We start from the raw sequence: 56722 nt of genomic DNA on the forward strand, positions 1-56722 counted from the left end.
CCGTCGCCCGCGGTTTCCGCCGGTCGGCGACACCACGAGCGGGATGCCCTGCCCGTCGACGATGAGGTGGTGCTTGCTGCCCGGCGTTGCGCGGTCGACCGGGCTGGGAGCGCTTTTGGGCCCCGCCGGGCCGCGCGGACGTGCGAGGAATCGATCACCGCCCGAGACCAGTCCAGCTTGTCCTTCGACCGCAGTTTCTCCAGAAGCACCACACGGAGCTGGTCCCAGACGCCGGCCTCGTTCCAAGCGGCCAAGCGCCGCCAGCAGGTCACGCCTGAGCCGAAGCTCAGCTCCCGCGGCAGGTACTCCCACTGGCTGCCAGTGTGCAGGACGAACAGGATCCCGCACAGGGCCTGCTGGTCCGGCACCCGCGGCCGTCCCTCGACCGTCTTTGGCGTCGGCTCGGGCAACAACGGCTCGATCAGCGCCCACAGTTCATCCGGCACGATCCACAGCCCGGTGCCCACAGCGACCGGTATGCGGCACTGTGGGCGCTGCCCGGTTTCTCACGCTTCCTCGCGGAGTTTGAGTCGCTGCGGCAGATCGTCTCCGGCGTGCGCGCGATTCTCTGCTGCGACGCCCAAGGCGACGCCGGCCTGGCGCGGGGTTGGGTGATGCCGGCCGTCGGCCTTGCGGTGGCTTCCGTCTCCGGCTTCGGTGTCACTGCTTGGTACGACCGCAAGGGATTGCATCGTGTCCCCGCGCCGAGTGAAGTCGGCAAGGTTACCGGGGCGTTCGGTGTGGTGAGGCATCCCGTGGGGCCGGGAGGTGGTGCGCACCGCTTGGTGCTCGGTGTGGCCTCTCCTGATCGGACGACGGCGCCGAGCCTTCGCACGGCCGCGTCCTGCCGTGCATACCTCACTGGTAAACCGATCGGTTTTCAATCGGTGGAATCCGCGTTAACCTTTCGGCATGACCACACAGGTGAGGTCACGCCCCCGAGAGCGGCTACTGGACGCGGCGGCCACGCTGGTCTATCGCGATGGCGTGAGTGTCGGTGTCGAAGCACTGTGCAAGGCGGCGGGCGTGTCCAAGCGCTCCATGTACCAGCTCTTTGAGAGCAAGGACGGGCTGCTGGCGGCGAGCCTGGAGCGACGCGCCGCCGACTTCGCGGTCCGTTTCCTGCCCGCGCCGGACGACGAGCGTTCGGCGCGCGAGCGGATCCTTTACGTCTTCGAGCGGGTCGAGTCGCAGGCGGCTCTGCCCGAGTACCTCGGCTGTCCGTACCTCGCTGTCCAGATCGAGCTCAAGGACGAGGGGCATCCGGCGAGCCGGGTCGCGCGACGGGTGAAGGAGAACCTGATGGCCTTCTTCCACTCCGAAGCCGCACGAGGCGGGGCGAACGACCCCGACCTGTTGGCCAGGCAGTTGACTCTGGTTTTCGACGGCGCGAGCGCCCGTGCGGGCATCAAGGTCGACGATCTGTCGGGACTCGTCGTGCCCACCCTCAACGCGCTGCTCGACGCGGCGGGTCTGTGCTGATGCGACGTGCCCTGTCTGCGCTCGACGGCGTTACCGCCGTCCGGCGGAAGCGGAATCCGGGCCTCGCTTCGCGGGCGGTTGCCAGCCGTCGGTCATCTGTCTGACCGGCCTGTGCGGGCAACGGCGTGCGGCGTAGCGCTGAGCGTCCGAGTCCGAGTCCGGGAGGATGGACAAAGCCTCAGCCTTGTCCTGCAGGGGGCGCGGCATCGTGGTCATGAACTGTTTACGGCGTCGCGAGGTAGGGGCCGAGGACGTCCTGGCCGGCGGGGCAGACGGTCAGGCGGCAGCCGGACTTGTAGTTCGGCCTGAAGGCCAGGCTCTGCCATATCGAGGCGTCCTCTGCGTCGTGGCCAGGGAGCGGAGGCCGACGGGGTCGTCGCTGTCGGCCGCGGTCTGCGCCCAGTCGGTGAACCCGCCCGTGAACTCACGGTAGTTGTGCGTGACGCAGGCGAGGAGGTCGAAGTCCCCGCCCTTCTTGTCGGCGCCCACTGGGCAGGTGGCCATGCACAACTTGCACTCCACGCAGGGGGTGTGGTCCAGCGCGTCCTGTACTCGCTCACCTCGGCGTCCACGAGGACGGAGGCCAGGAGCACGAAGTTGCCGAACCACGGGTGCATGACGTTGCCGTGCGGGTCCAACGCTCTTCGACTGCGTCGGACGCTTCGGCAGCCGCGAGAGACCAGCTGGTCCTTGTACCGGGCGATGCCCAAGGCGCCTGTCAGGGCGGTCGGACGGTGGTGAACCGGAAGGCGACAAGGTACCCGACGGGCGCGAGGCGGTGCTGGAGGCAGGCGTACCGGCCGGGCATCCGGCGCCGGCGGGCCCCATCGCACTGCTGGTCGGCAGGCGCCAGCTCGGCGACCGTGAGGATCCGCTCCAACGGCAGTCGCTCGGGTTCAGGACTCGAGGAATTCAAGCGCTCTTGTCACGAATTCATCGTGGTACTGAAAGATTCCTCCGTGTCCGGCATCCGGGTAGAGGGGGACAAGTTCGCTCTGGGGCAGACATGCGGCCAGGTCGAGTGTGTTCTGGCTGGGCACCATCCGATCGTTCTCACCGTTTGCCACGAGGACCGGTTGACGAATGTCCGACAGGTCCGACGGCGCCTGGCGGCCCCACCGTTTGATGGCCTTCAACTGGGCGCGGAACGACGGCAGCGAGATGTCTTTGTCGCGGTTCTGTGTGCGCTCCTTCAGCCGTTCCAGGAAGGCGCGTCCGGCCCGCCGGCCGCCTGCGGTTTCGGTGAAGAAGAGGGAGAGCTTGGGATCCTGGCGGGTCAGGGCGCCTTTGAGCGTGGCCTGGATGGTGAGTGCCGGGACCTTGTCGATGCCGGGGCCTCCCGCGGGGCCCGTGCCGGCGAGGATGACCTTGCGGACGAGGTGCGGTTCCTCTTCCGCGATGACCTGTGTGATGAAGCCCCCCATCGACAGGCCGAGCAGATCGACCTGGTCGAACCCGAGGGCTCGGACGAACAGCACCGCGTCACGAGCCATCGCCTCGATCGTGTCCGGCGTGGAGCCCCCCGATCCGCCCACCCCGCGGTTGTCGAAGGTGATGACCCGACGTCGCGCGGCGAGTCCGTCGACGACGCGCGGGTCCCAGTTGTCCAGGGCCCCGGCCAGGTGCATCAGGAGGATCAGCGGCACGCCGCCCTCGGGACCGAGTTCCCGGTAGGCGAAGTCCTCGCCGCGAACGGACACGGAGCGGGTCGGCGCGTTCTCGTACGACGACATCGAGGGGGAAGGGGGATTTCGCGGTGTGGTCATGTCCGGGTCCTTCTGTAGCGGTTTCAGGGCACATCTGGCTGCCGCGGGCGGCGTCGTTCGGGCGCTCGTGGAGGACCTTGACTGGCCGGCAGGATTGTTCCCTCACGTCATCTTGACGACGACCTTGCCGGCCTTCGCGCGCCCCGCTTCGACGTACTCCAGCGCTTCTCGGGTCGACTCGAACGGGAAGACGGTGTCGACGACGGGTCGGATCGATCCGGTCTCGATGAGCGGGGTGAGCTCGCGCAACTGGTCCCCACTGGCCGTCATGAACAGGAACGAGTAGGTCACGTTGCGGCGCCGGGCGCGTCGTCGGATCCGGAGACTCAGCGCGGACATCACCAGTCGGATGACCGGATTCGCTCCCAACTCCCTGGCGAATGCGGCGTCGGGAGGGCCCGCGACACTGATCACCTTCCCCCCGGGCTTGAGCACGTCCAAGGACTTCGTGAGCGTCTCGCCGCCGAGCGAGTCCAGGACGACGTCATAGTCGTGCAACTCCGTCTCGAACGCCTGCTTTTTGTAGTCGACGACAACGTCCGCACCCAGACGCTTCGCCAAGTCGACGTTGGCCGTGCTCGTGGTCGTCGCCACGTGCGCACCCAACTGCTTCGCCAGCTGGATGGCGATGGTGCCCAGGCCGCCGGAACCCGCGTGGATGAGGACCTTCTGGCCCGGCTGGATGCGTGCCCGCTCTACCAGTACCTGCCACGAGGTCAGGGCGACCAGGGGAAGGGACGCTGCCTCCTCCATGGTGAGTGTGGCAGGCTTGATCGCCACGTCGTCCTGGTGCACCGCGATGAGTTCGGCGAACGTGCCGATCCGGTCCTTGTCGGGCCGCGCGAAGACCTCGTCGCCCACCGCGAACCGCGTGACGGCCGCACCCACTTCGACCACCACTCCGGCCAGGTCGTTGCCCAGGACGAACGGGACGCGGTAGGGAAGGATCGCTTTCATCTTCCCGTCCCGAATCATGCGGTCGAGCGGGTTGATGCTCGCGGCCTGGATCCGGATCAGCACGTCGTCCGCGCCCGCCTTCGGGTCCGGCACCTCGCCGACGCGCACGCCGGCCTTGCTGCCGTAGCGCTCTACCGTGAAGGCCCTCATCGTCGTCTCCGTATCTTGTCCGCAAGCGGACGGGGGTGCTGTTCGGCCCGGGCTGGTCCGGGTGGTGGACGGTAGTTCTTGCTGGTATGCGATCTTTTGTGTAGGAGGTTTTGTGGGAGGCGGGGTCCTTGGTGCTGACTTTCGGTGGGCCTCGGTGATGAGCGCATGCGAGGGTGTGACGCCTGACATCTGCCGAGGTCGGTAGAGCCTTCCGCGGTTGCCCCGCGCGTTTCGTGGATGCCGCGGTGGGCCCGTGCGGCGGGTGATGATCAAGATTCATTGAATTACATTCATAATTCTATGTGGCGGGCCGGCGGACCGCAAGTGGATCCGTTGCTCTCGGGGCTGCCGTGGTGTGCCGCCCGGGTGTAAGCGGGCGAGATCTGTGGTGCGGATGCGTGCGTTCCGTGGGTACGTCAGGTCGAGGTCCTGGCGTGCTCATGCTCGACGCCCAGCAGGGCGAAGGCGTTGCGGATGCCCTGTTCGAGCAGTTCATCGGCGAGCTGCCTGTCGGTGAGGGCTCGGGAGAGCTGCAGCGTGCCGGCCATCATGGCGTAGGTGCTGAGTGCCTTGGTGCGGACCGAGAGTGGATCGTCGGGTGCCAGGCGGGCGGCGATACCGTCGATGACCATCAGTACGCCGTCGGTGTATGCCTGCTTGGTCGGGTCTGCGCAGCGCCGGATTTCGTCGAGCAGGGCGGCGGAGGGGCAGCCGTCGTCGGAGCTGTCGCGGTGCCGGGCGGAAAGGTACCACCGCACGATCTGCTCAAGTCCCGCGCGGCCGGGTGCCGCCTGAGCGACGATGCTCGCGTTCTGTGTCTGCAGCTGGTCGGCGACCGCGGTCGCCACGAGGTCGTCCTTTGACATGAAATGGGTGTAGAAGGCGCCGTTGGTCAGCCCCACGTCCTTCATGAGGGTCGAGATGCCCGAGCCGTCGATGCCGTGCCGCTTGAACCGGCGTCCGGCCGCCTCGATGATCCGTTGCCTGGTTGCCTGCTTGTGATCTTTCCCGTATCGCACCGTACGCTCCTTCGCTCGCCGGAGGGGTTGCTTGCTCTCCGCAGACTTGCTCCCTCTATTGTATTGCGAACATAATTCAATGGCTTGAGGGCCTCGGTGGCCGCTCCGTCGGCGGCGAGGTGTCGCGCCTGGGGGCGGGGCCTCGCATTCCCTCGCGGCGGGTCATCTCGTCGGCGGCTCGGGGGCGTTCGCGGCGCGCCGCGGAGTGTGGATGGTCGCCGGGACTCACTTGCGCCCCGTCATCCCCCATGCATAGTATTATGAACATAATTTAATTTTCCATCCCGGAAGGTGCTGCCCTTGCGCTCGGCAAGGCGGACTCCGAGGTGGTCGGAACGAGTCGGAAGACACGGGCGTCACCCGTCGCGGCAGCTGATCCACCTCGAAGCAGCCAGTGACGCGTACGTCAACAACGTGGTCGAGCAGGTGATCGATCCGTTCGGGCGGATCCGCGACGTGGTCGACAGCGCCGGCTCAGTACGTCGGGCGCCGGTGAAGAGAACTCCGTCCCGCAAGCCCAGCGCGTCTTCGGTGTGCTGCGTGAGCAGACCCGTGAGAGGTCGCGCACACCCGTCAACAGGAGAAGGACACATCATGAGCACGTATCTGGCAGACAAGGCCGAGGACCTCACCGTCGAGGGCCCCTCCGCGACGTTCACCTACCGGCGGATGGGGCCGCAGGGCGGAGTTCCGCTGGTCCTGCTCAACCGCTTCCGCGGCACCATCGACTGGTGGGACCCGGAGTTCCTGGACCACCTGGCCGCTGACCACGACGTGATCGTGTTCGACAACGTCGGCGTCGGCTACACCGACGGCGAGCCGCGCGACTCCCTCGAAGGATTCGCTCAGGGCGCCATCGAGTTCATCGACGCACTCGGCCTCACGCACGCCGACCTGCTCGGCTGGTCCCTGGGTGGCATCGTGGCCCAGCGTGTCGCCCTGCGACGCCCCGAGCTGGTGCGCAAGCTCGTCGTGGCGGGCAGCGGCCCGGCCGGCTGGGTGCCCGGCGCACCGGACTTCAGCGAGAAGGTCCTGGGCATCATGGCCAAGCCCGATGCCGACCTGGACGACATGCTGTTCCTCTTCTACCCCGAGACGGAGGCGGCCCGTGCCTCCGGGCGCGAGCACTTCGAGCACGTCTCGACCCGGCTCGCCGCGGGCGGCCCCGCGGTCTCCGAGACGGCGGCGCAGGGCATGCTCGCCGCGGCGGCCGCGCTCCTCGCAGCCCCCTTCGACCAGGTACAGGCGGAACTGGAGGCCATCAAGCAGCCCGTCCTCTACGCCAACGGCCTGAACGACGTGATGATCCCCGCCCACAACTCCTACGTAGCGGTCCAGCACCTCGACAACGCCACCCTCGTGCTCTACACCGGCGCCGGCCACGCGTTCCTGTTCCAGTACGCCAAGGCCTTCACCCAGCAGGTGGCCGACTTCCTCGCCGCCTGACCACGTCGATTCCACCGCCGCCCCCGAACGATGCGGGGGCGGCGCTCGCACGATGGTCGAACGTCACCACCACGAGACCTGGTTGGCGCTCGGTGCGTCCCGTCGACGTGACTTCAGTCGAGACCTTCGCGGAGATGTCCCATGCCCAACCTGGCTGTCCGGTTCGGCCCGCGTGCGCCATAGCGCCGAGCCGTCGACGCGGTCCGGCGGCCAGCCGTGCCGGCGATCTTCCGCATCGTCGCCGGTCTCTGCTGTTTCCCGTACGGCCCCCGTTACCCTCGCTTCGTCGCAAAGCTTCCCGAGCACACAACGGGTTGACTCCGCCCCGGCCTCGTTCTTGGGCTGTCCGTACAGGACGACAACGAGAGGACTGGAGAGCGTCTCCGGACTGTGCGGCGCTGTGCCATCCACGATCAAGCCCCTCTTCCGATTGATACTTGCTGGGCACGGGCAATCCGAGGGGTGGGCGGTCCGCTCAGGTCGACGGCGGGCCCGAGAACGGCGATCACCGGGCCCGCCGACACGGATCTTGCGGTCGTGCACTCACCCGGCTCAGTGATGGCCGGTGGGCGATGTCGGCTGATCGGTGTGGCGTTCCAGTCGCCAGGTCGTGGTAGAACCCGCCGCCACGGTGGTCACGCCCCTATCGGGCCATTCGATCCGCGCTCTTGTGCCGGTGGGCACCGTCGTGTGCACCTCGATGCCTGAGGCATGCAGCTCCCACCTGATGGCCACGCGGCCGTACGGGGATTCGTGAGCGGCGCCGGTCCACGTGATGCCGCCGCCTGGCCGTGGACGGAAAACGATGTCGCGATAGCCGGGTGAGGCCGCCGTCAGCTCCACGACTGTGGTGTGCAGCCCCTGGGCGACCGCGCCGAGGGCGTTGTGTTGAAGGAACGTCAACTACCCGATCGACCCCAACGTCGACGGGGGGCCGGACGGCCGCCTGTACATCTCCTGGGGTTCCTGGACAGGCAGCGGGGCCTACTTGCACGTCCTGGACTACTCCACCGGCAAGCTGTCCACGGGCGACAACAACCGCTGGCGCATCGCCGTTGGGATCGAGAACCCGACGATCAACCTCAACGGCGGCTACTACTACCTCTTCGGCTCGAAGGAGACCTGCTGCAACGGAGTCAACAGCACGTACTACGCCGTGGTCGGGCGGTCCGCCGGCATCACGGGACCGTACCTCGACCAGAACGGCACGGACATGGCCTCCGGTGGCGGGACCACCGTCCTCACCGGCGCCTGCCCGAAGGTGGCCGCCGGCGGTGCGGACGCCTACGACGACGGTTCGTCGAAATTCCTCGCGTACCACTACTACGACGGCAACAACTCCGGGCAGGAGACCCTCGGCATCCGTCAGGTCACCTTCTGGCGGCGGCTGGCCCGTCAGCGCCGGCCCACTCGGAGCGGCGAACAACCACCTGCTGAACCGCAACAGAACCAAGTGCGCGGACGTCTGGTACCCAAGCACGGCGGACGGCGCGGCCGTGAACTCGGGGAACTGCAACTCCGGGGCCACCAACTGTGGGTGGCGACGGCCGTCAGCAGTAACTATGAGCTGGTCAACGTCAAGAGCGGCAAGTGCCTCCAGATCTCCGGCGCCTCCACCGCAGACGGTGCGGTCGCCGTCCAGTCGACGTGCACCGGAGCCTCACAGCAACTGTGGACGAAGGCGGCGGTGATCGGCGGCTACGTCACCTGTGCCAACGTCAACAGCGGCAAGTGCCTCGAGGTCGCCGGAGCATCGACCGCCAACGGGGCAGCCCTGGACCAGTCGAGGTGCAAGCGCCGGCACGAACCAGCAGTGGCTTGTCGTCTGACAGCCAGGAGAGCCGATTCGTGATTCCGGCGATGACGTCAGCTCGTTCGGGGCATCGGCTTGCGAGCTCATGGAATTACGGTCATACTTTAATCGTCGACTCGACGCTGAGGGGCTCAACCGCTCAGGGTTCCGACGCCCGCGGCCCTTGACCGTCGACCCCGCAGACTGCAGCCGCAGCCGGGAGACGCAGGTAACTGCTCCACGCCCTCCCCCTCCGTGAAGAAGGGGTTGGTGCCTTGGCAGGAACCTCACGCCGAAGGGCACGACCGTGACTGACTCACAGGAAGTACGAGGCGACGTCGTGACGTCGTACAAGAACGCACCGACCCGCACCATCATCGCCGGGGGAGTGACCTTCGCCTACCGCGAACTCGGTCCCCAGTCCGGCGTCCCGGTGGTCTTTCTCACCCACCTCGCCGCAGTGCTCGACAACTGGGATCCCAGGGTTGTCGATGGCATCGCCGCGAAGCGCAAGGTCATCACTTTCGACAACAGGGGTGTTGGTGCTTCCAGTGGTTCGACGCCGCGCACCATCCAGGCGATGGCGAAGGATGCCGTCACCTTCATCCGGGCGCTCGGCCTCGAGTATGTCGATCTCCATGGCTTCTCGATGGGCGGCATGATCGCCCAGGTGATCGCGCAGACCGAACCGGACCTCGTCCGCAAGCTGATCCTCACCGGTACCGGTCCCGCGGGTGGCGAGGGGATCAAGAACGTGACCCGGCTGTCCCATCTTGACACCGTCCGGGGACTGTTCACCTTTCAGGATCCGAAGCAGTTCCTCTTCTTCACCCGCACGGCCAATGGGCGTCGGGCCGGGAAGGAGTTCCTGGGCCGCCTGAAGGAGCGCACCGTCGACCGGGACAAGGCGATCTCCCCGATTTCTTACAGCAACCAGCTCAAGGCCATTCACCGCTGGGGGCTGGAGCGGCGCCACGATCTCTCCGTCATCCATCAGCCTGTGCTCGTCGCGAACGGTGAGAACGACAGGATGGTTCCGACCCAGAACTCGGTCGACCTGGCTCGGCGGGTGCCAAACGGCGAGTTGGTGCTCTACCCGGACGCCGGCCATGGCGGCATCTTCCAGTTCCACCGGCAGTTCGTGGAGACGGCGCTCGAGTTCCTCGACCAGCAGTAGGCGCGAAGCGCCGTTGTCGCCTGGGTCGAGGACGTTGCCTCAAAGCCGTGACGCCCTTTGGCCGAGCGGCTTGAGGTGCCCGTTCGGAGTTGCCGACCCGCCTGCTTCCCGGTGATTCGGCGATGGAGGGGCGCTGCGGGAAGGCGGACCCATGACTGGCGTGGTGGACGTCTCCGTCGTTGACGGTCGGCGGCAACGACGGGGAATCGTCCAGTCTCTCCAGCCGGGCGAAGGCGTGCTCAACGCAAGAACGGGCCGCGCCGCGTGGGCGGTTTTGTCCCTGCCTCGCAAGCCGATCGTTCGGCCCGGTCGCGCTCCCGACGCAACGCGATGACCAGGCCGGGGTTCGGGGGCTGCCATGTGTGATGATTGTGGTACTGGTGGTGAGCTGCCCCCCCGGTCACTCCATGCGGCAGCCGTGGGTATCCCCCTCACCTCATGAATGCGAGGGCGTTCACGATCCCCTGCTCAAGGACCTCATCGGCGAACTTCGGGTCGGAGAGGGCGCGGGACAGTTGCAGCGTCCCCACCAGCATGGTGAAAAGCCCGATGGCTGTGCCCCGGGCGGACTTCGGATCCTCAGGTACCAGACGGGCGGCGATCTCATCCACGATGTCCCGCGCGCCGTCGGTGTAGGCCTGCTTGGTCCCGTCCCCGCAGCGGCCGATCTCGTCGAGCAGGGCGGCGGAGGGGCATCCGAGGCCGGGGTGGTCCCGGTGGTCAGGGGACAGATACTCGCGAATGAGGTCTTCGAGTCCCGGGCGGCCGGGCCGCAGGGTGCCGTACTTCGCGGCCTGTGAGCGCAGTTCGTCGGTCACGACATGAGCGACGAGGTCGTCTTTGGACGTGAAGTGGGCGTAGAAGGCTCCGTTGGTGAGCCCGGCATCCGACATCAGCGTGGAGATGCCCGAGCCGTCGATGCCGTCCTGCTTGAACCGATGGCCGGCTTTCTCGATGATCCTTTGCCGCGTCACCAGCTTGTGCTCCTTGGTGTAGCGCACCACGAGCTTCCTCCGTTCGCTCCCTGAGGGCCTTTGCCTCGCACTCAAGCCTAATCCATGGCCTGATATACGTAATATTATGCCCGACAGGTGATTTCGGCCGCTGATCCGTGATCGTACGGACTGGGGGTCGATGGCCCACGACCGGAGGTGAGCACCAGGTCGCAGCCAGGCGGTGACTTCCCCGGGCGTGAGGGCGGGATGCTCGGCTGAGTACTCGACGACGACGTGGACCGGAGCGTCGCAGGCGGTGTGGGGGGCGTCCAGCACAGGGCCCTCGGGGCCGAGACCCGATCGACAAGGTGCGTGTCGGCATCTCCGCCACCCGGCTCGACTCGGCGGCGGGTCACCGTGGACGCGGGTACGGTGCGCGCCATGGGCGCGGTTGTCAGCAAGGTCGTCAAGGCGACTTCGCTCAGGCGTAGTTGGTCGACGCGAAAGACCGAGTGTTCACCCACGCCACCAGCAGCTGGGTGCTCTTCCCGGTGCCTCGCTCTCGAAGGTGAGGCGTCGGTGATGTCTGTGCGGTGATGCCGGGCTCCTTCGTCCTCTGTGTAAAACGCCGGGTACGAGGCGAAACGGCTGCGGCGTACGTCGGTGGCGGCCCCTGGCTCCTCGGGCCGCCGGGCGCCGCAGCTGTGTTGAGGCGCCCGAGGCCGGTGGTTCCCTCGGGCGCCGGGGCCTTCGTCAGGCTTCGTAGGTGGGGTAGTCGGTGTATCCCTCTGCCCCGCCGCCGTAGAAGGTGTTGGGGTCGGGGGTGTTCAGGGGTGCGCCGGCGCGTACGCGCTCGACGAGGTCGGGGTTGGCGAGGGCCATGGTGCCGACGGTGATGACGTCGGCCAGACCGTCCTCGATGTCCTTGGTACGGGTGGGGATGTCGGTACCGGCCCGGTTGAGGATCAGCGTCGTCGGCCACAGCTTGCGGAGAGTGAAGAGGAGTTCCTCGTCGCCGCCGTGTCCTATGTGCAGGTAGGCGAGGTTGAGCGGGGCGAGGGCGCGCAGGAGGTGCGGGTAGAGCTCGTGCGGGTCGCTCTCCACGAGGTCGTTGAGCTGGAAGGGGTTGCCGGGAGAGATCCGGATGCCGGTGCGGCCGGCGCCGATCTCCTCGGCCACTGCCGTGGCGACCTCCACCGCGAAACGGATGCGGTTGTCGAGGGAGCCCCCGTACTGGTCTGTGCGCTGGTTGGCGCTGGGGAAGAGGAACTGGTTGACCAGGTAGCCGTTGGCTCCGTGGATCTCGACGCCGTCGGCGCCGGCCGCGATGGCCGCGGCGGCGGCGCGCCGGAAGTCGTCGACCGTCGCGACGACCTCCTCGGTGGACAGCTCACGCGGCACCGGCATCTCCTGGAGCCCGGATGCGGTGAACGTCTGGCCCGCCGGCTTGACCGCGGAGGGAGCCACCGGCTGCCGGTGGTGGGGCGTGTTGTCCGGGTGGGCGATGCGCCCGGCGTGCATCAACTGGATGACGATGCGCCCGTCGGCCCCGTGTACGGCGTCGGCGACCTTGCGCCAGCCGGCGATGTGTTCCTCGGTGTAGATGCCCGGGGTCACCGGGTAGCCCTGGCCGTCGGCGGAAGGCTGGGTGCCCTCGGTGATGATGAGCGCGTGCGAGGCGCGCTGGGCGTAGTACTCGGCGTTCAGCTCCGTCGGCACGCCGTCCGGGGTGGCCCGGCTGCGGGTCAAGGGGGCCATGGCGAGCCGGTGCGGCAGGGAGATCTCTCCGACGACGGTCGGGTTCCACAGGACGTTGGGCATGGGTGATTCCTCAGATGATGGGTGATGGATCGCTGAGAGGCATAGGCAGGCACCGTGTGGGCGTGGTCGACCGGGGTGACCGGGCATTCCTGTTTCCGAGCCCGATGGCGCACCCGCCATGACCCCTGCCGACCGAGTTACGGCGGCGCCACTCATGGAATTACGCTCATAATACCATGTGAGTGTGCGAGCAGTCGCAAGGCCAGGTAGTCCGGGGTGGCGGCCCGCTCCGATGGGAAGTGACACCCCGGTGGACCAGCTGGCCCGCCGTCGGTCAGGCCGCGAGTCAGCCGTTCACGGGGTGTGATCGGGGCTGCGGCGGAGTACGGGGCGCAGGACCTCGATGACGCCGGGGTCGTCCACCGTGGAGGGGATGGGCTCGTCGTGGCCGTCGGCGATACCGCGCATCGTCTTGCGCAGGATCTTTCCCGAGCGGGTCTTGGGCAGGGCGGCTACGACCGAGACGTCCTTGAGCGAGGCGACGGCGCCGATGCGCTCGCGTACGAGCTGGACGAGTTCGGCCTCGATCACGCTCGGTTCACGGTCGATGTCGGCTTTCAGGACGACGAAGCCGCGCGGCACCTGCCCCTTCAGGGCGTCGGCGACACCGATGACGGCGCATTCGGCGACGTCGGGATGGGCGGCCAGAGCCTCTTCCATGCTGCCGGTGGACAGCCGGTGTCCGGCGACGTTGATGACGTCGTCGGTGCGGCCCATGACGAAGACATAGCCGTCGTCGTCGATGTGGCCGCTGTCGCCGGTCAGGTAGTAGCCGGCGAAGGCGGACAGGTAGGAGGCGACGTAGCGGTCGTCGTCCTTCCAGAGCGTGGGCAGTGCGCCGGGCGGCAGCGGGAGCTTCACGACGATCGCGCCGTCGACGCCCGCGAGCACCGGCTTGCCCGACGCGTCGAGGACGCGGACGTCCCATCCCGGCAGTGGGCGGGTTGGGGACCCGGGCTTGAGGGGAGCCGCCTCGATGCCCACCGGGTTGGCGACGATGGGCCAGCCGGTCTCGGTCTGCCACCAGTGGTCGATTACCGGGATGCCCAGAAGCTCGCTCGCCCAGTGATAGGTCTCGGGGTCGAGTCGCTCGCCGGCGAGAAAGAGGTGGCGCAGGCCGGTCAGGTCGTAGCCCGCGGTGAGCGTTCCCCGCGGGTCCTCCTTGCGGATGGCCCGGAAGGCGGTGGGTGCCGTGAACATGGTCTTGACCCGGTACTCGGCGGCAACGCGCCAGAACTGGCCCGCGTCCGGGGTGCCCACCGGCTTGCCTTCGTAGAGGACCGTCGTGGCGCCGACCAGCAGGGGTGCGTAGACGATGTACGAGTGCCCCACGACCCAGCCGACGTCGGAGCCGGTGAACATCGTCTCGCCCGGGCCCACGTCGTAGACGGCGCCCATCGACCAGTGGAGGGCGACCGCGTAGCCGCCACAGTCACGCACGACTCCCTTGGGCTTTCCGGTCGTTCCGGAGGTGTAGAGGATGTAGAGCGGATCGGTGGCGGGGACGGGAACGCAGTCGGCCGGCGGTGCGGCTGCGACCAGGTCCGCCCAGTCGAGATCGCCTGGCCCCAACTCGGCCTGCTCCTGCGGGCGTTGCAGGATCACGCTCTTCTGCGGCTTGTGGACGGCGAGTTCGATCGCCCGGTCGAGGAGCGGCTTGTACGGGATCACGCGCTTACCCTCGATGCCGCAGGATGCGGAGACGACCACTTTGGGGGCCGCGTCGTCGATGCGGAGGGCGAGCTCGTGCGGGGCGAACCCCCCGAAGACGACCGAGTGGACAGCGCCGATGCGTGCGCAAGCCAGCATCGCGATCGCGGCCTCGGGGACCATCGGCATGTAGATGACCACACGGTCGCCATGCTCCACGCCGAGCTGGACGAGTGCTCCGGCGAACGCCGCCACCTCGTTTCTCAGCTGTGCGTAGGTGTAGGTGCGCCGGGTGCCGGTCACGGGTGAGTCGTGGATGAGTGCGGGCTGTTCGCCGCGGCCGGCTTCGACGTGCCGGTCGAGCGCGTTGAAACAGACGTTGAGCCGCCCGTCGGGAAACCAGCGGTAGAAGGGTGCGCCCGATGAGTCCAGGGCGCGTCGCGGAGTGACATCCCAGTCGATGCCCTCGGCCGCCTTCAGCCAGAAGCTCTCCGGGTCTTCGGTACTGGCGCGGAAGACGTCCTCGTACGTTCCCATCGCGCACTCCTTCGTGGCATCGAGGGGCAGGGGTGTGGCAGCGTGCTGAACGGTGTCGGGCACAAGTACCGTATGCCGCCGACATGGTCGAGCAGGATGCCGGAGACCAACGGCGTGGTCACCGGCATCGCCGTGGTGCAGCGGGCCCGGCCGGCAGGCCCCGTCGCCAGGTTCAGGTTCTGCTCACGCGCCGAGATGCCGGCGGAGCCACTGGCCCATCTGTCCGATCGCCTGGTTCACCTCGGGCACGCGCCCCGCGCCCAGGACGAACGAGTGCTGTCCTTCGGGCAGTGAGTGGACCTGGGAGGTGACCTTGAAGTCCGCGAGCCGACGGCCGAGCTCGGCGCCGTCGTCGGCGAGGGTCTCGTACTCGCCGTAGTAGACGATCGTGGGCGGCAGGCCCGTCAGATCGGCGTTCGCGATGCTGATCTCGGGGGCGGCGAAGTCCACCGCGGGATCCTGTAGCCAGGCTCCCCGGAAGAGTTCGAGGGTGGCGCGACTGAGCATCTTGTCGTTGTCCTCGTTCTCGTCGACCGCCGGGTGCTGGATGGTGAGGTCGGTCCACGGCGAGACGCTGACGATCGCACCAGGGGTGGCCTCGCCCTTGGCGAGGAGGCGCAGCGGCAGCATCACGGCGAGGGTGCCGCCGATCGAGTGGCCCGTGCTGCCGATGTTCCGCGGCTCATAGCCCTGGGAGAGCAGCCATCGGTAGGCGGTCTCGGCATCGTCGAGCTGTGCCGGGTGGGGGTGTTCGGGCGCCAGGCGGAAGTCGACGACGAGGGAGCGGGCGCCGGCCGCCTTGGCAATGTGGCCGGCGGCCTTGCGGTCCGAGTGCATGGAGGCGGTGACCGACCCGCCGAAGTGGAAGTGGAGGAGTGCGCGGTCGGGGTGGGCGTTCTCGGGGATGCACCAGAGGGCGGGCACGCCGTTCGCGTCGACTTCGGCGTAGGTGACGCCTTCTGGTTCGGTCGAGGCCCGGTGGTTCGTCTCGACGATGTCGCGGATGACGGCCAGGTCGAGGCCCGGTGTCGACGACTTCGCGCTCACGCTCTCGAGGAACTGCGCGAACTGCTGGGCCTCTGGGCTTGCTCCCATGGTGGCGCTCCTTCACGGGTCGGTGCCGGTCCGCTTGTTGTGTGCGGCCGGGTGGGTGTGGTGGCCATGACGCTACTGGCTGAGTATAGGAAAGTAAACTCAGATGAGGTTGGAATCACCCCATGGATATATGGACCGAAGCACGTCGGCCACGCCGCTCCTGCGTGGATCACTCCTGACCTTGATCAACAAGGCCGGAGTCGGTCGAAGGGAACACTGCGGGTCCGATGTGAGGCGGCGTCAGCGTTCAGGAGCATGCAGACGAGGGGCGGACGGGGGCAAAGCGGCCTCCGGTGCTGACGAGGACAACACCGGGTCCTCCGGCAGTCCATTTACCTCTACCGTCGCGGATCAGTGGCCTGAGGTCCGGCTGTCTGTCCCGTCAGGATTCTGTGCTGCATGCGCCGAAAATCGAGTTCGGACTCTGCGGGCGAGGTAACGCTGCCGAGCCACCCGAGGACGAACGCCGCGGGCACGGACACCAGGCCCGGAGTCTGGAACGGATACCAGTCGAAACTCGCCTCCGGCCACAGCGCGAACGCGGTTCCCGAAACGATGGGCGAGAAGACCGTGAGGACGGTGCAGAGCAGTAGCCCCCCGTAGACGGACCACAGCAGTCCTCTGCGGTTGAACCGGTGCCAGAGGAACGAGTAGATCAACGCGGGGAAAACGCATGAAGCCGCAACGCTGATCGAGAAAGCGACCAGGAAGTCGGTCGGATACCGGTGGATTGCAGCGGCCAGTGACAGGCCCACCGCGCACACGATGACGGCGGCGACGCGCAGTGCCCGTATCTCTCCCGTCTCGGTGCGTCGGCGCTTGCCTCGCGCGAACACGTCGTGTGCGAAGGACACGGCGGCGGCGAACGTCACACTGGTCACGGTGGTGAGTACGGTGAGGAAGACGACGCACGCCATGACGGTGATGAGCACGACGCGTCCTGTCGAGCCGTCACGAAGTACGTCCGAGGCCAGCTGGATCGGGGACGACTGCCCAGTGGCGTCGACCGCGCCGATGCCGGTCGCGCCCACTACGGCCGCTGATGCGAAGCCGGTGGTGATCAGGAGCAGGACGAAGGCGCCGACCAGTCCCGTGGCGATACTCATGGATCGCCGTGCCGCGCGCCCGGTGCGGGACGCGCCTATCCGTAGGAGCTGGTGAGGCATCACGGCCGTACCGAGGATGAAGACTATGTGATTGCCGAATGTGTTGAGTGACCCGAGGCTCGCCGTGTACGGCCAGAACCCCGGCCTCAGATAGTCGTCCGGCGCCATGCTTTTGTCCACGGCGGTCGAGAGCAGAGCTCCGGGATCCCAGTCGAATTTCCTGAGGGCCAGCAGTGTGATCACCGCAAGTGTCACCAAGGTGATCGGTACCTTGGCGACGTGCATGAAACTGTTGCCCCTCAGGCCCGCCACCGCGGCGAAGCAGGCGACGAGACAGCCCATCAGTATCGTGCACACCACCTGGGCCCCATCGGTCGATATGCCGATCAGGAGGGCCGCACTGCTGCCGGCGACACGCAGTTGGATGATGAGGAGGGGAATCGTGATGGCCAGCGTCACCGCGGTCGCGGCGATTCGGGGCCCCGAACCCGACGCTCGCAACGAGAAGAGGTCGCCGAGCGTGTAGCGACCGCTGTTGCGTATCTTCTGCGCGAGGAGCAGCAGCACACCGAGCATGATCAGACCGTCGAGGGCGTACGTGAATCCGTCGTATCCGAACAGGGCGATACCCCCGGAGACCGCCAACAGGGTGACGACCGAGATCTGTTCGCCCGCCATGGCGAATCCGTTGAAGACCGGGGAGAGGGACCGGGCGGCGACATAGAGCCCTTCCGGGTTCTCCTCCTCCGCCGTGGCGAGCGTGAAGAGCCACAGTAGAGACACTCCGATGAAGACCAGGAAGGCAATGATCACGGGGCGCCTCGCGGCCGAACCGATGGGGTCGAGCACGCCCGAGCTCAGGATGTCCATGGTCACCGCTTCACCGCCGGGACCCGTTGACGGAGGCAGCGCCCGATATCTCGGTGTGGAGTATGCCGGACGTCAGGGACTGTTCGATGGGATCGGACGACCGCGTACTTCGACTCTCGTACCACCAGGCAGTGGCAACGAAGAGTGCGCACTGAAGGATGCCCCACACCAAGCCCAGATTGAGCTTCCCGTACACCGGCACCGCGGGAACGTCGCTGAAGCAGGACAGTGTGATGCCGACGGCGAAGGGAACCGCGTTGACGACAAGGAAGGCGCGCTGCGCACGATGCGCGCTCTCGCGGAGGCTGTCCATGCGTTGCAGCCGCGCGGCATCGTATGTGGGGCGCGGCGCTGGTTGGCGACCAGGGGGAGTCGAGGGGAAGTGCGAGTGCACGGAACCTCCGGGCAGTGAGGGTGGGGAACGGGAACGGCGCGGCGCGCAGCGTTCCGGCGTCGGGACAGTGATCCGGCCGACGAGGGAATGAACGATGATCAGCAAGGGTCAACGGGTGTGGGTGCCCCAGTTGAGGTACAACACGCAGCACGGGACGCGCTGCTGGCATCTGTTGCCACTCGATGCACAGGGTGCTGTGTCGGGGGCCTGGCGAATGAATGCGGACGAAGGCTGGGCACAGACCGCGAAGCCCCAACCGGACCTCGCGATAGCGTGCGCGTACTCACAAGCCGCTGTTGCCGTGATGCGCCATGTTGTGATCAGGAGAATCACGGACTCTGTGATGACCTGTCAACAGTCTGTGAGATGTGTGCGGTAAGTCACTGTGGCAGCGAGACTCCGGCATGCGGAAGCCGACCGAGTACGTGCACGTACAGCGGAGTCGGGGCGTGGCCCAACCCGGTGTTCATTACGGGATCAGTTCGGCGGACCGTTCGGCGACCTCATGCCGCAGAGCGGTCCACAGGGCGCGTACGGCGGGGTGCGTCACCGCCTCGCGGCGGACGGCCAGGGTGAGGGGAAGCCGGATGTCGATCTCGTCGGCGAGCAGCCGACGTAGCTGCGTGCGCTGGGCCAGAAAAGCCGGCAGGACGCCGATACCGGCCCCCTGGTGGGTGGCTTCGAGTTGGGCGAAGACGTTCGTCGAGGAGAATGCCGGGGTCATGCCCGGAAGGTGGCGCTCGATGTCGAGGTCGCCGACCTGCAACATCGACTCGATGTAGAAGATGAGCGCGTGCTCCCGCAGCTCGGCCACTGTCTCCGGTCGTCCGTACTGGGTGAGGTAGTCGTCGGAAGCGTAGAGCCCCAACGTGTAGTCGGCGAGGTGCTCGGTCACCAGGTGGCTGCTCGAGGGAACGCCGATGACGAGAGCGAGATCGAAGCCGGTCGGGCGCAGGGCGAGCTGTCGTGTCGCGGTGATGAGTTCGACCTGGAGCCGGGGGTGCAGGCGTCGCACTCGCACGAGGGCGGGCGTGGCGAAGGCGGTGCCGAAGCCGTCGGGAGCGGTGACGCGCACCGTACCGTGCAGGGATGGTGAGTCCTGGCCCGCCACGGTGTCGGCGACGCGGTTGAGGGCCTCCTCGATCGTGCGCGCGTTCTCCGAGACGGCTCTTCCGATGTCCGTCAGCGTCCATCCCTCCGTGCCGCGCTCGATGAGGCGCAGGCCGATGCTCTTCTCCAACGCGGCGATACGGCGTGACACGGTGGTGTGATCCACGCCGAGTGCGTCGGCGGCGGTCACCAGACGCCCGGTACGGGACACCGCGAGCAGGTAGCGCAGATCGTCCGCGCGGAGTGTGCGCGGATCGACGGGGCGACGGGAGCCGACCGGCGGCTGGGAGGGCCTCTCGTCCGGCGAGCGGGAATGCACGGCACCACCGTATCTGCATTTCTGCACAGCAGGTGTGCACCATTGGTGGTTGATTGCACACATTGCGAAGCTGCATATTCAAGGCAGTGGGCGCCACATGCCCGCCGTTCTCGCTGAAAGGGCCCCTATGGTTGCCAGCCTTTCCCTCCCGCGGATCCTGCGCGTCGGCCGCGGCGCCGTCGGCGAACTGGGCGACGTCATCACGGGACTGGGCCTGCGCCGTCCCCTGCTGGTGACGGACGCGTTCCTCGCCGGAACCGGTGCGGCGGAACGACTGATGGCGACGCTGAAGGACGCCGGACTGCAGCCGCGCCTGTTCGCCGGCACCGTCCCGGATCCGACGACCGACTCGCTCGGCGCGGGCCTGGCCGTGCTGCGGGAGCACCAGGCGGACTCGGTGATCGGATTCGGCGGCGGCAGCCCGATGGACACCGCCAAGGCCCTCGGGCTGCTGGGCGTCCAGGGCGGGCAGATGCGGGACTACAAGGCCCCGCGCACCAACCTCGGCCCGGCGCTTCCGGTGATCGCGGTCCCGACGACCGCGGGCAGCGGCTCGGAGGCCACCCAGTTCACCATCATCACCGACAGCCACACGGACGAGAAGATGCTCTGCACGGGGCCCGCGTTCCTGCCGGTCGCCGCCGTCGTCGACTTCGAACTGACCCTGTCGATGCCGTCCCGGCTGACCGCCGACACCGGCGTCGACGCGCTCACTCACGCCGTGGAGGCGTACGTGAGCCGCAAGGCCAATCCGTTCTCCGACGGCCTCGCGCTGGACGCGATCCGGACCATCGGCCAGCACCTCCGCCGTGTCTACGCCGACGGGAAAGACGTGGAGGCTCGCGAGGCGATGATGCTCGCCGCGACCCAGGCCGGCATCGCCTTCTCCAACTCCAGCGTGGCGCTCGTGCACGGCATGAGCCGACCCATCGGCGCTCACTTCCACGTCGCCCACGGTCTCTCGAACGCGATGCTCTTCCCTGAGGTGACGGCGTTCTCCGTGCACGCCGCCGAGAGCCGGTACGCCGACTGCGCACGTGCACTCGGAGCCGCCACCGACGGCGACACCGACGCGATGGCCGCTGAGAAGTTCGTGGCGGCACTCCGCATCCTGTGCCAGGACCTGGAGGTGCCCACTCCTCAGGCCCACGGCATCGACAAGGCAGAGTGGTTCCGCCTGTCGCCTCTCATGGCACAGCAGGCACTCGCGTCCGGATCCCCCGCCAACAACCCTGTCGTACCCACCGCGGAGGAGATCCGGGATCTCTACGCGAAGATCTACGCCTGACACTCGGCGAGCAAGGAACCCTGATGACCACGACAGCCGCCGCCCCGGCGCACATCAACCACTACATCGACGGCCGCGTCGACGATCGCGGCGCCGAGACCCGCAGCTAGGTCTACAACCCCGCCACCGGCCAGGTGACTGGCCTCGTCGCGCTGGCGACCGCCGAGGACGTGGACGCCGCGGTCCGGGCCGTGTCCGAGGCGTTCGAGACCTGGTCCCTCACCCCGCCCCACATCCGTGCTCGTACGCTCTTTCGGTTCCGCGACCTGGTCGAACGCGACACGGACCGGCTCGCCTCGGGCATCACGGCCGAGCGCGGCAAGGTGCTCTCCGATGCCAGGGGCGAGGTCACGCGCGGGCTCGAGGTCGTCGAGTTCGCGTGCGGCATCCCGCAGCAGCTGAAAGGGGGAGTTCTCGGAGAACGTCGCCCGCGAGGTGGACGCCGTGTCCCTGCGCGAGCCGCTCGGGGTGGTCGCCGGCATCTCGCCGTTCACCTTCCCCGCCATGGTGCCGATGTGGATGTTCCCCGTTGCCCTGGCTTGCGGAAACACCTTCGTGATGAAGCCGTCGGAGAAGGACCCCACACTCGGCGTCGAACTCGCCGAGCTGCTCACGGAAGCCGGGCTGCCGCAGGGCGTGTTCAACGTGGTCCACGGCGACAAGACCGCCGTGGACGCCCTCCTCGCGCACGAAGATGTCGAGGCGGTGGGCCTACCGCAAGGGCCTGGCCTGGAAACAGGCCCTGGCCGAGAGCGGCGCCATCGGAAAGCTGACTCGTGCCTACCGCCCGCAGACCAACGGCAAGGTCGAACGCTTCAACCGCACCCTGCTCGAAGAGTGGGCCTACCTGCGGCCCTACACCAGCAACGACGAACGGGTCTGCCGCACGATCGAGTGACATCTGAACTGGCTTGCGCTCTCCGGGTCGGCCACGCGGTGAAATCCATAGGCGGGGCCCTCCACGAAAGTGGTCGCCATTGGATCGCCGACGGCGTCGTCGCCTCCTCCGTTGACCGCGCCGGGCGGAAGGCCTGCTACAGCCCGGATCTCAGTCCCTGTCGGGCACCATCGAGACCACGACCTTGCCGGCCTTGGTGCGGCCCTGCTCCACGTACGCCATCGCCTCAAGCGTCTGGTCGAACGGGAAGGTCCTGTCGATGACCGGGCGTAGCTTCCCGCTGTCGTAGAGGGCACTGAGCTTGCGCAGCTGGGAGCCGTTGGCCTGCATGAAGAAGAACTGGTAGCGCACGCCAAGCGCCTTGGCCTGCTTGCGCACCTTGCGACTGAGTGTGTTCATGACCACGCCCATGAACGAGGGGGCGCCGAGCTGCTTGGCGAACCCGGCGTCCGGCGGGCCGACGACTCCGATGGCCAGGCCTCCGGGCTTCAACACCGTCAGAGACTTCTCGAGGTTCGCTCCGCCCAGGGAGTCCAGCACCAGGTCGTAGCCGGACAGCACCTTCGAGAAGTCTTCCTTGGTGTAGTCGACGACGACGTCGGCGCCGAGGCTTCTGACCAACTTCTCGGTGTCGGTGTCCGTCGTCGTCGCCACCGTGGCGCCGAGGTGCTTGGCGAGCTGGATGACCGTCGACCCGAGGCCACCGGCACCGGCGTGGATGAGCACCTTCTGCCCCGGCTTCACGCGAGCACGGTCGACGAGGATCTGCCAGGCGGCCAAGGCCACCAGCGGCACCGCGGCTGCCTCTTCGAGGGTGAGTGAGGCCGGCTTGGGCGCGACATCGTCCTGGTCGATCGCGATGAACTCCGCGAAGCCACCTACCCGCAGGTCGCGCGGACGGGCGTAGACCTCGTCACCGACCTCGAAGCCGCGTACGGCGGAGCCGACCCGTGTCACGACGCCGGCCAGGTCGTGGCCGAGCACGAACGGAGGCTTGTACTTCAGGAGTTGCTTGAACTCCCCGTTGCGGACCATCTTGTCCAGCGGGTTGATGCTGGCGGCGCTCACTCTGACCAGGACGTCGCGGTCCCCGACAGCGGGTTCGGGTACCTGTGCGGCGCGTGCGCCGTCCTTGCCGTACTTCTCGACGACGAATGCCTTCATGTCGGCTGCCCTTCTGCGTGATCTTCGCGGTGGGTTTCTTGGTGGTCGATGTGATGGTTCGGGCAGTTCTTCTGCTCTGGTGCCGAGGCGTCGGCGGAGCCGCTGGCTCATCTGCTGAATGGCCTGGGGGCCTCGGGTACGAGTCCCGCGCCCCGGACGAAGGAGTGCTGTCCCTCGGACGGTCATGACGCTAATGGTTAAGTATAGAAAAGTAAACTCAGATGCGGTTAGAATCACCCCCATGGATGCGTGGACCGAAGCTCTTCAGGACACCGGTATGGACCCCCGCCTCGACCGGGACACGTCGAACTGCTCGATCGCGCGGACCCTTGAGGTTGTGGGGGAGAAGTGGACGATCTTGATCCTCCGCGAGGTCTGGTACGGCTCGTCCCGCTTCAGTGACTTCGAACGCGTCCTCGGCTGTCCTCGCAACCTCCTCGCGACGCGGCTCCGGATGCTCGTGGAGGAAGGGATCCTGGCCACCGAGACCTACAAGGAGCCGGGGGCGCGGAGTCGGCCTAGGTATGTGATCACCCCCAAAGGCATGGATCTGGTCCCGGCCGTGATGGGGCTCCTGCAGTGGGGTGACCGGTACCGTGCCGACCCGGAGGGGCCGGCCGTACTGTCGCGACACCGCACGTGCGGTGCGCACGTCAATGTCCAGATTCGCTGCGAACAAGGCCACCCTGTGCAGTCGGAAGACATCGAGAGCGTCCCGGGCCCCGCTTTTCGTATGAGGCCGGCCCAGTGAGCTGAGCGCGCTTGCGCCAGGCGATCGGCGCGAACTCCTCCGTCAACTCTCCGCGGTGTGCTCGCTCCGTCTGGCTCGCGCCTGGTGGAGGCGGACCTTGGTGCGGTTGCCGCAGCGTGACATGGAGCACCAGCGGCGGTTGTGGGCGGGGGAGCGGTCCAGGAAGCGCAGGGCGCACGTGTCCGCGCCGCAGATGCGTACGCGGCGGATCTCGGCGGACAGCAGCAGGTCGACGGCGTCCTGGGCGACGAGTGCCAGTGCGGCTGTGGCGTCGGCGGCGAGACTCGTGGTGCCGGCGGGCTCCAGGCGTCCGTCTGTGATGGCGATCTGCAGGGCCGGTCGAGGTGCCTCCGCTGCCGATCGGTTGAGCAGCGTGACGTCGCCGGATGCGGGCAACCGGCCGTCTGCAACCGCAAGTACGGCCCGGTCGACCGTCTCACGCAGCCGTCGGCCCGACGCCAGCACGGCGGCAGTGGCGGGGTCCGGGGCACCTGGTGCGAGCAGGCCTGCCTCCTGAAGCCACAGGACCAGGTCGACCGGATTCCGGAGAGTCTCCTCCGGCGTGGCCCGCCACCGGCGGCGCAGGGTGTTGGCGAAGTCCAGGCAGACCCGCCCGCCGTCCCAGATCCACATGTCGTCCGTTGCCACGCCTCCATTCTGCACGTTAGCTTAACCCTCTAAGAGGGTTAGTTCGTGCATGAGGAGGCGCAGCCATGGGACAGCCGACTGTGACGACCGGAGTGACCCAGGTGGACGGGGTCCGCCTGCACTACGTCCGAGCCGGATCCGGCCCGCTGCTCGTCCTTCTCCACGGCTGGCCGCAGACCTCCGATTGCTGGCGGCCGGTGCTGGCGGATCTCGCCGCCGACCACACCGTCGTGGCGCCCGACCTGCGTGGCTACGGCCTGAGCGACAAGCCCGCATCCGGGTACGACAAGCGGCGCATGGCCGCCGACATGGCCGGCCTCGTCGAGGCGCTCGGCTTTGAGAGTGCCGCAGTCGTGGGCCACGACCGCGGCGCCCGTGTGGGACATCGCTGGGCGCTGGACCGTCCCGAGCAGGTGGAACGGCTGGCCGTGCTCGACATCGTGCCGACCCGGGAGATGTTCCGCCGACTGGACGCCTCGCTCGCCTCCGGGTACTGGCACTGGCTGTTCCAGATGCAACCCGATCTGCCCGAGCGCCTCGTGGGACGTGACATCCGCGGCTATCTCGAGTACTTCTTCGAGCACTGGACCTACAACCGCCACGGGCTGACCCCCGAAGCGGTCGACGGCTACGTCCGCGCGTTCTCCCGCCCGGGTGCCATGCGGGCGAGTTTCGACGACTACCGGGCCATGGAGCAGGACGTCGCCCTCGACGACATCGACGCCGCCGAGGGCCGTCGCCTCACCATGCCGGTCCTGGCGCTGTGGGGTTCCGTCGGGCTGCCCTCCCGCCTGCCGACGCTGGAGATCTGGCGTGAGTACGCGGTTGACGTCACCGGTGCCGAGATCCCGGACTGCGGCCACTTCATCCCGGAGGAGCAACCGGAGGTGATGCTGGCACATCTGCGGCCCTTCCTGGCCGGCGGGACGCCGACCACACTGTGATGTCCCCGCACGGCGAACCAGGCTGGACAGTCCGAGGGGGCGGCCCAGCCGTACTGGCGGGGCCGCCCCCTCGGCGCGGGCCTCAGATCGCGGCGACCGGAGCATCCCCCACAGCAATGCCGGCAGCCGGGCCGTCGGCCTTACGCTGTCGGGCCATCAGCAACGCCAGGGCCGCAGCCAGGGCGACGGCGCTGGCTCCGACCCAGAGCGCGGGCCTCAGCCCGTCGACGAACAGCGAGGCGGACCCGTAGCCGCCCTGGGCGGAGAAGACCGCCGCCAGCGACGCGACACCGATGGCGCCACCGACCTCGCGGATCGCGTTGTTGGCGCCGGAGGCGATGCCTTGCTCCTCCGGGCGGACCGTGCTCATGACGAGGTTGGCGCTGGGGGCGAAGAACATGCCCATGCCGATGCCGCAGACGATCAGTGCCGGCAGCAGAGCGGTGTACGACACCTGTGGCTTGACGGCCAGCGCCCAGAGTCCGAGGCCCACCGCGTTGAGGGCCATGCCGACGGTGACGACGGGAGCGCCGCCGATGCGGTCGGACAGTGCCCCGGCCAGCGGTCCGGCGATCATCGGCATGGCGGTCCAGGGCAGCATGCGCACGCCGGCTTCCATCGGTGAGTAGCCGCCGACGGTCTGCAGGTACTGGCTGAGCAAGAAGATCGACCCGAACATCCCCAGGAACATCAGCAGGCTCGCTGCGTTGATGGCGCTGAAGGAGCGGTGGCGGAAGAGACGCATCGGCAGCATCGGGTGCTTGGCGCGCAGTTCGTAGAGGACGAAGCCGACGAGCAGGGCCGTACCCGCGAAGAAGCCGCCCAGCACCGGGGTACTGGTCCAGCCGTCGGCGTTGCCGCGCACCAGGGCGTAGACGATGCCGAACAGACCGCCGCTGACCAGGGCCGTGCCGGCAAGGTCGAGGCTCGGGTTCGGGCCGTGGCTCTCGTCCAGCCGCAACAGGGCCAGCGGGATCAGCGCCAGACCGAGGGGGACGTTCACCCAGAAGATCCACTGCCACGAGAGGTGCTCGGTGAGTGTGCCGCCGATGAGCGGTCCGGTGGCGACGGCGATGCCGCTGGCCGCCCCCCAGACGCCGAAGGCAACGCCGCGCCGTTCGGCGGGGACGGCCGCCGCCAGCAGGGTGAGCGTCAATGGCGTCACGATCGCGGCCCCGACGCCCTGCGCCGCACGGGCGGCGATCAGTTCACCCATCCCGGGGGCGAGTGCGGCCGCGGCTGAGGCCGCGGTGAAGATCGTGAGCCCGATGGCGAACAGTCTTCGGCGGCCGAAGCGGTCGCCGAGGGAAGCGCCGAACATGAGCAGGACCGCGAAGGTGAGGGTGTAGGCGCTCACCGTCCATTCGAGGTCTTCGAGGCCGCCGCCGAGGTCCTTGCGGATGGAGGGGAGGGCGGTGGTGACGATCAGGTTGTCGAGGGCGGTGATGAATCCGGCCATGCTGGTGATGGCCACGGCCCAGACGGCGCTGCTGCGCCGGGCCGGTTGCTTGCGGTGCTGTGTCATGACGTTCCCTTGGCGGACGTGCCTGGCGATTGATCAAGGGGTGTGAATGCCGGGGCGCGGCGGCGCGGCGTCGACACCGGGCACGGGTACGCATCGGCTCGCGCGGATTCCTGGGCGGACCGACGCTCAGGGGAGCTGCGGATATAGCACGGAGACGCCCCCGGAGAGCGCGGCCTGAGCCTGGCGGGAGGCGTTGTCCGCGAGGATCTCGTAGGCGCCGACGGCGATGCCGTCGACGGCGATCCGGGCGATGTCGGCAGGGTCCGACTTGGCCGCGTCGACGTCCCGGACCATGTCGGTGTCCATGTAGCCGACATGCAGTCCGGCCACTCGGATGCCCTGGCCGGCGAGTTGCACGCGCAGGGCGTTGGTGAGCGACCACTGCGCGGACTTGGCGGCGCAGTAGGCGCCGATCTCCGGGAAGCTGACCCAGGACAGGCCCGACAGGACGTTGAGGATCGCCCCGCCGCCGTTGGCCGCGATCTGCGGTGCGAAGCTCCGGGCCATAGAGAGGGTGCCGAAGTAGTGGGTGTCCATCTCCAGCCGGATGTCGTCCAGGTCGGCTGCGAGCAGGTCGGCGCCGGTGGCCGATCCCGCGTTGTTGATCAGGACGGTCACATCACCTGTGGCCTCGACGGCTGCCGCGACGGAGGCGGGGTCGGTGATGTCGAGCGCGATGGGCTTGGCGCCGGGCAGGTCGACCTGGTCGGGGTTGCGGGCGCCGGCGTAGACGGTGGCGCCGCGGCTGAGCAGTTCGGCGGCGAGGGCCCGGCCGAAGCCCCGGTTGGCTCCGGTGACAAGGGCAGTGCTGGTGGAGAGGTCCATGGAGGGTTCCTGGTGAAGTTGGTGTTCCCGGGCGGCCGCAAGGTGTGCGGTCGGGACGGAAGAGAGATCTGAGCCGTCGGCAGTGAGGACTCACGAGCATTGAAGTATGACCGTAATTCTAAGCGGTGTGAGTCGGTGATCGCAAGCACCCTGCGTGGAGGGGGGGGTGGAGAGACGTGCCGTGCCGCCGCGGAGTTCGATGGCGTCTGTGACGTGGCCTGGGACCGTCCGGGGTGACGTCACGTGCGGCGGCCGAAGGCCGATGGGTATGCGAGCCTGGCGGTGTGTCAGAGAGGCGCTGCCCAGGCGGGTGCTGTTACGAGGCGTGGCAGTGGGAGCGGTGGACGCTGCGCCTGCCCGACGTTCCGGAGTCGTGCCGACCGCTGGCCTGAAGTTCGCTGCCTGCACGCGGTGCGATCAACGCGCCAGGGGCCTGCCGTGCGCACGGCAGGCCCCTGGCGCAGTCCGCTGAAGGCGGACTCAGAGCTTGACGATCATCTTTCCGACGTTCTCGCCCCGCATCATCGCGAAGAAGGCGTCCAGGGTGTTGTCGAGGCCGTCCCTCACGGTTTCGCGGTAATGGAGCTTGCCTTCGGCGAGCCAGCCGCCGACCTCGCGTACGAAGTCCGGCTGGAGATCCAGCTCCTCGCTGAACATGAACGACAGGATGTCCGAACGCGTCACGGACAGGTTCCACAGGTTGCGCGGTCCCACGACCTTCTCGTCGTTGTACTGGGAGACCATCCCGCTCAGGACGATCCGTGCGTGCAGCTTGAGCGCGCCGATCGCCGCCTCCAGGTGCTCGCCCCCGACATTGTCGAAGAAGACGTCGATGCCGTTCGGCGCCGCCTGGGCCAGCTGCTCGGCGACCGGCCCGTTCTTGTAGTTGAACGCCGTGTCGTAGCCGTACTCCTCGACGAGCAGTTTGACCTTCTCGTCCGAGCCCGCGCTGCCGATCACCCGGCCTGCGCCCTTCAGTTTGGCGATCTGGCCGGCGATGCTACCGACGGCGCCTGCCGCGCCGGAGATGAAGACCGTGTCGCCCTCCTTGATCTTCGCGAACCGCTCCAGTCCTATGTAGGCGGTGAGGCCGGTGACGCCGAGGATGCCCAGGTAGGCGGTGAGGGGCGCCAGATCGGGGTCCACCTTCTGGGCGGTTGTCGCGTCGAGGACCGCGTAGTCGCGCCAGCCGAGGACGTGCACCACATAGTCGCCGGGCGCGAAGCCCTCGGCGTTGGACGCGAGGACGCGGCCGACCGCGGGACCGTCCATCGGCGCGTCCACGTCGTACGGCTCGATGTAGGACTTCTTGTCGCTCATCCGGCCCCGCATGTAGGGGTCGACCGAGAGGTACTCGTTGGCGATCAGGAGCTGCCCCGGGCCGGGAGTGGGGAGGTCCACCTCGCGCAGCGAGAAGTTGGATGCCGTCGGCCAGCCCTCTGGACGGGCGTCCAGGTGCCATGCGCGTGCTGTGGTGGGCAGGGTCTGCTCGGACATGTGAATCAAGTCCCTTCGGTGGGGAGATGGCGCTCTGATGGGCGTACAGAAAGGTCTGTCTAGTGAACAGAAAGGTCTGTCTCTACAGGTCCCGAAACAAGCCGCGAACGGCCGGTTCCAGGGGCTATCGGGGGCAGGCTGCGTCGAGCAGGTCGCGCGCCGCGCGCTTGGCGGCCTCGGCGGCGGCGTCGGCGCGTTCGACGCGCGTCGCCGCCAGCGTGCCGTCGATGAGGAGCGTGAGCTGGAACGCGAGTGTGTCGGGGTCCGTGGCGCCCGCTGCGGCGGCCAGGTCGCGCACCCAGGCGCGGACGGCACGCTTGTGCTCGGCGGTGATGGCGTGCGGGGTGCTACCGGGGCCGTACTCTGCCGCAGCGTTGATGAACGCACAGCCCAGTGTGCCCTCTCGCGCCGCGTGCTCAAGTGCGACGAAGAGGCCGAAGAGCTGCTCGCGTGGGTCGTCCCCGGCGGCGAGCGCCGCTGAGCGCAGCTGGCGCCGCCACCTGTCGTCCATTTCCCGCAGGTAAGCGGCGACCACGTCGTCCTTGCTGGGGAACTGCTTGTACAGCGTGGCCTTGGCAACTTCCGACTCGGCGATCAGCCGGTCCACCCCCACGGCGTGGAAGCCGTGGGCGTAGAACAGCTCGCAAGCGGTATCGAGAATGCGCTCCCGGGCGGGGCGTTGCGTGGACACGGTGCTCATACGGTGTAAGTTAACAGAAAGGTCTGTCTACCGCAATCAGTCGGCAGCGTGCAGCGTCCGCGGGGTGGTTGCATCCCGTCGGCATCCCGCGATATCGCGTTGCGCTCGGCTGACTATGTGAGGAGATGTTCGATGGGCAGCATTGATGGTCTGGATGTCGGGACGTTCGGGGTCTACACCTTCGACTTCGAGGTCCAGCCCGCAGCGCGGATACGCGAATCGGTTCAGGAACTCGAGGAGCAGGGCTGGCGGGCCTTGTGGATTCCCGAGCTCCTCGGGCGTGACGCACTCACGCACGCGGGCTATCTGCTCTCCTGCACGGAGCAGATGCGCATCATCAACGGCATCGCGCAGATCTGGTCACGCGGAGCCCGGTGGGCGTACGGTGCCGCCCTGCTGCTGGCCGACGCCTACCCCGACCGGCACGTGCTCGGTCTGGGATTCGGCGGCGGGCAGGGGGCGGGGACCAAGCCCTTGGCGGCCATGACCGCGTACCTCGACGAGATGGACGCACTCCAGACGCCCAACCCCTTGCCGAGGATTCCCATGCGCCGCATCATGGCCGCGTACGGGCCCAAAATGCTCGAGTTGGCTCGTGAACGCACTGCCGGCGCGCAGACCTATCACGTCAACGTTGCGCATACCGCGCAGGCCCGCGAGATCCTCGGGCCGGATTCGTTCCTGGGGGTCGAGCACGCGGTGCTGTTCGAGTCCGACCCCGACAAGGCCCGCGCGATCGCGCGGGAACACCTGCACATCTATCTGAACTCCCCCTACAACATCGCGAAGTTCCGACGACTGGGCTACTCGGAGGAGGAGATCGCCCGTGGCGGCGACCGCATCGTCGACGACCTCGTGTTCTGGGGTGACCTGGACACCATCGTCGAGAAGCTCCATGCCCATGTCGAGGCCGGCGCCGATCACGTCGCGGTGCAGGTGATCGGGATCGAGCCGGGCGAGTCCGCGATGCCGTACTGGCGCATGCTCGGCGAGGCACTCCTGCCCCAGGGCGGCAACGCCTGATCTGCGGTTTGTGCACGGCGCCGCGCCCGGTGACGATCGCGGCGCCCGTGACCGGGGTGGCCTGCCGAAGAAGCCGCGCAGCATGTGTCACGCGGTCGGGGAACGAAGGTCCTTGCGGAGAATCTTGCCCGACGTGGACTTGGGGATGACGTCGATGAACTCGACCCGCCGGACCTTCTTGTACGGGGCGACCCGGCGCGCGACGAACTCGATGACCTCGTCCGCGGTGATGTCGGTGCCGGGCCGGCGGACGACGAAGGCCTTGGGGATCTCCTCACCGTCGTCGTCGGTGACCCCGATGACCGCGGTGTCGACGATGGCCGGGTGGGTCAGCAGCAGGGCCTCGAGCTCGGCGGGCGGGACCTGGTAGCCCTTGTACTTGATCAGTTCCTTGAGCCGGTCGACTATGAACATCCGGCCGGCGGGGTCAGAGAGTGGGCGCCGCGCCCTGCGGCACGGTGCCGGTCCGTCGTTCCGCGTCGGTGAGAAACGTCAGGACGCGGGCGGCGAACTCGTCGGGGCACTCGATCTGCGGCATGTGACCGATCCCGGTGAGGAGATGGGTCTCGGCGTGTGGGAGGAGTCGGCGTGCGGAGTCGAGATGACGGGCGGGCAGGACTCGGTCGCGGTCTCCCCAGATGATCAGTGTGGGGCGGGGGTGCTTCGCGACGGCGGCGGTCAGTTCGGCCCGCCAGCCGGGCTTGGTACCGCGCATTGTGGCGAGTTCTCGAACGGTCTCGAGCAGCACGGCGCTCGGGTCGGGTTGGCGGGCGATGGCCAAGGCGTGATCGATCCGCTCCTTGGTGGCCAGTGCCGGGTCGGCGAAGGGCAGACGTTCGGTCATCCGTGTGCCGGCGCGGGTGGGACGTCGGGTGACGAGGCGGCCGAGGACGGGGAGGGTCAGCAGCCGTAGCGGGAGCGCGACCTCGGGCCCGAAGCCGGCGCTGTTGACCAGCACCAGGCCGGCCACCCGTTCCGGATCGAGGACGAGCAACTGCTGCGCGATCGCGCCGCCGAGAGAGTTGCCGAGCACGTGCAGCGGTCGCTGCTCGCCGAGGGTTGCGAGCGCATCGATCACTCCGCGTGCCAGCACCTTCAGCGTGGTGGGCTCGGGGGAACGGGCGGAGAAGCCGAAGCCCGGAAGGTCGAGGGCGATCAACCGGTGTCCCGGGGCGAGGCGTGGGTACTGCGGGGCCCAGTCCTCGAGACTGCGGCCGATGCCGTGCAACAGCAGCACGGGCGGGTCGGACGGGTCACCCTCGATACGCACGCGGGTGCGTCGACCGTTGACGGAGATGAAGGCCGGGGTACTCATGCCGCCGCTCCCCTGGGTGCCGCCTTCGCGCCCACCACGGTGGAGGTGAACTTCAGCGCGGGGTCCTCGACCGGGCCGGTGGCCAGCCGGGCACGGTCGAGTTGGTAGTTCTGCTCCACCGTCCACGGGCCGTGGGAGCCCCGCTGCGGGAAGAGGTGCATGGCGCGGTTGATGTATGCCGTATCCATGTCGAGGAACGGCCCTCCGGTGAGCGTCGGGTCGTCGGCGACCGGGGTGACGGTGGCGTAGCCGTGGCGGTCCATGTGGGCGAGCAGCCGGCACAGGTGATCGGAGACCAGGTCGACCTTGAGCGTCCACGCGTTGGTGGTGTAGCCGAGGGCGAAGGCGAAGTTGGGCACACTGCTGACCATCATGGACTTGTAGATGAAGTGGTCGTGGAGATCGACGGCCTGGCCGTCGACGTGCAGGGTGATACCGCCGAAGGGCAGCATGTTCAGTCCGGTGGCCGTGACGATGACGTCGGCGTCGAGCTCGGTACCCGACTCGAGCAGGATCCCGTGCTCGGTGAACCGCACGATGCGATCGGTGACCACGGATGCCGCACCGCTGGAGATGGCCTTGAACATGTCGGAGTCCGGGACCACGCACAACCGCTGGTCCCACGGGTTGTAGCGGGGGTTGAAGTGGGTGTCGATCGCATAACCCGCAGGAAGGGCACCGGCGTTGAGCTTGCGGATCAGACGCCGCATCTGCCTCGGGTAGCGTCGGCTGAGGGCAAGGATCAGGCGCTGGCGGTTGATGTTGATTCCTCGTGTGACCCGCCACGCGACCGTCTCCGGCAGCAGTCGGCGCAGGGTGTTGGCGATCGGGTCCTGGCGCGGCACCGGCAGCACGTACGACGGTGAGTGCTGCAGCATCGTGACGTGGCCCGCCGTCTCGGCCACCGACGGCAGCAGGGATACGGCGGTGGCGCCGCTCCCGATGACGACGACCTTCTTACCGGTGTAGTCGAGGTCCTCCGGCCACTGCTGCGGGTGGACGATCGGGCCGTGGAAGTCCTCGCGCCCCTCGAAGTGGGGGGTGTACCCGCCGGCGTAGTCGTAGTAGCCGGCAGCGGAGAACAGCACGCCGCAGGTGACGTCGAACTGCTCGCCGTCGCCGGTGCGCTCGAGTGTGACGGTCCACCGCGCCTCGTCGGAGGAGAAGTCCGCGCTGAGCACCTTGTGCCCGAGGTGCAGGTGCCGGTCGAGGCGGTCGTCGGCGATCGCCTCGTGCAGGTAGTCAAGGATCTCGTGGGCGTCGGCGATGGCGTTGGCCTTTGTCCACGGCTTGAACTCGAAGCCGAAGCTCTGCATGTCGGCGTCGGACCGGATACCCGGGTAGCGGAACAGGTCCCAGGTTCCGCCGATCGCATCGCGGCCGTCGACGATCGCGAAGGTCTTGTCCGGCTGCTTCGTCTTCAGATGGTGCCCCAGGTCGATGCCGGAGATACCGGCTCCGACGATCAGCACGTCGACGTGCTCGAGTCTCCGTGACACCTCAGCGGCTGCGCTCATGTCGGTTTCCTTCGTTTCGTGTGGTGGTCGTGACGATCCGGGGAAGGGCCGTGGTCACTGCGGCGAGATCAAGGACACGATGTCGGGGACAGCCGAGATGTCGGGGACGTCGAGGAAGCCGGGACGCTGGTATGCCGGGTCGGGGTAGTCGTAGTAGCCCTTGCCGGTCTGCAGTCCCAGCAGCCCGCGGTCGAGGAAGTTCTTCTTGATGTAGTCGGCGTTGGCACTCATCTGCGCGTCACCGTTCTCCTTCCCCCAGTGGGAGAGAACGTCGTACGCCGTCTTCATGCCGACCATGTCCATCATCCCCAGCGGCCCGAACTTGGCGCCGGTGTACAGGAACGTGCGGTCCACGTCCTCGGGGGTGGCGACTCCGTTGGTCACGAGGGTCTGCGCGGCGTTGAGGAAGGGGACCAGCCACGTGTTGACGACGTACCCGTTCTGTTCCTTGCGGATGGGGATCGGCAGCATGCCGATCTCGACGGCGAACTCCGTCACCTCGGTGAGCGTCTGTGGCGACGTACCCGGGTGAGCCATGATCTCGGTGAAGTTCATCGCCCAGATCAGGTTGGAGAAGTGGAGGGCGCAGAACTTCTCCGGACGGCCGGTGGCCTGGGCGAAGTCCCTGGGCAGGAGTGTCGAGGAGTTCGTCGCGACGAGGGCGTCCGGCGGCAGGAGTTCGGCCATCTTCAGGTACAAGGCCGTTTTGACCTCCGGGATCTCGGGCACCGCCTCGATCACCAGGTCCGCCTGTGCGACTGCGGCGGCCAGGTCGGTGCTGTACGTCAGGCGTTCCCGAGTGGCGGCGATGTCCGCGTCGTCGGCGCCGACTTCCGACAGGTAGACGGCGGCGTACTGGTCGTGTGCGGCCCGACAGCGCTCGATGGCGTCCAGTGCGATGTCGTACACGGTGACCGTCTTGCCCTTGAACGCGCTGTGCCAGGCGATCTGTCCGCCCAGCACGCCCGAGCCCAGGACGGCTATTTTGTCGAGTCGGGACATGGCTCTCTCTTCCTTTTGGCAGCAGGAGTTCGGAGAAGCGAGAGTCGGCACGGTTCACGCGGATCAACTCGGCTGTGGCCGGCGCAATCGCTCCGTGAGGGATGGCTAGGCCCGGATGCTTTCCCAGTGCCGTGTCAGTGCGGCGGCGAGTGCCCGCGGCTGCTGGAGCGGTGTCCAGTGTCCGCTGTCCAGCCTGACGACAGTCGTGGCTTTGACACTCTTCGCGACGGCGTCGGCGCGCTCCACCGGCTCGATCTGGTCATCGGTGCCCCAGAACACGAGGGAAGGGCTGGTGATGTCCGCCAGACCGGGCTCCCAGTCGGCCCACACGTGAACTGCCGAGCGGTAGAGACGGAGGATGCTGTCCTTCATCGTGGCGTCCAGTCGGCTCGCGTTCTCCTCGGCGCGCTGGGCGGGCACGCCGTTGGCCTGCAGCAGCTCGCTCAACGCCGACGGCGCGAACTCAGCCATCCACTGCTCTCCGACCTCGGGGGTCTGCCAGATCTTTGCGAAGGAGTGCCACTCGTCCGTCCCGGCGATCGAGGCGTCGCCGCCGGCCCAGGTTCTCACCAGGTCGGGACGCAGCGAGGCGACGCGGGAGGTGAGGACGCAGCCCCAGTCATGTCCCACGAGGTCGACCGGGCTGCCGATCTCCTCCAGTCGCCCGATGATCCAGTCGGCGTACTCCTCCTTCGTGGAGGTGAAGCCTTCCGGTACGGGGTTTCCGAAACCGGGCAGCGCGAGCGCTATGACATCGGTCCGCGTCAGGTGGTCACGGACGTCGTCCCATACGTGGTGGGTGTCCGGGACGCCATGAACGAATACGGCAGGCACGGGATCTCTCCAGTCGACTGTTGATTCTCAGGGGTTGCTGTGGATCGGACTTGGTGCCGCGGAAGCCCAGAGCAAGAGCAAGGGGGGCCGCTGATGGGCAGGGCTGTGCATGGGGCTGACGTGCAACGTCTGGAGGGCGCGGGCAACTCCACGACCGGTGCCCGGGTGGGTGCCGACGCGGGCAGGGTTCGTCCGTCAGGTCTGAGTGAGGGAGGCAGACAGAGAGGAGGCTGTGTGCATGCCGGAGGTGTTCAACAGCCTTCTGTTGTCACGTAGTTGGTGGCCGAGCGGTGCGGCGCCCCGTAGCACCGGCGTCGGCCTTGCCGGTGGACGAGTTGTCTACACGCTCGGTCACGTGCTCGGCGCGCTCTTCGGCGAGGACGGAAAGAACGCAGGTGAACGACTGCTCCAGCGATTCCGAGTGGGCGCGTAGTGCTGATCACCGAGAGCCGGCCAGGTCAGGACTGCGGCATCCGTGATGACGGCCCTGTCGACGCGTACTGGCAAGAAATGGTGGGTGACGGCGGTTTGTTCACGCCGGTCGAGCGGTAATCGATCACTCCGGCGGCTCGGCGCGATCGCTGTGCGGTGCTGATGGACGGCTCGGCCGTTTACTGAAGCGCTCATGGCACACCTCGTCGTGTGACTGCCTCCGCCCTGGCGGCGGCCGGTGGAGCGGTGCTCGACCATCTGGCCGGAGCGGGCCGCCCACGTGCTCACGCTCGATTGCGGCTCGAGGGCTAACAGTAGGAGTGTCACTACCATCATGCAAGTGACTGGCTGTCGTGATGGTAGCCACCGAGCTCATGAGGCCTGCTCGTTCCTCCGCTCGAGTACGGCACGGAGCCGGTCGTCCGCGGATGGTCCCGGCAGGAACGTGGTGTGCTCCTCGTCGATGGGACGGCCGGTCGCGCGGTCGATCAACAGCGGTTCGACATCCGTGCCTGACTCCTTGTCGACCAGGCGTACGTTCGGCGCCTCCGGGGGGAAGTGGTCGCTGCCGAAGGCGTACAGGGCGATGAGTACTGGTTGGAATGCGTGCCCGACCTCGGTGAGCACGTACTCGTCCCGCGGGGGACGTTCGTTGTAGCGGCGTCGCTCGAGAAGACCGGCCTCGACGAGCGCTCCGAGTCGGCGGGTCAGGGAGTTCGGTGAGATGCCCAGGCTCTTCTGGAACTCGTCGAACCGGGTGATGCCGTGTGTCGCGTCGCGCAGGATGAGGATGCTCCACCACTCGCCGACCCGCTCCAGCGCCAGCGCGACCGGGCAGCTCATGTCCTCAAAGCTCTTCCGTTCCATGATGGAAGTCTACGGAGGTCGCATCGGCGCCTGGTGCTGCGAGCCGTCGGCCGCGGAGGCGATGGCGTCACCGGTGCCCGAGTCCCGGAGGACCTGCTTGAAGGCGCCTTCGCCGCCGATGATGAGCGGGATGGCGGCGATTGACTTGAGGCTGTCCGTCAGGGAAGCGCGGGTCTCCTCGCCGGAGCGGCCCGGGCCGGCCACCAGCGTTTCCAGGGCAGGGCGAAGAGGAGGCGGGCGAGCATCGCCACCAGAGGTTCTCCGGTGAATCTGAGAGTTGACGGCAGGACTTCCCGTGCCCTGACAGCTGCCCGACAAGGGTCCGGCGGTGTGTTGAATCAGTCGCTCCCCGGCCTGGGCGCTCAGCGCGCGGCCCGCCGACGGGCGCGTAGTTGCCTGGGCGATTCGCCGTACCACCGTCGGCAGGCCCGCGTGTAGCTGCTGGTCTCGGAGTAGCCGAGCATGGTCGCGATCTGAGAGATCTGCATGCCGGTGGCGGAGAGCTCCCACGCCATGTCGCGCCGTACGTCGTCGAGGATCTCTTCGAAGGACGTGCCCGACTCGGCCAGCCTGCGCTGGAGGACACGGGGATGCAGGGACAACGCCCTGGCGACCGAGAGCAGGCCGGCCTGGTGGACGACCAGGAGTCGCTGGGTCATGTCTCGCACGTGGTCGGCGATGGCGAGGTCGGGCCTCATGCCGGCGAGGTACTTCTCGGCCAGGGCCATTGCTGCCGCGTCCCGGCCAAGGATCGGCTGGCTCAAGGCATGGTGGGGCAGATGGACGGAGTTCACCTGCCGCTCGAACTCGACAGGACACCCGAACATCTCGCGATAGCTCTTCATGGGTGCGATGCGGCGGTGCTGCAATGTGACCCGCAGCGGGACGAAGTTCTCCCCGATCATCAACCGGAAGGCGTCCATCGCGATGCCGAGGCCCTTCTCGATCATCTGGTCATGATGAGCCGGCCGTCGCAGGTTGGTCGAGAAAGTGAAAACTGCCGCTCGCGGAGTGCGGATCAGCTCGGTGGAGTCGGTGGGCGCGATGTTGTGCAGGTATCGCGAGACCCCTTCGATCGCCGCGGCGACGGTCTCCGCGTTACGGATGACGACCGCGATGGGGCCCAGCATCTCGATGCCCTGCTTGCGTGCCAGTCGCATCCCGAAGTCGGGGCAGCCGAGCTCCTGGGCCGCGTCCCCGATCACGGCTGCCACCGAGTCGTAGGGGAGGAACGTGTCGTAGTCACCGGCAGCCGGTGGATCGATGCCGTGCGAGCGCATCAGGGCATCCGGATCACCGCCGAGGCTGGACACCACTTCCGCGACGTTGAGGAGTGCGAGACCACGGATCAAGTTGGTCACAGTCGCCAAGTGTCAACTAATAGTCGCATCAAGACAAGTTCGAGCCGCTCTGCCGGTGCCAGCATCCAGATCGGCGTCACGTAGCCAACGTGACGATCTCCGTCTCCGAGGAAGCAGACAGAGCCATGCAAATCAACGTTTCCGCAAGACAAGCCCTCCTCGCCAGCGGATATCGCGGCAACGGCACGGGGAGCAGCTCATGTCGATGAAAGCAGTCGTCATGATCAACAGCGGCCTCGAGGTCGTCGAGACGCCGCTGCCGCAGCCTGGCCCTGGTGAGGCGCTGGTCAAGGTCCTCGCAGCGGGGATCTGCGGCAGTGACCTGCACTGTGTCACCCACGGCGCGCAGCTGCTGGACAGCGCCAAGGAGGCGGCGGGGGTAGACCTCTTCAAGCTCGACGAGCCGGTCGTCCTGGGGCACGAGTTCTGCGCCGAGGTCGTCGAGTACGGACCCGAGTGCCGAGCCACCCTCGCCCCCGGCAGCCGAGTCGTCTCGGTGCCGTTCCTGCTCCGGCCGGAGCCCGTGACCATCGGCTTCGGGGGTCCCGGTACCCCAGGCGCGTACGCCGAGTACATGCTCCTGTCCGAGGACCTTCTCGTTCCGGTTCCCGACCATGTGCCCGATGACCTCGCCACCCTGGCCGAACCGCTCGCGGTCGCCCTGCACGCGGTCAACCGCGGCGGCCTGGGGCCCGATGACGTGCCGCTCGTGATCGGCTGCGGTCCCATCGGACTCGCGGTGATCGCGGTCCTGAAGATGCGTGGCATCGGCCCGATCGTGGCGTCGGACTTCTCGCCGTCGCGCAGAGCGATGGCCGCGGCCCTCGGTGCCGACGTCGTGGTGGACCCGCGCGAGACGTCGCCCTACGAGTCGTGGCAGGAGGTCGCCGCCACCTCCGGGGCGGAGCGGTGGGGCCGCCAGACTCCGATGTTCCCCGGCGCGGGGTTGCGTCCGTCCGTGGTCTTCGAATGCGTCGGTGTCCCCGGGATCCTCCAGCAGATCCTGTCCGGAGCGGCGGCCTGCTCGAAGGTCGTCGTCGCGGGCTTGTGCATGGAGCAGGACTTCATCTACCCGAGCTTCGCGATCATGAAGGAGATCGACCTGGCCTTCTGCATCTCCTACACACCCGAGGAGTTCGCCCAGGCGCTGGGGCACATCGCTTCCGGGGAACTGCGGGTCGAGTCGTTCATCACCAGTCGTGTCGCGCTCGACGAAGTGCCCGAGGCCTTCGCGAGGCTGGCCGACCCCGAGAAGGACGCCAAGATCATCGTCCTTCCGTGAGCTGATCAGCATCCGAGCCGCCCTCCCGCCTGCGGCCCACGGCGGGACCCACCCCGCTGGGCCACGGCAATCATGAGAAAGCAGACACCCGCCATGACCGCTGAAGTGACCGCGAACAAGGTCCCCGTCGTCTCGCTCCCGCAGACCGAGCTACTCACGGTCAACGTGAACGAGATCCCCGTCCTGAAGGACTCCATGGGCCCCGGGATCGACTTCCAGCCGCTGTTCCTCGACCCCGAAGTCGGGGTGTGGGTGATCATCGGCACCTTCGCTCCCGGTGTGGAGCTGCCCATTCACCTCCACACCGGCCCGGTGCACGGTTACACCCTGAAGGGAGAGTGGATCTACAAGGAGTACCCGGACCAGCCGCAGACTGCCGGGTCGTACCTCTACGAGCCGGCCTCCTCGGTCCATACCTTCGCCGTGCCGGAGACGACCTCCGAGCCCACGGTCGTGCTGTTCATCGTGTACGGAGCCAACGTCGGCTTCACCGACGAGGGTCAGTTCCACTCGGTCCTCGACGCTGTCACCGTCCAGAAGCTGACCGAGGACTGCGCACGGGCGCAGGGCCTCGGCGTCATCCAGTACCTCACCGGTGGGACGGCGAAGTTCAGCGACGCATAACCAAGGACCGGCGGTGCGGGCATCGAAGTCGAAGCGGCGAAGTGATGCCCGCACCGCCCTCGTACGAGGTGGCACGACGGGACCGTACCGCCTCGAAGGAACGTTTCTTTGCATACGCCTGCACACAAGAGCGACATGGAGGCCGCCCAATGCCCCTCTCTGATTGGGAAGAGCGCACCGTCCGGGTCAACGGGCAGCGCATCCACCTGCGGATCGCCGGGACGTCCGGCCCGATGGTCCTGATGGTCCATGGTTTCCCCGAGTCCTGGTACTCGTGGCGGCACCAGATGGACGCGCTGTCCGACGCCGGCTACCGCGCCGTGGCACTGGACATGCGGGGATACGGACGATCGTCCAAGCCCGCCGACATAGCGGCGTATCGGATCACCGAATCGGTCGCGGACTGTGTCGGTGTGGTCGAGGCCCTGGGCGAGTCGAGCGCCGTGATCGTCGGCCATGACTACGGGGCTCCGGTGGCGTGGGCCTCGGCGTGGACCCGGCCCGATGTCTTCCGCGGGGTCGTGGCGCTGAGCGTGCCGTTCGGCGGCCGAGGCCAGTCGGGACTGCCGGGCAACCCCTTCGGTGAGCGGCGCCCGAGCGAGGTCGCCCGCGAGCTTGCGGGTCCTGACATGCTGTTCTACCAGGAGTATTTCTCGCTTCCCGGCGCTGTTGCGGAGCAGGAGATCGAGGAGGATGTGCGGTCGTGGGTCATCAGCGGCCTTTACAGCCTGTCCGCGGACCGTCCCCTGCCACCTGAGCTCGCCGGCGTCGACCTCACGTCGCTTCCGCCGGAGTTCCTCCGGGAGTTCGTGCGGGGCGCCATGTGCGTGCCGCGGGCGGAGAAGTTCGGCGCGAGGCTGGAACTGCCGGAGACACTGCCGGACTGGATCGGCCAGGACGAGGTGGACTTCCTCGTCGCCGAGCTGGAGCACACCGGACTGACCGGCCCGCTGAACTATTACCGGACCCTCGATCTGAACTGGGAGGTCCTCGAGGAGTACGAGAACAGGCCGGTGACCGTGCCCGCGCTCTTCATCGGGGGCGACCGGGACGTGACGACGATCTGGAGCCAGGAGGCGATCGCCCGGATCGGGGAAAAGGTCCCCGACCTGCGAGGGTCGGTGATCCTGGCAGACTGCGGGCACTGGATCCAGCAGGAGCGGCCCGAGGCGGTCAACAGGGAGCTCCTGGACTTCCTCAACGGTCTCTGACGCGGTTCCTCGACGGTCGCTGAACCGGGAGCGAGCACCATGACCGGGCTGGGCGGCGGCGGTGAGGGTCGTCGTCGCCCAGCCCTCGGACGTACGGCCGACCTCAGCGGGAAACGGGCAAGCGGCCGGGAAGTGCCCGCACATGCCTTTCCCCGTACATTTTGATTCATGGGAACCGACGCCCATGCCTTCCTTCAAGATCTCGCCCGAGGGCTCACGGCCCAATCGGATCAGCTGACCGAAGTGGTGCTGCAGCGCTTGCGCAGCGAGCTTCCCGAGGTGTGGAGATACGAGGACATCGCCGCTCTGGCGCCAGTGGCCCTGTCCGAAGTCGTCGACACCGCTCTGGAGTTTCTTGAGCGCGGCCGTGATCTGTCCGAGGTCACGACGCCGCCCGCGGCCATCGACTTCGCTTGCCGACTTGCTGAGCACGGGGTGCAGATCAGCGAGCTGCTCCGCATCTATCGGCTCGTCCACGCGGGTCTGCTTCATCTGCTCTATGAGCAGACCGGCCGTCTCACCAAGGAGCCCGAGCTGATCAACGCGGTGACGATCACGCTGAGCGCGTTGGCTTTCGAGTATGTCGATCGCACCTCGCAGCAGGCGGTAGCCGCGTATCAGCGGGCGCGCGACCGTTGGCTGCAACGGCGGCTGATCACGATCAACGAAGCCGGCACACGGATCGGGAGCACGCTGGACACCGCCCGCACCGCCCAGGAACTGGCAGACGTCGGTACCGACCACTTCGCTGACCTCGTCACCGTCGACCTTCTCGACGCCGCCCTTCGCGAAGAAGGCACGCACCCGGCAGACGGTCCGCCCCTACTTCGCCGGATCGCGCAATCTGTCTCGGACGGAAGCAAGGACCCGGTTGCCGGCTCAGGGCCGAGGCACACCTACCAGGAAGGGTCGCAGCCGGCTGTCGTACTGGCCACCGGACAACCCCTCCGGCTCGGCATCACGGCCTCCGACGCGCCGACGTGGTTGAAGGTGCCTCCGGATGACAGTGGTGTCTCAGGTGCGGGCGGCATCCACTCTCTGCTCCTCATCCCGCTATGGGCACGGGGCAATCCGCTGGGGCTGGCACAGTTCTGCCGCCGCCAGACAGCGGATCCGTTCGACGACGACGATCTGCTCCTGGCCCAGGAGATCTCCTCCAGGGCAGCGGTGAACATCGACAACGCTCGTCGCTACACCCAGGAGCGGAGTATCGCCCTCACCCTCCAGCGCAGCCTGCTGCCGCAGCACGCGCCGGAGGAGTCCGCCGTCGAGACGGCCGCCCGGTACCTGCCCAGCGGGTCAAGGGCCGGCGTGGGCGGTGACTGGTACGACGTGATCCCGCTCTCCGGAGCTCGCGTCGCCCTCGTCGTGGGCGACGTGGTCGGCCGCGGCCTCCAGGCCTCGGCCACCATGGGCCGACTGCGAACGGCCGTCCGTACTCTGGCGGACATCGACCTCACCCCCGATGAACTGTTGACACACCTCGACGACGTGGTCATCCGGCTGCAGCGCGCGGAGCAAAGGGGCATGGACGAGATCAGTGCCACGTGCCTGTACGCGGTCTATGACCCCGTCTCCCGCGTGTGCTCCCTGGCCAGTGCCGGACACGTCCTGCCGGCCGTAGTGACTCCGGGTGATGTGAGCCCTCGTACGGTCGTCTTCCCGAAGCTGCAGATCGGTCCGCCACTGGGTCTGGGAGGGCTTCCCTTCGAAACCGACCAGTTCGAACTGCCACAGGGCAGCCTCCTGGTGCTCTATACCGACGGCCTCATCGAAAGCCGCGCTCGCGATGTGGACGCCGCCCTGGCGGTGTTGTCCGATGTCCTCGCTCAGGCACCCGCGTCGCTGGAGGAGACCTGCGACGGACTGCTCCACGCGCTGTTGCCCAGCCGCCCCGCCGATGACGTCGCTCTTCTTGTGGCACGCACCCGAGTGCTGGACGCCGACCACGTCGCGACCCTGGACCTCCCCTCCGATCCGGCCGTCGTCTCCCATGCGCGCGCTTTCGCCTCTGAGCGGCTGGCCGCCTGGGGGTTGGAAGAGATGGCCTTCATCACGGAGCTTGTGGTGAGCGAACTGGTGACGAACGCCATCCGCTATGGCAAGAGCCCCATCCAACTGCGGATGATCCTCCAATCCACTGTGACGTGCGAGGTCTCCGACGCCAGTGGCACCGCCCCGCACCTGCGCCGCGCCCGGGACTTCGACGAGGGCGGCCGCGGCCTGCTCCTGGTTGCCCAGCTCACCGAACGCTGGGGCACGCGGCACCATCGCGAGGGGAAGGTGATCTGGGCGGAGCAGCTGATCCCGTCCGCTCTCGCCGAGTGACCGTATTGATCAGGACCTGGCAGAGGCTGCGGCGTGAGCAGCCCGCAACGAGGGTTTGTCGATCTTGCCGACCGCGTTCTTCGGGATGGCTTCCACCACGACGAACGAGGTCGGGCGCTTGTAGCCGGTGAGACTGCGCGTGCAGAGCGCTTTCAGCGCCCCCGGATCAACCGTCAGACCCGGTCGGGGCTGGACGTAGGCGACGACCACCTCTCCCCACTTTTTGTCGGGTACGCCGATCACAGCGGCCTCGAGCACCGACGGGTCGCCTGTGAGCACGTCCTCGATCTCCTTGGGATAGATGTTCTCTCCACCCCGGATGATCATGTCTTTCGAGCGCCCGACGAGGGTCAGATAGCCCTCGGTGTCGAGGTGACCCACATCGCCCGTGTGCAACCAGCCGCGGATGATGACGCGGGCCGTTTCGTCGGGACGGCCGAGATAGCCACGCATGACGTTGGCGCCCCTCACGACCACCTCACCGTCAATGCCCGGCGCCACCTCGAAACCGTCGGCGTCGACGATCCGGATCTCCTGGCCCGGGAAGGGCAGCCCCACGGTTCCGGCGCGTCGAGGGCCCGCGACAGGGTTGATGGTGGAGCCGCAGGTTGCTTCGGACAGCCCGTACCCCTCGACGAGCGGAAGGCCGTACCGGGCCTCGAACCGGGTCAGCAACTCGGCGGAGGCGGGCGCCGCGCCGCACACGCCGAACCGCAGCGATGACGTGTCGGGCCGAACGTCGTCCGGCAGTGCCGCGAGCATGCTGTAGATCGTCGGCACCGCGCTGAAGAAGGTGGGGCGCTCCTGCTCGACGAGGTCGAAGAAGGTGCGGGGATCGAACCGGCGGCCCGCGATGACGACGCTCGCGCCCACGAGTAGAGGCATGAGAACGCTGACCACGATGCCGTTGACGTGGAAGAGCGGCAGGATCAGCAGACACCGGTCGGTCGGCCCCACCTCCAATGCCTGGCGCCCCATCTCCACCATGGCATCGATGTTGGCATGGTCGAGCATCACACCTTTGGGAACCCCGGTCGTACCGCTGGTGTAGATGAGCAGGGCCAGCGTGGACGGGTCCAGAAGCGGTGCTTGATCCGAGCCCACCGCTCCTTCATACAGTTCGCCGACGGCGAGCACGGCAACACCGTGCCCTCCTACGGCCGCACCGTCCTCGACCACCAGCAGGTGCGCACCGGAGTCCTTGAGTTGTCGGACCACCTCGACATCGGTCATGCTCGGGTTGACCGGTGTGATGGTGGCGCCGAGCCGCCAGGCGGCGAACAGCAGGAGTACGAACTCGACGCGGTTCGTCAGCTTGAGGGCGACGACGTCACCGGGACCGATTCCGAGGTCCTGGAGTTGACGCGCCACCGTTCGGACCCGGCTCAGCAACTGCGCGTTGGTGAGGGACAGGTGACCGTCCGAGACCGCGGCCCCATGAGGGTCGAGCTCGGCGCGGCGGTCGGGCAGAGAAGCGAAATTCATGGCGAGCGTACCTGTCTCGGTGTGATGCGACCCGGTCAAGGAGTCGACGCGGCGGGTGCCGGGTCCAGCTGGCGGGCGAGGAACTCGATCTGGTCGCGTACCAGTGCCTCGAAGGTCTCGCCGGTGTAGAAGTCGAAGTGGCCGGCGTCGTACCTCTTGATCTCTCCCCGGGGCGCGGTGCCCGCGTACCGGAGGGTCTGGGCGGGAGGCGTGACCGAGTCGGTGTTGCTGACACAGAAGAGGATCGGCATGGTGACCTTCTTCGCAGCACGTCCGGGCCGGTAGGCGGCGATGGTCGGAATGACCCGGGCCGCCACCTCGTTGCGGAACGTCGTCCCGGCCGGCTGGAGCGCCTGGTATCCGGGGAGGGCGTCCGGAGCGTTCATGAGGGCCGGCGAACCGGGAGGGGCTGCGATGGGGACCAATACGGGTGCCTTGCCGCGCACCTTGGTCGCCAGATCCCGGGCGAGCACAGGAGCCATCCTGAGTGAGGCGACCGGGCCCAGCGCGAGCGCGGAGGCGAGACCGTCGGTGAACGGGCACTGGGCCACAGCCGCGCGCAATTCGGGATGGCGTGAGGCGACGGTGATGGCGTGGCCGCCGCCGAAGGAGCTGCCCCACACGGCGACACGGTCGTGGTCGACGTCACGGCGGGCCTTGACGTAGGCGATGGCGGCGTCCCAGTCGACGAGTTGACGCTTGATCGACAGGAGCTGGCGCGGGTGGCCGCCGCTGTCGCCGAAGTGCCGGTAGGTGAAGGCCAGAGCGGCGATGCCGGCCTGTGCGAATCGCTCGGCGAAGGCGTCCAGGCGCATCTCGCGGGTGGCGCCCAGGCCGTGCCCGAGGACGACGACGGGCGGGGAGACGACGCCCCTGGGGAGGTAGAGCCATCCGGCACATCTGCTGTCGCCGGAGGGGAACGTGACGTCGTGACGGGTGAAGGGCTGTGGAGTGGTCACCGTCGGCTCACCGTCCGTTCACCGAGCGGCGCCCGGGCACGCTGCCCGACGCGAGCGCCCGCGCGTAGGTGTCCGGCCGGTAGAGAGGGAGTTCGCCGGTGGCGTCCGTCGTATCCATGTAGTCGAGCATCAGTTCCTGACCCTCCTTGGACATGACTCTGGTGAAGAACTCGGCGCGTTCGACGTGCAGGCCGTCCTCCAGCGACATCGACCCGCCGAAGTACACCGACCTCTTGGCGGCCGCGACCGACCCCTTCGGCCGCCTGCCGAAGTGTTCTGCGAGTTCGATCGCCTGGGCGACCACCTTGTCCTGCGGAACGACCTTGTCGACTGCCCCGTTTGCGAGAGCCTCCGCAGGTGTGAACGGCTTGCCCTCGAGGATCGCGGCCAAGGACCGGTGGGTGCCGATCAGGCGGGTCAGCCGCTGGGTGCCGCCTCCACCCGGGATGATGCCGAGGAGGATTTCCGGCTGGCCGATGAAGAAGTCCCCGTCGGCCATGACCCGCAGATCGCACGCCCAGGCGAACTCCGCGCCGAGGCCGAGAGCCGAACCGTTGAGGGCGGCGACGAAGAGGACACCGCTGCCGTTCATCCTGAGGAAGGTCGTGTGCAGGCGCTCCAGCTGGAGGGCTCCTCGCATCGGGGTCCTGCGCATCACGGCCCCGAGCAAACGGGACCGGTCCACGTGCTTCGCCATGCGTACGACGGCGGCGGCACCGCGTCGGCCGACCGTAGGGCTCGCGGCGCCCTCTTCCTGAAGCCACCGGACCGCGGCATGGCTGACGAACCGCTCGGGATGTGCCCCGGTGAAGACGACGGCACGGATGCCCGGATCGCGGTCGACCCGGTCCACCAGCTTGTCCAGCTGGCCGGCGATATCGAGGCCGAACACCTGGTGCGGACCGCCGTCGACCCGGACGACCAGGACGGCCCCGCGATCTTCGATCTCCAGATGGCCCTTGTCTTTGTATGGCATGAAACCTGCTCCCGTGCTGAGTTCATGGGGAGTGCAAAGTGGGTGGGGGATGGCCGCGCATGTGTGGTGCAGCGGCGATGAAGCTGTATCGCCGTGGCGGGATGGCGTACCGGCGGCAACAATCTGGGACAGTGCGTGAAGGTGCGCCCAGGGGCGCACGCCTGTGTCCGAGACGGCACGTCACTCGTGATGTGTATCCTGACCCTGGCGAGTCATATAACCAAGTTATTTCAAGTGTGACAACCGCCACTCGATGGTGTGCGGTATAGAGGCTCGTGGTCGGCCGCGGAGTCAGATGGAGGAATGAGGGTCATGTCAGGGCGGACGAGGGTCGATGACGCACCGCAGCGGCTTGTGCGGGCCGCCATCAGTCTGCTCGCCGAACAGGGTCCATCGGCCGTCAAGGCGCGCACGGTGGCGTCCGTGAGCGGACTGTCGACGATGCTGGTCTACAGCCACTTCGGTGGGATCCCCGAACTGATGCGAGCCGTTGTCGACCATGGCTTCAAGGAGCTTGCCGCGGCGTTTGCCCAGGTGCCGGTGACGGAGGACCCGATCGCGGATCTCTTTGCCATGGCCTTGAGCTGTCGTCGAGTGGCCCGCGAAAACCCCCACTTGTACGACCTCATGTTCGGGCTGTCCACGCGTGCGACGTACCGGCCGCTGTCGGACGCGGACCTTCGTCTGAGTGGGCGTTCGCCTGCCTTCCGAGACGCCCATGCCCATGTCACCGCAGCGTGTGAGCGGCTCGTGAACTCCGGCAGGGTCGAGCGGCAGGAACCCGAAGTCGTAGCAGCTCAGTTGTGGAGTCTCGTGCACGGGTACATCACCCTTGAGCTGGCTGAGCATTTCGTCGAGTTCGATGACGCGGTGGTGCAGGTGCTCCTGCCGATGGGTGTGAACTTCTCTGTCGGGTTGGGCGACGAGCGGGAGCGTGCCGAGGCCTCGCACGAGGTTGGCGCGCGCTTGTACGACTCGATCGTCCAAGGCCAGAGAAAGTAGGGCGATTGCCTTCCGCCCCGTGCGCGGCTAGGAGGACCTGGTCTCCGCACCGGGAGTATCGGCACCCGGCGTGAGTTGGTCATGCCTCCCCAGCGCCGCGACCTCCCGTTCGAGGGACGGAACCGCCCGGGCCGCGAAGCGCCTCGCCCAGGGCCAGGCCAGCGGCGAGTTCAGTGCCGCCTTCGCCCAGTTGGCCACGAGGACTGCGCGCGGGACGTATACGCGGCTGCGTCGGCGCACGAGCCCGTCGACGATCGCGGCAGCCGCCCGGTCGGCGCTCGTGGTGACGTTTCCTGGATAGGGCAGCCGCTGACGCAGGCCCTGGAACGAGGGGAGGTCCACCTCGGCGCCCCGGACGAGGTCCGTGTCGATCCAGGAGGGGTGTACGAGGCCGACTGTGACGCCGAGGTGCGCCACCTCCTGACGGTAGGTCAGGGCAAGCAGTTCGGTCGCGGCCTTGCTGGCGCCGTAGGAGGCCATTGCTGCCAGCGGCATGAACGACAGTGCGGACGCCACGACCAGCACGTGGCCCCGGCTGCGTTCCAGGTGGGGTGTCGCGTACTTGAGGGTGCGGAACACGCCGTTCAGATTGATGTCCAGGACCCGCTCGAACGACGCCTCGTCCGTCTGTCGCACCGTCCCGTACGCCACCACGCCGGCATTGGCGACGACGAGGTCGATGCCGCCCATCACCTCTGCAGCCGCATCGATCGCCGACCGTAGAGCGGCGCCGTCACGCACATCAGCCTCACGCCAGAAGGCGGTGGGGCCCAGGTCATCGGCGAGGTCGCGCAGCCGATCGGGTTCCAGGCCGATCAGGGTCACATGAGCGCCTCGGGCGGTGGCCTGGCGGGCGACCTTCTCGCCGATGCCGCGTGCCGCTCCGGTGACAACCAGCTTTCTGCCCAGCAAGTCACGTTTCATGGCGGCAACATAACTTCGTTATTGCTGGAACACAAGATGGCGCGCGCACCGGTCGATCTTCTACGGGATCCTGCGGTTCGACGCGTTCCAGAAGTCGATGGGGACCGCCGTTGACGCACCGATGGACCGGCTGCGTCGGGTGGTGGAGGAGGGGCTGCTGGAGAAACGGCCGTACCAGACGGAGCCAGTTCTGCGGTGGTAGGCCGAGGTGACAGCTGAGGTTCGGACACGTTGGCAGACCGGGGAACGGGACCGCGCGCCTGGCCTGGTCACCGACGAGATGGTGCTGGCGACCACGCCGATCGGAAGCGAGGGCATGGTGCGCGAGCGGCTGCGCGTGTGGGCGCGCCGCCGGTGTCGGAACCGCTCGTTTCCATCCCATCGGCGAGACTCTCGACGTCCGACTCGCGACCCTGGGCCGGGCCCTCGACCTGGTCCGCGATATCGAGGACGAGACGGCACAGTAGCGACGCGGTCATGCCGGCCGAAGGGGGCGGCTATCCGGCGGCGCCGTTCACAAGCCTCCAGCTCAGGTCAGCTGTGGGCGCTGGTGCCGTCGGCCGCCAGGCCCGACATCAGCAGGGTGATCGCGCGGAACGTCCTGGTCAGGGCGTCCTCCCGGTCCGTCGCTGCGGCGATGATCTGGTTGCCCTCACACAGGCCGGCCAGGAGCAGCCGGGCGACCGTGGCGACGGGAACGTCCGGTTGCAGATCGCCGCGTTCGGCCAGAACGGTCAGCAGCCGTCCGATCGGCGGCTGGGCGACGGTTTCGTTGATGTGCCGGTACTGCTCGCCCAGGACCGAGGGGGCCTGGGCCATCAGCTCACGGTGCAGGGGGTCGTCGATGGTCCGTCGTAGGAAGGCGTGCGTGAGGTTGGCCACCGCGGTCATGGCGGGCTGGTCCGGCGTGGCACGGACCGCCTCGGATGTCAGGTCGCACAGCGCCCCGACCTGCTGAATCAGTTCCGTGTAGAGCTCGGCGAACATCGCCTTCTTGTCCGGGAAGTGGTGGTAGAAGGTGCCCTTGCTCACCAGCGCCGTCCCGGTGATGGCCTCGACCGACGTGTCCGCGAACCCATGGTCGACGAGCAGCTTGCGCGCGGCCGCCACCAGGTCCGCCCGGGTCTGCTCTGCATACATCTGTCGTCGGTTTGGCCCTCGCATGCGCACCATCGTATATTCAATGACCTGGAGTCAGTGAATGACTCACGGTCAGTCGATGGCGGTACGACAGTGCCCTCCGGAAGGCAGGCGGAGCCGTGGAAAAGCGCAGGATCGTGTTGCTGGGCGCGACGGGGTACACCGGGCAGCGAGTGCTCCGGGAACTGCTCGCACGAGGTGAGAAGCCGACGCTGGTAGGACGGAACCGAACCAAGATGCTGACCCTGGCCGACCGCTTGGGGGCGGAGCTGTCGGTGGCCGAGGTCGACGTCACCTCGGCGGCCGACCTCACGCGCCTCCTGGAGCCCAGCGATGTGGTCGTCTCCACGGTCGGGCCGTTCATGCAGCTCGGTATGGCCACGGTCACAGCTGCTGCGCGGGCAGGGGCGCACTACTTCGACTCCACGGGAGAGGGAACCTTCGCCCGCCGCGTCCTTGCCGAGCTGGACTCCCTCGCGGCCACCCGGGGAGCCACCCTCGTGCCCGCCTTCGGCTACGACTACGTGCCAGGCAACCTCGCCGGCGCGCTGGCTCTGGACAAGGCGGGCTCACGGGCCCGCCATGTCGAGATCGGCTACTTCGTCACCCGTTCGGGACACGGGGACGAACTGCGCTACCGGAGCACCCTGCGCGACGCCTACACCCTGACCACGGGAGGCACCCGGCAGACGCTGGTCGGCGCGGCGGCCGAGGACGGGTTCGCCTACCGCCCTGCACGCCCCGAGGGTCCTCCCCGCCTGATCGACGAGCGTGCCGCCAAGCGTGTCCGCACTTTCCGCTACGCCGGTGTGAAACGTGACGCCATGACCGTCCCGGGCACGGAGCATCTCGGACTGCCGGCGGTCTTCCCCCAGCTGGAGAGTGTCGAGGTGGGTCTGGGCTGGCTCGGGCGGTGGACCCGTCCGGTACAGCTCGCCGCCACGCTCCAGGCACCCTTGCTGCGCTCGGCGAAGGTACGGGCCGCGTTGACGCGGTGGTCCGGGCGGCTCCCCGGATCGCACCGCGAACCGGACCCCGACGGCCGTTCCCTGGTGATCGCCGTCGCCCGCGACGGCCAGGGTCGGCCGCTGGCCACGACGGTCCTCACCGGGCCGGATCCGTACGAGATGACGGGATCCCTGCTGGCCTGGGGGGCCGTCCACGCGGCGGCGCCGGATGCCGTCCTCAAACCCGGCGCGCACGGACCGGTCGCGGCCCTCGGACTCGACACCCTCAGGCTCGGTGCCGCCGAGGCCGGAGTACACGAAGTCGACGAGGCGTCGGCCCGCCTTCGATGATTGCCGCGCGGGCATAGCTCATGGCATCGGGGCGCTGAAACGGACGTTCGGGGACCATCGGTGGTCTCCGTGCGGCGGGCGGTGGCGGAAGCCATCGCTGTTGATGTGATGAACAGGTTGTTCGATCGGGAGCGAGTCCGCCCCTCGTGAGGAGTCGGCTGCCCCAGCGGAAAGGAACCGTCCATGGACGAGCAGGGTGAGCGCTTCGACGTCGTCGTACTCGGCGCGGGCCCCGGCGGCTACGTCGCCGCCATCCGGGCCGCCCAACTGGGCAAGCGTGTCGCGGTAGTCGAGGAGAAGTACTGGGGTGGCGTCTGCCTGAACGTGGGCTGCATCCCCACCAAGGCGCTGTTGCGCAATGCCGAACTCGCGCACATCTTCACGCGCGAGGCGAAGACCTTCGGCATCAAGGTCGACGGGCAGGTCTCCTTCGACTACGGGGAAGCCTTCCGCCGTAGTCGGAAGGTCGCGGACGGCCGGGTCAAGGGCGTCCACTACCTGATGAAGAAGAACAAGATCACGGAAATCAGCGGCCGCGGCACGTTCCTCGACCCGCACAGGCTCCAGGTGGCCGACTACGACGGCAACATCCGTACCATCGGCTTCGACCACTGCATCATCGCCACCGGCGCCACCCCGAAGCTGCTGCCGGGCACCCGCCGTACCTCCCGCGTGGTGACGTACGAGGAGCAGATCCTGGCCGAGGACCTGCCGCAGTCCATCGTGATCGCGGGCGCCGGTGCGATCGGTATCGAGTTCGCCTACGTCCTGAACAACTACGGGGTGAAGGTCACCATCGTCGAGTTCCTGGACCGGGTGGCCCCGTTGGAGGATGCCGAGGTCTCTGCCGAACTGGCCAAGCAGTACAGGAAGTTGGGCATCGACGTCCTGACCTCGACCCGCGTCGAGTCGATCGACGAGTCCGGTCCGCAGGTCCGCGTGACCATCACCGGCAAGGACGGCTCCCAGCAGGTCCTGGAGACGGACAAGGTCCTGCAGGCGATCGGCTTCGCGCCCAACGTCACCGGCTACGGCCTGGAGAGCACTGGCGTGATGGTCACCGACCGGGGCGCGATCGACGTTGACGGACTGTGCCGCACCTCCGTCCCGCACATCTACGCGATCGGCGACGTCACGGCCAAGCTGATGCTCGCGCACGCCGCCGAGGCGATGGGTGTGATTGCCGCCGAGACCCTCGCCTCCGCCGAGACCATGGAACTCGACTACGCGATGATCCCGCGCGCCACCTACTGCCAGCCCCAGATCGCCAGTTTCGGCTACACCGAGGCCCAGGCGAAGGAGAAGGGGTTCGATGTCCAGGTCGCCAAGTTCCCATTCACCGCGAACGCCAAGGCCCACGGCCTGGGCGATGCGACCGGCTTCGTGAAGTTGATCAGCGATGCCAAGTACGGTGAGCTCCTCGGAGCCCACCTCATCGGACCCGACGTCACCGAACTTCTCCCCGAGCTGACCCTGGCCCAGCAGTGGGACCTTACGGTCCACGAGGTCGCCCGCAACGTCCACGCCCACCCCACCCTGGGCGAAGCGGTCAAGGAAGCCGTCCACGGCCTCGCAGGGCACATGATCAACATGTAGCAGGGCGCCGACCCCTTGAAAATGCGACGTGAGAGTGGGCCGGGTGGGTCTGCCGCGTTACCGACCTGTGCGCGCGACAGTCACATAAGGGAGACGGTGAGGTGGACTCGGTGCACCGCCACCAGGGCGCATTGGTGCGCGGATCGGTTTCGCAACCTCGAGTCACCAAAGGGCCCTAATTCCTTGCCTGGGGCGTTCCGAGGGAGCGGTCACTCCCGGGGGCGTTCAAGTGCCGGACCGTGACACCTCGTGGTTGCCGGACGGGCACCGTCTTGCTTTGAACAGCGCGCGCGGTCCTGGTGGCCATGGTGGTGGAGGCCATGCGCCGCGCAGATGCCCCAAGAGGCGGCCGGTTCCTCTCATCCGCCAACCGGTTCAGGGCGAGGCCGCCCGACCGGCTGGCCGACGACTCGGTCGGCCGGGCGACCCTGCCTGCCGATGAGAGCCCCTGGCAACCTTGAACGCCGTCGCACGAGAGTCAGCATTTCACTATACGTTTTATATAGCTCTTGCTATTGTCCACTCCATGACGAAGGCGTCGCTGGGTGGTCAACGTGCGCTCACAACGGGTGCGACGCGCGGTGCGGGCCCTGCGATGGCTGGTGTGATGACCAGTTGCGGCGCCAACGTCAGCCTTGTGGGACTTGATCGCGGTTGGGCCTCTTGGCAGGACTTCCCCAGGAGCTCAGGACGGGCTCCGTGCGGCGAGCAGCCCGAGAACGCAGTGGGGGTCGTTTGCGTACGGGGCATCGACGCTGTGGTGGCCCACGCGGCGGACCGCAATCCGGTCGCTGCGGCGCCCATCCGGCCTCGTTCGACACCGCAACGGCTCGTGACGCCAGAGACGGCTTTCCTGCATCCACCGATCGACGCCGCGAACCCTCGGGCGTTTTATGAACAACGGTCAATCCTGATCGCTGCGCCGCTGCGCTAGGCACCGCGTAGCCAGATGCAGCGACAAGGTCGACGTTTCGCGCCGTCCTGTTGTGGCCGCACCTCTCAGAGCGCCGTTGTGAGTGCGTTTGACACATGGTTTCGGCTCGTCGCCTCCGCGCTCGAGCCGAGCATGCCGGCGTCGGAGCATGAAGTCCCTTCGCTCGGCCCCGAATTCGGACTCGCCGCACTGAACGTGGACGTGAATGCGGACGAACCATCCCCCTGACTGATGACGAGGCACCCGCATGACTACATATGAACTCGACGGCAAGGTCGTACTCATCACCGGCGGTACCGGCGGGCTCGGCAGCGCGACCGCTCGGGCCCTCATCGCCCGCGGAGCACGCGTCGGCATCGTGGATCTGCACCCACAGACGTCGGAGATCGCAGCACGCCTCGCACCGTCCGGCGTTGTCGGCGTCACGGCAGACGTCTGCGACCGCGACGCACTTCATGATGCCGTCGGCCGGCTGTGTGAGCGGTTCGGCCGGGTCGACATTGCGATAGCGAACGCTGGCGTCATGGGGCGTGGATCCACGCTCCGCACCATGCCCGCACCCGCGATCGACAAGGTGCTGGCCGTGAACGTCAACGGTGTCATCAACACCGTGAACGCGGCGATGGAACAGATCGTCGCCAACCAGGGCCAGATCGTACTGATCAGTTCGGTATTCGCTTTCCTCAACGGCACAGGGGCGATTCCTTACGCGATGAGCAAGGCCGCGGTCGAGCAGCTCGGACGCGGCCTGCGAGTCGAACTCGCCCAGCATGGTGCCTCTGCCACCACCGCCTACTTCTCGCTCATCCAGACGGACATGATCAAACACGGTGTCGACGAGGATCCGACCATCGCCGAGCTTCTGGCGAGGACCTCTCCGCGACCACTGCTCAAGCGCATCGAGCCGGACGAGGCTGCCCAAGCCATCGTCAATGCCATTGAGCACCGTTCACCCCGCGTGATCCGGCCGGCCCGCTGGACCCCGCTGTCCGTCCTTCGAGGGGTGATCAACCCGGCGATCGACGCGCGCATGGCAGGTGATCGCAAGGTGCGCGCGCTTCTCCGCAGGGTCGAGGCGCGGTGAGTCGGGGTGGCTGTCGAGACCACCCCTCAATACGGACCCGCGCACCTCGCCGAGTCCGCGAACCAAAGAATCGGAGGCAGCGATGTCTGATCTGCCCTTCACCTCGGCTACCAGCCAGCTCAAGGCTCTTCGCTCAGGAGAGATAACGAGCCGCGAGCTGCTGGAGGTCTATCTGCAGCGCGTCGAGGCCCACAACGCGACCTTGAACGCGATCGTGACACTTGATGTCGACCGCGCCCGGGAGGAAGCCGACGCGGCGGACGCCGCTCGTGCGCAGGGAGAGGACCGCGGGGTTCTCGACGGCCTGCCGATCACTGTCAAGGACAGCTATGAGACCGCGGGTATGCGAACGGTCTGCGGCCGCAAGGACCTGGCGGACCACGTACCGCGGCAGGACGCGGAGGCGGTCAGCCGCCTGCGCCGGTCGGGCGCCGTCATCATCGGCAAGACGAACATGCCTCCGGGCAACCAGGACGTGCAGGCCGACAACCCGGTCTTCGGACCGACCAACAACCCCTGGGACCTCACCCGGACATCGGGTGGCTCGGCAGGCGGAGGCGCGGTGGCGACGGCCGCCGGATTGGCCGGCTTCGACTTCGGCTCGGAGATCGGAGGATCGACGCGCATCCCGGCACACTTCAACGGGCTCTACGGTCACAAGGCGACCTGGCGTTCGATCCCGTTGGTGGGCCACATCCCCAACGGCCCGGGTACCGGCCGATGGTCTGATATGGATCTTGCATGTCCGGGCGCACAGGTGCGAGACGCCCGGGACCTTGCACCGATCCTTGTTGCGACCACGGGCCCGATGGCTCGCGACGGCGGATTCTCCTACACGCTCGCCCCGCCACGAGCGCGCCGACTCTCCGACTTCCGGGTCGCGGTCTGGTACGACGATCCGTCGTGCCCGATCGACACCGACGTCAGCGGTGCGATCCAGGATGTCATCGCGGTCCTGCGCGCCGGCGGCGCCAAGGTGACGATTCAGCCGACCTCACTTCCTGTCGACATCGCGACATCGCACCGGGCGTTTGAACCGCTCGTCTACGCCGCGTTCGGGGTTGACCGCACCGGAATCACACCGAGGTTCGCGGCAGGACTGGCGGCCCGCTTGCTCCAGCATCCGCGCGGGGACGCCCTTGCCGCGCTCCGAGGTACCTTCCAGTCGCACTACTCCTGGCTCAAGGCGGACGCGGCTCGTCATGAGATCAGGCAACGATGGCAGGAGTTCTACGACGAGTTCGACGTCGTTCTGATGCCGGTGACGCCGACAGCCGCGCCACCGCATCACGGCAAGCTCATCGACCGGTTCGGGCGTCACTTCGACGTGGACGGATCGAAGCGGTCGTACTGGGAGCAGACCAAGTGGAACGCGATCGCCAACATCGCCGGAACTCCGGCCACGACCATACCCGTGAAATGCAACGCCGCCGGGCTGCCAGTCGGCGTCCAGGCCATGGGCCCCGCCGGCGGTGACCTGACGACCGTCGAGTTCGCCGCGCTGGTCGGCGCCGAACTCGACGGGTACCAACGGCCACCCGCGTTCGCGAAGTGACGGCGGGTGCGGACATCCTGTTCACAAGCAGCAAGCCCGACCCGCGATGGTGCGCTTCGTCGGGCGCTGGGGCCCTGGTGACATATTGACCTGGTGTGCGGACAACA

48 protein-coding genes and 5 pseudogenes (1 of these 53 running past the window's edge) are annotated in these 56722 nt (G+C 67.6%); 21 read left to right on the forward strand and 32 right to left on the reverse strand.

Features of this window, described 5'->3' with window-relative positions:
* Window positions 1–467, reverse strand: a pseudogene (locus tag ACIRA5_RS30600) (IS5 family transposase) (its annotated part extends 166 nt beyond the left edge of the window); the annotation flags it as partial.
* A 445-nt stretch (window positions 468–912) separates the two neighbouring features.
* Here ACIRA5_RS30600 and ACIRA5_RS30605 point away from each other — a divergent pair.
* Window positions 913–1482, forward strand: a complete 570-nt coding sequence (locus ACIRA5_RS30605) for a TetR/AcrR family transcriptional regulator (RefSeq protein ID WP_403695987.1) — start codon at window positions 913–915, stop codon at window positions 1480–1482.
* A gap of 276 nt (window positions 1483–1758) precedes the next feature.
* On the opposite strand, the gene ACIRA5_RS30610 is transcribed toward ACIRA5_RS30605, so the two are convergent.
* The 4 genes from ACIRA5_RS30610 to ACIRA5_RS30625 form a co-directional block, all read right to left on the reverse strand.
* Window positions 1759–1986, reverse strand: coding sequence for a hypothetical protein (locus ACIRA5_RS30610; protein WP_403695990.1), 228 nt, complete (start codon window positions 1984–1986; stop codon window positions 1759–1761).
* A gap of 392 nt (window positions 1987–2378) precedes the next feature.
* Window positions 2379–3248: an alpha/beta fold hydrolase gene (locus ACIRA5_RS30615; protein ID WP_403695993.1), complete on the reverse strand. Its 870-nt coding sequence runs from the start codon at window positions 3246–3248 to the stop codon at window positions 2379–2381.
* Window positions 3249–3350: 102 nt separating this feature from the next.
* A complete protein-coding gene (locus ACIRA5_RS30620) occupies window positions 3351–4355 on the reverse strand; it encodes an NADP-dependent oxidoreductase (protein ID WP_403695996.1) in 1005 nt (334 codons plus the stop codon).
* 416 nt (window positions 4356–4771) lie between these two features.
* Window positions 4772–5374, reverse strand: coding sequence for a TetR family transcriptional regulator (locus ACIRA5_RS30625; RefSeq protein WP_403695998.1), 603 nt, complete (start codon window positions 5372–5374; stop codon window positions 4772–4774).
* A 594-nt stretch (window positions 5375–5968) separates the two neighbouring features.
* Between ACIRA5_RS30625 and ACIRA5_RS30630 the strand changes: the two genes are divergently transcribed.
* Window positions 5969–6820 (forward strand): alpha/beta fold hydrolase, encoded by an 852-nt coding sequence (locus ACIRA5_RS30630; protein WP_403696001.1) that lies wholly within the window; start codon window positions 5969–5971, stop codon window positions 6818–6820.
* 552 nt (window positions 6821–7372) lie between these two features.
* Here ACIRA5_RS30630 and ACIRA5_RS30635 read toward each other — a convergent pair.
* Window positions 7373–7723, reverse strand: a complete 351-nt coding sequence (locus ACIRA5_RS30635; RefSeq protein ID WP_403696003.1) for an alpha-L-rhamnosidase C-terminal domain-containing protein — start codon at window positions 7721–7723, stop codon at window positions 7373–7375.
* Window positions 7724–7772: 49 nt separating this feature from the next.
* Here ACIRA5_RS30635 and ACIRA5_RS30640 point away from each other — a divergent pair, with 49 nt between their 5' ends.
* Window positions 7773–8672, forward strand: a complete 900-nt coding sequence (locus ACIRA5_RS30640; RefSeq protein WP_403696545.1) for an RICIN domain-containing protein — start codon at window positions 7773–7775, stop codon at window positions 8670–8672.
* Between the two features lie 280 nt (window positions 8673–8952).
* On the forward strand, window positions 8953–9789 hold the full coding sequence (locus ACIRA5_RS30645) for an alpha/beta fold hydrolase (RefSeq protein ID WP_403696006.1): 837 nt from the start codon (window positions 8953–8955) through the stop codon (window positions 9787–9789).
* 431 nt (window positions 9790–10220) lie between these two features.
* On the opposite strand, the gene ACIRA5_RS30650 is transcribed toward ACIRA5_RS30645, so the two are convergent.
* The 7 genes from ACIRA5_RS30650 to ACIRA5_RS30680 form a co-directional block, all read right to left on the reverse strand.
* Window positions 10221–10793 (reverse strand): TetR/AcrR family transcriptional regulator, encoded by a 573-nt coding sequence (locus ACIRA5_RS30650; protein WP_403696008.1) that lies wholly within the window; start codon window positions 10791–10793, stop codon window positions 10221–10223.
* Between the two features lie 684 nt (window positions 10794–11477).
* Window positions 11478–12545, reverse strand: a complete 1068-nt coding sequence (locus ACIRA5_RS30655; RefSeq protein WP_403696011.1) for an alkene reductase — start codon at window positions 12543–12545, stop codon at window positions 11478–11480.
* 294 nt (window positions 12546–12839) lie between these two features.
* The gene (locus ACIRA5_RS30660; protein ID WP_403696014.1) at window positions 12840–14732 is read right to left on the reverse strand and encodes a propionyl-CoA synthetase; all 1893 of its coding nucleotides are present in this window, start codon (window positions 14730–14732) and stop codon (window positions 12840–12842) included.
* A gap of 183 nt (window positions 14733–14915) precedes the next feature.
* Complete coding sequence (locus ACIRA5_RS30665) at window positions 14916–15827, reverse strand: alpha/beta hydrolase (protein ID WP_143653848.1); 912 nt, start codon at window positions 15825–15827, stop codon at window positions 14916–14918.
* 338 nt (window positions 15828–16165) lie between these two features.
* Window positions 16166–17803: a transporter gene (locus ACIRA5_RS30670; protein ID WP_403696017.1), complete on the reverse strand. Its 1638-nt coding sequence runs from the start codon at window positions 17801–17803 to the stop codon at window positions 16166–16168.
* Window positions 17804–17813: 10 nt separating this feature from the next.
* Complete coding sequence (locus ACIRA5_RS30675; protein WP_403696020.1) at window positions 17814–18116, reverse strand: DUF485 domain-containing protein; 303 nt, start codon at window positions 18114–18116, stop codon at window positions 17814–17816.
* A 550-nt stretch (window positions 18117–18666) separates the two neighbouring features.
* A complete protein-coding gene (locus tag ACIRA5_RS30680; RefSeq protein WP_403696022.1) occupies window positions 18667–19626 on the reverse strand; it encodes a LysR family transcriptional regulator in 960 nt (319 codons plus the stop codon).
* A gap of 127 nt (window positions 19627–19753) precedes the next feature.
* Between ACIRA5_RS30680 and ACIRA5_RS30685 the strand changes: the two genes are divergently transcribed.
* The 3 genes and pseudogenes from ACIRA5_RS30685 to ACIRA5_RS30695 form a co-directional block, all read left to right on the forward strand.
* Window positions 19754–20914: an iron-containing alcohol dehydrogenase gene (locus ACIRA5_RS30685; RefSeq protein WP_403696025.1), complete on the forward strand. Its 1161-nt coding sequence runs from the start codon at window positions 19754–19756 to the stop codon at window positions 20912–20914.
* 23 nt (window positions 20915–20937) lie between these two features.
* Window positions 20938–21622: pseudogene (locus ACIRA5_RS30690) on the forward strand (aldehyde dehydrogenase family protein); the annotation flags it as partial.
* Between the two features lie 58 nt (window positions 21623–21680).
* Window positions 21681–21791: pseudogene (locus ACIRA5_RS30695) on the forward strand (integrase core domain-containing protein); the annotation flags it as partial.
* A 171-nt stretch (window positions 21792–21962) separates the two neighbouring features.
* On the opposite strand, the gene ACIRA5_RS30700 reads toward ACIRA5_RS30695, so the two are convergent.
* The gene (locus ACIRA5_RS30700) at window positions 21963–22976 is read right to left on the reverse strand and encodes an NADP-dependent oxidoreductase (protein ID WP_403696027.1); all 1014 of its coding nucleotides are present in this window, start codon (window positions 22974–22976) and stop codon (window positions 21963–21965) included.
* Between the two features lie 277 nt (window positions 22977–23253).
* Here ACIRA5_RS30700 and ACIRA5_RS30705 point away from each other — a divergent pair, with 277 nt between their 5' ends.
* Window positions 23254–23727, forward strand: coding sequence for a winged helix-turn-helix transcriptional regulator (locus ACIRA5_RS30705; RefSeq protein WP_403696548.1), 474 nt, complete (start codon window positions 23254–23256; stop codon window positions 23725–23727).
* Window positions 23728–23769: 42 nt separating this feature from the next.
* On the opposite strand, the gene ACIRA5_RS30710 is transcribed toward ACIRA5_RS30705, so the two are convergent.
* Window positions 23770–24375, reverse strand: coding sequence for a CGNR zinc finger domain-containing protein (locus ACIRA5_RS30710; protein ID WP_403696030.1), 606 nt, complete (start codon window positions 24373–24375; stop codon window positions 23770–23772).
* A 65-nt stretch (window positions 24376–24440) separates the two neighbouring features.
* On the opposite strand from ACIRA5_RS30710, the gene ACIRA5_RS30715 reads away from it, so the two are divergent.
* Entirely contained in the window at window positions 24441–25319 is an 879-nt protein-coding gene (locus ACIRA5_RS30715) for an alpha/beta fold hydrolase (protein ID WP_403696034.1), read from the forward strand.
* A gap of 82 nt (window positions 25320–25401) precedes the next feature.
* Here ACIRA5_RS30715 and ACIRA5_RS30720 read toward each other — a convergent pair whose 3' ends face one another.
* From ACIRA5_RS30720 to ACIRA5_RS30735, 4 genes are all read right to left on the reverse strand, one after another.
* A complete protein-coding gene (locus ACIRA5_RS30720) occupies window positions 25402–26844 on the reverse strand; it encodes a DHA2 family efflux MFS transporter permease subunit (protein ID WP_403696037.1) in 1443 nt (480 codons plus the stop codon).
* A 126-nt stretch (window positions 26845–26970) separates the two neighbouring features.
* On the reverse strand, window positions 26971–27669 hold the full coding sequence (locus ACIRA5_RS30725) for an SDR family oxidoreductase (RefSeq protein WP_403696039.1): 699 nt from the start codon (window positions 27667–27669) through the stop codon (window positions 26971–26973).
* Window positions 27670–28149: 480 nt separating this feature from the next.
* Window positions 28150–29166, reverse strand: a complete 1017-nt coding sequence (locus tag ACIRA5_RS30730; protein WP_403696041.1) for an NADP-dependent oxidoreductase — start codon at window positions 29164–29166, stop codon at window positions 28150–28152.
* A gap of 124 nt (window positions 29167–29290) precedes the next feature.
* On the reverse strand, window positions 29291–29866 hold the full coding sequence (locus ACIRA5_RS30735; RefSeq protein WP_403696044.1) for a TetR/AcrR family transcriptional regulator: 576 nt from the start codon (window positions 29864–29866) through the stop codon (window positions 29291–29293).
* Window positions 29867–29998: 132 nt separating this feature from the next.
* Here ACIRA5_RS30735 and ACIRA5_RS30740 point away from each other — a divergent pair, with 132 nt between their 5' ends.
* Window positions 29999–30889: a TIGR03620 family F420-dependent LLM class oxidoreductase gene (locus tag ACIRA5_RS30740; protein WP_403696046.1), complete on the forward strand. Its 891-nt coding sequence runs from the start codon at window positions 29999–30001 to the stop codon at window positions 30887–30889.
* Between the two features lie 87 nt (window positions 30890–30976).
* On the opposite strand, the pseudogene ACIRA5_RS30745 reads toward ACIRA5_RS30740, so the two are convergent.
* The 5 genes and pseudogenes from ACIRA5_RS30745 to ACIRA5_RS30765 all read right to left on the reverse strand — a co-directional run.
* Window positions 30977–31318, reverse strand: a pseudogene (locus ACIRA5_RS30745) (4-coumarate--CoA ligase family protein); the annotation flags it as partial.
* Window positions 31317–32204, reverse strand: coding sequence for an alpha/beta fold hydrolase (locus ACIRA5_RS30750; RefSeq protein WP_403696048.1), 888 nt, complete (start codon window positions 32202–32204; stop codon window positions 31317–31319). The pseudogene ACIRA5_RS30745 and the gene ACIRA5_RS30750, both read right to left, overlap by 2 nt.
* Window positions 32201–33721 (reverse strand): flavin-containing monooxygenase, encoded by a 1521-nt coding sequence (locus tag ACIRA5_RS30755; protein WP_403696051.1) that lies wholly within the window; start codon window positions 33719–33721, stop codon window positions 32201–32203. The genes ACIRA5_RS30750 and ACIRA5_RS30755 overlap by 4 nt, the downstream gene beginning before the upstream one ends.
* Before the next feature lie 54 nt (window positions 33722–33775).
* Complete coding sequence (locus tag ACIRA5_RS30760; RefSeq protein ID WP_403696053.1) at window positions 33776–34723, reverse strand: 3-hydroxyacyl-CoA dehydrogenase; 948 nt, start codon at window positions 34721–34723, stop codon at window positions 33776–33778.
* A 105-nt stretch (window positions 34724–34828) separates the two neighbouring features.
* Window positions 34829–35557 carry an alpha/beta fold hydrolase gene (locus ACIRA5_RS30765; protein WP_403696055.1) on the reverse strand — a complete coding sequence of 243 codons (729 nt, stop codon included), beginning with the start codon at window positions 35555–35557 and terminating at the stop codon, window positions 34829–34831.
* 238 nt (window positions 35558–35795) lie between these two features.
* On the opposite strand from ACIRA5_RS30765, the gene ACIRA5_RS30770 reads away from it, so the two are divergent.
* Complete coding sequence (locus ACIRA5_RS30770) at window positions 35796–35990, forward strand: hypothetical protein (RefSeq protein WP_403696056.1); 195 nt, start codon at window positions 35796–35798, stop codon at window positions 35988–35990.
* 371 nt (window positions 35991–36361) lie between these two features.
* On the opposite strand, the gene ACIRA5_RS30775 is transcribed toward ACIRA5_RS30770, so the two are convergent.
* The 3 genes from ACIRA5_RS30775 to ACIRA5_RS30785 form a co-directional block, all read right to left on the reverse strand.
* Entirely contained in the window at window positions 36362–36856 is a 495-nt protein-coding gene (locus ACIRA5_RS30775; RefSeq protein ID WP_403696059.1) for a winged helix-turn-helix transcriptional regulator, read from the reverse strand.
* A gap of 9 nt (window positions 36857–36865) precedes the next feature.
* Window positions 36866–37060 carry a hypothetical protein gene (locus ACIRA5_RS30780; protein ID WP_403696062.1) on the reverse strand — a complete coding sequence of 65 codons (195 nt, stop codon included), beginning with the start codon at window positions 37058–37060 and terminating at the stop codon, window positions 36866–36868.
* Between the two features lie 158 nt (window positions 37061–37218).
* Entirely contained in the window at window positions 37219–38217 is a 999-nt protein-coding gene (locus tag ACIRA5_RS30785; protein WP_403696064.1) for an AraC family transcriptional regulator, read from the reverse strand.
* A 199-nt stretch (window positions 38218–38416) separates the two neighbouring features.
* Between ACIRA5_RS30785 and ACIRA5_RS30790 the strand changes: the two genes are divergently transcribed.
* The 4 genes from ACIRA5_RS30790 to ACIRA5_RS30805 all read left to right on the forward strand — a co-directional run bounded on the left by ACIRA5_RS30790 (window position 38417) and on the right by ACIRA5_RS30805 (window position 43662).
* Window positions 38417–39499 carry a zinc-binding dehydrogenase gene (locus tag ACIRA5_RS30790; RefSeq protein ID WP_403696067.1) on the forward strand — a complete coding sequence of 361 codons (1083 nt, stop codon included), beginning with the start codon at window positions 38417–38419 and terminating at the stop codon, window positions 39497–39499.
* A gap of 93 nt (window positions 39500–39592) precedes the next feature.
* Window positions 39593–40123 carry a 2,4'-dihydroxyacetophenone dioxygenase family protein gene (locus tag ACIRA5_RS30795; RefSeq protein ID WP_403696070.1) on the forward strand — a complete coding sequence of 177 codons (531 nt, stop codon included), beginning with the start codon at window positions 39593–39595 and terminating at the stop codon, window positions 40121–40123.
* Between the two features lie 149 nt (window positions 40124–40272).
* Entirely contained in the window at window positions 40273–41334 is a 1062-nt protein-coding gene (locus tag ACIRA5_RS30800; RefSeq protein ID WP_403696072.1) for an alpha/beta fold hydrolase, read from the forward strand.
* Window positions 41335–41502: 168 nt separating this feature from the next.
* Entirely contained in the window at window positions 41503–43662 is a 2160-nt protein-coding gene (locus tag ACIRA5_RS30805; RefSeq protein ID WP_403696075.1) for a SpoIIE family protein phosphatase, read from the forward strand.
* Window positions 43663–43671: 9 nt separating this feature from the next.
* Here the strand turns inward: ACIRA5_RS30805 and ACIRA5_RS30810 are convergent, their stop codons facing one another.
* From ACIRA5_RS30810 to ACIRA5_RS30820, 3 genes are read right to left on the reverse strand one after another with little or no spacing between them, the layout of a single operon-like run.
* A complete protein-coding gene (locus ACIRA5_RS30810; RefSeq protein WP_403696078.1) occupies window positions 43672–45147 on the reverse strand; it encodes a class I adenylate-forming enzyme family protein in 1476 nt (491 codons plus the stop codon).
* A 35-nt stretch (window positions 45148–45182) separates the two neighbouring features.
* Window positions 45183–46106: an alpha/beta hydrolase gene (locus tag ACIRA5_RS30815; protein WP_403696081.1), complete on the reverse strand. Its 924-nt coding sequence runs from the start codon at window positions 46104–46106 to the stop codon at window positions 45183–45185.
* Between the two features lie 7 nt (window positions 46107–46113).
* Window positions 46114–47082: an enoyl-CoA hydratase/isomerase family protein gene (locus ACIRA5_RS30820; RefSeq protein WP_403696083.1), complete on the reverse strand. Its 969-nt coding sequence runs from the start codon at window positions 47080–47082 to the stop codon at window positions 46114–46116.
* Between the two features lie 312 nt (window positions 47083–47394).
* Here ACIRA5_RS30820 and ACIRA5_RS30825 point away from each other — a divergent pair, with 312 nt between their 5' ends.
* Entirely contained in the window at window positions 47395–48084 is a 690-nt protein-coding gene (locus tag ACIRA5_RS30825; protein WP_403696085.1) for a TetR/AcrR family transcriptional regulator, read from the forward strand.
* Window positions 48085–48111: 27 nt separating this feature from the next.
* On the opposite strand, the gene ACIRA5_RS30830 is transcribed toward ACIRA5_RS30825, so the two are convergent.
* Window positions 48112–49008 carry an SDR family oxidoreductase gene (locus ACIRA5_RS30830; protein WP_403696087.1) on the reverse strand — a complete coding sequence of 299 codons (897 nt, stop codon included), beginning with the start codon at window positions 49006–49008 and terminating at the stop codon, window positions 48112–48114.
* Window positions 49009–49210: 202 nt separating this feature from the next.
* Here ACIRA5_RS30830 and ACIRA5_RS30835 point away from each other — a divergent pair.
* Window positions 49211–49475 (forward strand): annotated as a pseudogene (locus tag ACIRA5_RS30835) (F420-dependent methylene-tetrahydromethanopterin reductase); the annotation flags it as partial.
* A gap of 67 nt (window positions 49476–49542) precedes the next feature.
* Here ACIRA5_RS30835 and ACIRA5_RS30840 read toward each other — a convergent pair.
* A complete protein-coding gene (locus ACIRA5_RS30840) occupies window positions 49543–50148 on the reverse strand; it encodes a TetR/AcrR family transcriptional regulator (RefSeq protein ID WP_403696089.1) in 606 nt (201 codons plus the stop codon).
* 119 nt (window positions 50149–50267) lie between these two features.
* Here ACIRA5_RS30840 and ACIRA5_RS30845 point away from each other — a divergent pair, with 119 nt between their 5' ends.
* The 4 genes from ACIRA5_RS30845 (at window position 50268) to ACIRA5_RS30860 (ending at window position 56615) form a co-directional block, all read left to right on the forward strand.
* On the forward strand, window positions 50268–51446 hold the full coding sequence (locus ACIRA5_RS30845) for a saccharopine dehydrogenase NADP-binding domain-containing protein (protein WP_403696092.1): 1179 nt from the start codon (window positions 50268–50270) through the stop codon (window positions 51444–51446).
* Window positions 51447–51629: 183 nt separating this feature from the next.
* Complete coding sequence (gene lpdA, locus ACIRA5_RS30850; RefSeq protein WP_403696095.1) at window positions 51630–53042, forward strand: dihydrolipoyl dehydrogenase; 1413 nt, start codon at window positions 51630–51632, stop codon at window positions 53040–53042.
* A 1181-nt stretch (window positions 53043–54223) separates the two neighbouring features.
* Window positions 54224–55060 (forward strand): SDR family NAD(P)-dependent oxidoreductase, encoded by an 837-nt coding sequence (locus tag ACIRA5_RS30855; protein WP_403696098.1) that lies wholly within the window; start codon window positions 54224–54226, stop codon window positions 55058–55060.
* A gap of 82 nt (window positions 55061–55142) precedes the next feature.
* On the forward strand, window positions 55143–56615 hold the full coding sequence (locus ACIRA5_RS30860) for an amidase (protein WP_403696100.1): 1473 nt from the start codon (window positions 55143–55145) through the stop codon (window positions 56613–56615).
* Window positions 56616–56722 lie beyond the last annotated feature (107 nt).

This window comes from Streptomyces sp. NPDC096311, from assembly GCF_044763085.1.
Classification (GTDB): domain Bacteria; phylum Actinomycetota; class Actinomycetes; order Streptomycetales; family Streptomycetaceae; genus Streptomyces.

Bases quoted from the DNA above. Each gene is read 5' to 3' on its own strand.
- ACIRA5_RS30605 (WP_403695987.1), top strand. From the start codon at position 913: ATGACCACACAGGTGAGGTCACGCCCCCGAGAGCGGCTACTGGACGCG.
- ACIRA5_RS30610 (WP_403695990.1), bottom strand. From the start codon at position 1,986: ATGGCCACCTGCCCAGTGGGCGCCGACAAGAAGGGCGGGGACTTCGAC.
- ACIRA5_RS30615 (WP_403695993.1), bottom strand. From the start codon at position 3,248: ATGACCACACCGCGAAATCCCCCTTCCCCCTCGATGTCGTCGTACGAG.
- ACIRA5_RS30620 (WP_403695996.1), bottom strand. From the start codon at position 4,355: ATGAGGGCCTTCACGGTAGAGCGCTACGGCAGCAAGGCCGGCGTGCGC.
- ACIRA5_RS30630 (WP_403696001.1), top strand. From the start codon at position 5,969: ATGAGCACGTATCTGGCAGACAAGGCCGAGGACCTCACCGTCGAGGGC.
- ACIRA5_RS30655 (WP_403696011.1), bottom strand. From the start codon at position 12,545: ATGCCCAACGTCCTGTGGAACCCGACCGTCGTCGGAGAGATCTCCCTG.
- ACIRA5_RS30660 (WP_403696014.1), bottom strand. From the start codon at position 14,732: ATGGGAACGTACGAGGACGTCTTCCGCGCCAGTACCGAAGACCCGGAG.
- ACIRA5_RS30665 (WP_143653848.1), bottom strand. From the start codon at position 15,827: ATGGGAGCAAGCCCAGAGGCCCAGCAGTTCGCGCAGTTCCTCGAGAGC.
- ACIRA5_RS30670 (WP_403696017.1), bottom strand. From the start codon at position 17,803: ATGGACATCCTGAGCTCGGGCGTGCTCGACCCCATCGGTTCGGCCGCG.
- ACIRA5_RS30675 (WP_403696020.1), bottom strand. From the start codon at position 18,116: ATGGACAGCCTCCGCGAGAGCGCGCATCGTGCGCAGCGCGCCTTCCTT.
- ACIRA5_RS30685 (WP_403696025.1), top strand. From the start codon at position 19,754: ATGGTTGCCAGCCTTTCCCTCCCGCGGATCCTGCGCGTCGGCCGCGGC.
- ACIRA5_RS30700 (WP_403696027.1), bottom strand. From the start codon at position 22,976: ATGAAGGCATTCGTCGTCGAGAAGTACGGCAAGGACGGCGCACGCGCC.
- ACIRA5_RS30705 (WP_403696548.1), top strand. From the start codon at position 23,254: ATGGACCCCCGCCTCGACCGGGACACGTCGAACTGCTCGATCGCGCGG.
- ACIRA5_RS30715 (WP_403696034.1), top strand. From the start codon at position 24,441: ATGGGACAGCCGACTGTGACGACCGGAGTGACCCAGGTGGACGGGGTC.
- ACIRA5_RS30720 (WP_403696037.1), bottom strand. From the start codon at position 26,844: ATGACACAGCACCGCAAGCAACCGGCCCGGCGCAGCAGCGCCGTCTGG.
- ACIRA5_RS30725 (WP_403696039.1), bottom strand. From the start codon at position 27,669: ATGGACCTCTCCACCAGCACTGCCCTTGTCACCGGAGCCAACCGGGGC.
- ACIRA5_RS30730 (WP_403696041.1), bottom strand. From the start codon at position 29,166: ATGTCCGAGCAGACCCTGCCCACCACAGCACGCGCATGGCACCTGGAC.
- ACIRA5_RS30735 (WP_403696044.1), bottom strand. From the start codon at position 29,866: ATGAGCACCGTGTCCACGCAACGCCCCGCCCGGGAGCGCATTCTCGAT.
- ACIRA5_RS30740 (WP_403696046.1), top strand. From the start codon at position 29,999: ATGGGCAGCATTGATGGTCTGGATGTCGGGACGTTCGGGGTCTACACC.
- ACIRA5_RS30750 (WP_403696048.1), bottom strand. From the start codon at position 32,204: ATGAGTACCCCGGCCTTCATCTCCGTCAACGGTCGACGCACCCGCGTG.
- ACIRA5_RS30755 (WP_403696051.1), bottom strand. From the start codon at position 33,721: ATGAGCGCAGCCGCTGAGGTGTCACGGAGACTCGAGCACGTCGACGTG.
- ACIRA5_RS30760 (WP_403696053.1), bottom strand. From the start codon at position 34,723: ATGTCCCGACTCGACAAAATAGCCGTCCTGGGCTCGGGCGTGCTGGGC.
- ACIRA5_RS30770 (WP_403696056.1), top strand. From the start codon at position 35,796: ATGCCGGAGGTGTTCAACAGCCTTCTGTTGTCACGTAGTTGGTGGCCG.
- ACIRA5_RS30775 (WP_403696059.1), bottom strand. From the start codon at position 36,856: ATGGAACGGAAGAGCTTTGAGGACATGAGCTGCCCGGTCGCGCTGGCG.
- ACIRA5_RS30790 (WP_403696067.1), top strand. From the start codon at position 38,417: ATGTCGATGAAAGCAGTCGTCATGATCAACAGCGGCCTCGAGGTCGTC.
- ACIRA5_RS30795 (WP_403696070.1), top strand. From the start codon at position 39,593: ATGACCGCTGAAGTGACCGCGAACAAGGTCCCCGTCGTCTCGCTCCCG.
- ACIRA5_RS30800 (WP_403696072.1), top strand. From the start codon at position 40,273: ATGCCCCTCTCTGATTGGGAAGAGCGCACCGTCCGGGTCAACGGGCAG.
- ACIRA5_RS30805 (WP_403696075.1), top strand. From the start codon at position 41,503: ATGGGAACCGACGCCCATGCCTTCCTTCAAGATCTCGCCCGAGGGCTC.
- ACIRA5_RS30810 (WP_403696078.1), bottom strand. From the start codon at position 45,147: ATGAATTTCGCTTCTCTGCCCGACCGCCGCGCCGAGCTCGACCCTCAT.
- ACIRA5_RS30820 (WP_403696083.1), bottom strand. From the start codon at position 47,082: ATGCCATACAAAGACAAGGGCCATCTGGAGATCGAAGATCGCGGGGCC.
- ACIRA5_RS30825 (WP_403696085.1), top strand. From the start codon at position 47,395: ATGTCAGGGCGGACGAGGGTCGATGACGCACCGCAGCGGCTTGTGCGG.
- ACIRA5_RS30830 (WP_403696087.1), bottom strand. From the start codon at position 49,008: ATGAAACGTGACTTGCTGGGCAGAAAGCTGGTTGTCACCGGAGCGGCA.
- ACIRA5_RS30840 (WP_403696089.1), bottom strand. From the start codon at position 50,148: ATGTATGCAGAGCAGACCCGGGCGGACCTGGTGGCGGCCGCGCGCAAG.
- lpdA (WP_403696095.1), top strand. From the start codon at position 51,630: ATGGACGAGCAGGGTGAGCGCTTCGACGTCGTCGTACTCGGCGCGGGC.
- ACIRA5_RS30855 (WP_403696098.1), top strand. From the start codon at position 54,224: ATGACTACATATGAACTCGACGGCAAGGTCGTACTCATCACCGGCGGT.
- ACIRA5_RS30860 (WP_403696100.1), top strand. From the start codon at position 55,143: ATGTCTGATCTGCCCTTCACCTCGGCTACCAGCCAGCTCAAGGCTCTT.